Consider the following 57671-nt stretch of genomic DNA (forward strand, 5'->3'; position numbering starts at 1 on the left):
TCCATGGAAACAGGCTTCATTTGAACGTTACTGTAATAAGCAAGTTCATAGACAAAAAGAAAAGATAGCATAAAAAACTTACGAAATTATTTTTTAAAAATTAATTGTTTCTAAGGTTTGTTTGCCATACCTTAAATTAATAGCATCAAAACAATAAAGCACCAGCAAAAAACTGGTGCTAATAATTAAAACTTTTTGGGACATTTTCAAAAATGCTTGACATAGTGAATTTTATTTTTTTAAACATTTTCTAAAATACTTCCTATTTGTTCATGTGTAAACTTATAATCTTTACCACAGAAGTTGCACTTTAACTCCTCTGTCTTCCCCTCCTCATATATCTCTCTAAGGTCCTTTTCTCCTATACTTATTAAAGCCCTTTCAACCCTTTCTCTTGAGCAATTGCAATAGAACTCAGGCGTAATTTCATTTAAAATTTTCACATCTTCACCTTTAAATATATCTTTTATAATATCCACAGCACTCATTCCACTTGATATCATGCTTGTAACTTGTGTTATGTTCTTCATTCTGTCTTCAAGCATATCTATTTTTTCTTTATCACAATCCGGCATAAGCTGTATTATAAAACCGCCTGCAGCCTTTATACTAAGGTCTTTGTCTACAAGGACACCAAGTGCCACAACAGATGGAGTTTGTTCTGAGGCTGCAAAATAATAGGCAAGGTCATCTCCTATCTCCCCGGTAGTTATAGGCACCTGACCGACATAGGGCTCTTTAAGTCCCATATCTCTTATTACTGTCAAGCTGCCATCTCTGCCTACAGCACCTCCGACATCAAGTTTTCCTTTTGAATTGGTTGGAATATCCACCTTTGGATTGCCTATATACCCCTTAACCTTTCCTTCCGGATAGGCAACTGCAATTACACTCTTTGCAGGACCCTTTCCGGCTATTTCTATAGTAATGCTGTCATCTTCCGATTTCAGCATGGATCCCATTATACTTCCTGCTGTAAGCATTCTTCCAAGTGCCGCTGCTGCTGTAGGAAGGCATCCATGTATCTTAACAGCTTTACTGACAAGTTCTGTTGTTACAGCTGAAATCACCCTTATACCTCCATCACAGGCTACAGCTCGTACCAATTCATCTTTCATCATCGTTCTCTCCTTTTTTTACTACGTATACCAATCTTTCGGATTTCCTACAAGGACATTTTTTCTCATAAGAATCCATTTTTTCAACTATATCAAATCCGCATCTTGTAAGCTTATTATCTATTTCAAGCTCTTCATAAGCTCTCTCTCTGTGATGTTCATCAAACCTCTTATAAACATCACCATCTTTTATAAAAAATATAAGATACATATCCACAATATTGTCCTTAAAGCTATTATCCCATATGTATGTTACATTTTCATCATCATAGTCATACAAATTATTTCCAAGTACATTTTGAAGCTTGTAAAATGAATTCATATCAAATATAAATATTCCACCGGGTTTAAGATGCTTAAAAACCGACTTGAAATATCTCTCAATATCATTATCGTAAAGTATATAATTTATACAATCAAGACAACACGTTACAAGATCAAATTTATGATTTAAATCAAGTTCAATCATATTTTGATTTATTAATTTTGCCCTGATATTTTTACTTCTGAATTTGGCATCAGCTTCACAAAGCATATCAGAAGATGCATCAACACACCATGTTTCATCAAAATAGGGTGCTATTTTTTCTGTAAGATTTCCAGTACCGCATCCTATATCAAGGTAACTTGAATGCAAACCTCCATGCATTTTGCATGAATCTAAAATCCTTCTGCTCCATAAACTGTAATCCACATCCTTGTTTATTAAATAGTCATATATATATGCAAAATTATTATAACATTTCATAGTCTGTATATTTGCCTTTCTTAAAATAAGTTCATTGTCCGTTTCTTTCCTGATTTCTAATTATAATTTCATTTTTGGGTATATTCAACTCTTTCTTTCTCTTGGTCATCATTCCACCCACTCTTCCAGTCTCTTCTGCCGTAAGTGCGCTCCATCCGTATTCTCTAACCTTGCCTCCAAGACCGAGTTCCTCTGCTATTTCATATTTCAGCCTCTCTCTCAACTTTTCAGCTTCTGTCAACTCCTTGTTTGATCTCAATTTGGCCTTTATTATTTTCTTTAAAGGTGTTTTTGACATATTAACTCCTCCCCAATCTATAAGATTATTTTCTCCTGAAAACTGAGATTTATACCTATAATTACATTTTGGGGATCAAATCTGAAACATTGATTTAGTATTTTAATATAAGCCAATTCACATTAATTAGTATATTCTATCATAACAATAATAAATATAACATAAATTTATGTATTTTATATAATATGTTTTATTCTATAATTTCTTTATTTTGCTACCTATTTTTCATAATTTAGGTGTAAAATATTTAATATATGTAGATTTATATATTGAATAACTATTATATTTAAAATATAATGGTGTAAATAAAAATATTATTTATACAGTTAAATCATAAAATATTACAGCCAAACAATATGAGGAGTGATTATTAAATGAAGTGCAATGTTGCAGTAGTAGGCTGCACTGGGATGGTGGGAAGAACTTTTTTGAAAGTATTAAAGGAACGGACTTTTCCAATAGAAAATTTATATCTTTTTGCATCTTCCAAATCAGCCGGAAAAATAATAAATTTTAAGGGACAAGATTTCACGGTAGAAGAATTAAAAGAAGATAATATAAAAAATAAAAAAATACAGATAGCTCTTTTTTCTGCAGGTGCCTCTGTAAGCAAGGAATATGCACCAATATTTGCAAAATACGGTGCAACTGTAATCGACAATAGTAGCTGCTGGAGAATGGTTGATGAAATTCCTCTAGTTGTCCCAGAAGTAAACCCGGAAGATATAAAATGGAACAAGGGAATAATCGCAAATCCAAACTGTTCAACTATACAAGCAATGCTGCCTTTAAAAGCCCTTCAAAACAAATATGGCATAAAAAGAATAGTATATTCAACCTATCAAGCTGTATCAGGTGCCGGTATGGGCGGATACAATGATCTTATAAATGGATATAAAAATGAACCTCCTAAAAAGTTTCCTTATCCTATAGCAGGAAATATACTTCCACATATAGACGACTTTCTTGAAAACGGATATACAAAAGAAGAAATGAAAATGATAAATGAAACAAGAAAGATACTTCATGACAAAGACATGAAAATAACAGCTACAACGGCAAGGGTTCCTGTAATGTATGGTCACAGTGAAAGTATAAATGTAGAACTTAAAAGCAAATTTGAAATCGATGATGTATTCAATCTTTTCAAAAATACAGATGGCTTGATTTTAAAAGACGACACTAAAAATCTTGTATACCCTATGCCTGTAGATGCAGCTGGACACGATGAAGTATTTATAGGAAGGATAAGGCGTGATTTCAGTGTTGAAAACGGACTAAACATATGGGTCGTTGCAGATAATATAAGAAAAGGTGCTGCTTCAAATGCTGTAGAAATAGCTGAATGTATTGTAAATGGGAAATAAATATCAATATCAAAATTTACATCATATAATATAATATAAATTTAAGACGAGGTGTTTTTATGAGTTTATTTAAGGGTTCAGGAGTAGCTATCATTACACCCTTTAGAGAAGACAATTCTGTAAACTTTGAGAAAATGGAAGAGCTTATAGAATGGCATATAAAATCAGGAACAAAGGCTATAATCGTCTGTGGTACTTCCGGCGAATCTTCAACTATGACAGTAAAAGAAGATCAAGAAACAATAAAATTTACTGTAGACAAGGTAAATAAAAGAATACCTGTAATTGCAGGTACAGGCAGCAACTGTACATCAGATGCTGTATACATGAGCCAATGGGCTGAAAGCATAGGAGTAGACGGACTTCTTGTAATAACCCCCTACTACAACAAAACTACTCAAAAGGGGCTTATAGAACATTTTACAAAAATAAATGACAGCGTAAAAACTCCCATAATTCTATACAATGTTCCAAGTAGGACAGGACTCAATATACAGCCAAATACTCTTGAAAAATTATGCGAACTGGAAAATATAACTGCTATAAAAGAAGCCAGTGGAGATATAAGTCAGATAGCCTCCATGAAGGCTATTTGTCGTAATAAAATTGATATATATTCTGGAAATGATGATCAGACAATTCCAATATTGTCTCTTGGAGGTGCAGGAGTTATTTCCGTAGCGGCAAATATAGTTCCTTCTGAGGTGGAAAAGATGTGTGAGCTGTTCTTTAACGGCAACACCAATGAGGCATTGAAAATTCAACTTGATATGTTTTCCCTTATAAAATCATTGTTTATAGAAACAAACCCTATTCCAATAAAAACAGCCATGAACCTTATCGGCAAAAACGTTGGAAAACTGAGACTTCCACTTTGTGAAATGTCTCCTGAAAATCTTGAAATATTAAAAAGCGAACTCAAAAATTATGGCTTATTAGGTTAAAATAAAATAATCATTTCAAAATAACGTGAAAGTATTACATCTTTCACGTTATTTAAAATCATTAAAAATCAAAACTATAAGAGGTGCTAAAATGGTTAAAATTATATTAAGCGGATGCAATGGAAAAATGGGTAAAGTAATATCCTCTCTTTCAGAAGGTAATAAAAACATATCCATAGCAGCCGGCATAGATAAAAAAAACATATCATCTAATTATCCCGTGTTCACTTCAATAGACAATTGCACTGAAAAAGCAGATGTAATACTGGATTTTTCAAGACCCGATTCTCTTGATTCACTTATTAAATATGCATCCTGTAAAAAGATGGGATTGGTTCTATGTACTACAGGATATACTGATGAACAAATAAAACAGATCAAAACTGCCTCTGCCACAACTTCCATATTCAGGTCTGCAAATATGTCCATAGGAATAAATGTAATAAACAACATACTCAAAAATGTGTCTTCCCTGCTTTTTAAAAGCTTTGACATAGAAATACTAGAATCACATCATAATCAGAAAGTTGATTCTCCAAGTGGAACTGCTTTAATGCTTGCAGAATCAATAAAAAGTTCAATAGATACAAACCTTGAATTTGTAAATGGAAGACATGGAATCAAAAAAAGAGATCACAACGAAGTCGGCATACATTCAATAAGAGGCGGCAGCATAGTCGGTGAACACAGTATTATATTCGCAGGTCAGGGAGAAACCATTGAAATAAAACACACTGCAATATCAAGAGAAGTATTTGCAGTAGGTGCTTTAAAGGCATGTGAATTTATGAAAGGGAAAGGAAACGGTCTGTATTCCATGGACGACGTCATTTCCTCAAATAAATAAAATATTTAGAAGGCAATTTTCAAAGAAAAATTGCCTTCTAAATATTCGATATCCATTTTTCCATCCTGTCAGAAGCCAACTTAAGTTTATCTACACTGGAAGCATATGATATTCTTATGTAACCTTCTCCACCACTACCAAATGCAGCTCCCGGAACAATGGCGACTCCGGCTTCTTTTAAAAGTCTCTCACAGAAGTCCTCGCTCTTCATTTTAAATTTCTTTATTGACGGAAATATATAAAAAGCTCCCTTAGGCATGTTCACATCGAATTCCATACCTACAAGCCTTTCATATATATAATCTCTTCTCTCAATAAACTTGTCTCTCATATAACTTACATCCTTCATACAATTTCTAAGCCCGTATGCAGCTCCCCATTGTACCACAGAAGGTGCACAGGATACATTGTACTGATGAACTTTCATTATTTGATCCATGAACCTTTTACATGCACATACATATCCAATTCTAAGACCTGTCATTGAAAACATCTTGGAAAATCCACCTACAACTATTACCTTGTCCTTTATATCAATGTATTGAGAAATAGAGTAATAATTTTCATCAAAGCAGAGAGATGCATACATTTCATCACTTACTACAACCATTTGATTCTTCTTTATAAGATTATACAATTTTACACAGTCTTTTTTTGAAAGAACTGCTCCAGTTGGATTGCACGGGTATGAAAGAACCATAATCTTTGGTTTTTCATTTTGAATTACAGCTTCAAGCTTCTCAAAATCCAGAGAAAAGTCATCCTTCAGATTATAATTTACTATATTTCCTCCAAGTATCCCAACGCAGCTTTCATATGCTGGATATGCAGGTGTGGGTACAAGAACCTTGTCCCCTTTATTTATAAGTGAACAAAACACATCCATAAGACCTTCGCTTCCACCTATTGTTATGCATATCTCTTCTGCTTTGTAATCTATTGAAATACCTTGAAGATATTTTGATATTTCCTGTCTCAACTCAACTATACCTGCATTTGATGTATAACCAGTTTTATTCTCATTTATTGCCTGTATAACTGCAGATTTTATGCCAATCGGTACATTAAAATCAGGTTGTCCAATTGTAAGCGAAACTGCATCGGGATAATTTTGAACCTTATTGAAAAATTTTCTTATACCTGATATTTGGATTTTTTCAACATTTTCAGAAATTAAATTTCTCACAGTACACCCTCCTCAAAAGCCACAAATTATTTTTGAGCTCTGCACATCTTGTTTTTTGAAACAATACTGTATATAGCTTTAGCAAACTGATCAGGACACGACGTACCTTTGCCGTTGCAGGAAATTCCACTCAGTTTCTCCATTGCCTCGTCTACATCCATTCCTTGAACAAGCTTTGAAATTCCCTGAAGATTCCCATTGCATCCTCCAATAAAACTCACGTTATCAATTTTATTATCCACAATGTCAAAATTTATCTTCTGTGAACATACTCCATTTGGAGTATAACTATACATTGCACACTACCACCTTTCCTTTATTCTGTTATAAAATATATAAACTCATTATATATAATCATAAACAATTAAACAACATATCGATAAAATAATTTTTAATTCATCATTAAACTTTTTAATAAATGTTCATATTATATTTGTAGGGGGTGAGGATATTGAACTATATATATATTTGCAACACTTCTTCTGACTCTATATCAAAAGTTGATTTGAACAGCTTCAAGATTGAAAACAAAATATACTTGAAATCAAAAGAATTCGTCGATAAAGTTGGTCCTCATGGAATATGTATAGATAAGAAAAAACTTATAACTGCAAACAATTATAACAACAGCATATCAATAGTAGACATCAATAAAAATCTACAGGAGGAAAGCTATTATATAGGAGCTCGATGCGCTGACATAGTTACTTTTGAAAATAAGGCCTATATAATTTGCAGCGACTCAAACGTTCTTATAGTATTTGACTTGAAACTAAAAAAAATTCTTGAACAAATACCCTGCGGGAATCTCCCCCACAGCATATGTCTCAATTCAAATAAAAAGCTGCTTCTCGTTTCAAACATGCAAAATGACACTATAACCTTGATAGACTGCATTGATACTTCAAATGTCAAAAACATAAGAGTTGGATCCTATCCAACAAAAGCAGTCTTTACATTAGACGGTGAACATATAATAGTCTGTGAAAGCAATCTTGGCTCCGAATTTAAAGGCAGCATATCCATACTTTCACTTAAAAATTTTAAAATAATAAACAGAATAGTTGCAGGAAACTCTCCACTTGACATATACTGCAGCAGCAGATATTGTTTTGTATCCAACTTTGGAGACGGGACAATAAGCGTAATAGATATAAACAACTACAAGGAAATCGATAAGATTATTGTAGGTGGGATGCCTGCAAATTTGCTCAAGTATGATAAGAATCTATATATAGGAGATAATTACAACGACATTTTGATAAGATTAAATATTGAAAATAAATATAAAGAATTCATACCTATAGGCAGCGAACCCACAGGTATGGTAATGAACTAGATTCAATTTTTTAAAAGCATCTTCATTATATTGCGATATATTACTGAATAGTTGCTTTTCCAGTTTTCACATATTTCCGCCGCTTTCTCATCCGAGTCAACAAGCAATTTTATACTTACGAGGTCAATGCTGTCACCTGACGCATCCAATTCCACAATAAATTTGTTCTTTTCCTGGGAGGTATAATCCGCATTTATAGAAATGTGTTTTAATATTTTGCCCATATGTTTTTTGAAATATTCATCTACTGTTTCTATTTTCTCCTTCGATATCATATTTTGAAAAAGATTAAGTACTTTTCTTCCTTTTTTTGTAATTGCCATTCTGTGATCATTCTTTGGATCAACATGCAAGATGAATTTTGAATTTAAAAGTTCATCTATATACTGTTGAAGTATAAAATAATTTATAAAATTATTTTCAAGAATTATCTGTGTCAGCTTATTGTTTGAAACAGGAATACCTATCTTTTTCAAAATATAAAGCAGGAGAAGTTTATTTTCAGCTAGTTCCAGAGTATCTTCAGGCATCAATATCCACCCCATTGAATTAAATTATAATCACTTTACTAATTATTATAACATAAAATATGCAAAATAAATAAAACCAAAATCTTATTTTTCCTCTCTCTATTGTAATATTTACAGCTTAAAAATACTATATAAAATTATAGGAACAATTCGAGAGGAGCAAATTTTTGAAAAGAAAAGTACTGGCTAAACTAACTCTTACCAGCGTATTTTTAATTATCGGAATAACATTTTGCATGTATACAAACTACAGCTCAACCGGCGTATTTTTAACCTCAGACAGAAAACTTCCAATATATCATGTAGATACATCTCAGAAAAAAGTTGCAATAACTTTTGACGTAAGTCTTGGAAATGAAGAACACACAGAAGACATATTAAAAATTCTGGATAAATACAATATCAAGGCTACATTTTTTGTTGTAGGTGACTGGGTAAAAAAATATCCTGGAATGTTAAAGGAGCTATCTGAGAAAGGACATGAAATAGGAAATCATTCAAACAGCCATCCCAATATGACAAATCTTTCAAAAAATCAAATTATTGAAGACATAAATATAAATGATGCAAAAATACGCCATATAACTGGAAAAGGCACCAGGTTATTCAGGTGTCCGGAAGGCTCTTACAATAATCTAGTTATAGAAACTATACAAAATGCCGGTTATTACTGCATACAATGGGATTCAGACAGCATAGACTGGATGGAAAAAGGAGCTGATATAGAGTACAAAAGAACACTAAAAAACATAAAGCCTGGATCTATACTATTGTTTCACAACAGTGCAAAATATACTCCGCAAAATCTTCCAAAAATAATTGACAAACTAAAGAATGAAGGATATGACTTTGTAACTGTAGGAAATTTAATATACAAAAACAATTACAAAATAGACAGTAATGGAAATCAAATATCCAATGCAAATTAAAATTCGGAGTTTATATTTATTTTAGTATATTTTAGGATTTAACTGAATAATTATATGTAAGATAAATTATTTTGAAACTAATGGAAAGAGGGGTTTAAATGGAGAATCTTATGTTAAACAACAAGATTTATCTAGAGGGGGAAGTGATCTCTGAACTTACTTTTAGTCATGAAATGTATGGTGAGGGTTTTTATACCTTTAATATCAAAGTTCCAAGATTGAGTGAAACTAACGATATACTGTTTATAACAATTTCGGAGCGCCTGATAAACGATATTGAAATAAAAGCAGGAACTCAGGTAATAATTGAAGGGCAATTAAGATCTTATAATAAATTTGTGGATGGAGCAAACAGACTTATTTTAACTGTTTTTGCAAGAAACATAAGCCTGTGTACTGAAAAAAGCAAAAATCCAAATCAAATTTTTCTTGACGGATTCATATGCAAAGAACCAGTTTATAGAACTACACCCTTCGGCAGAGAGATATCAGACATGCTTCTGGCCGTAAACAGAGCCTATAATAAATCAGACTACATACCAACCATAGCCTGGGGAAGGAATTCTAGGTTCTGCAAGACTTTAACGGTTGGTGACAATATAAGAATATGGGGCAGACTCCAAAGCAGAGAATATCAGAAGAAAATATCCGAATCGGAAACAATAAAGAAAGTGGCCTACGAAGTATCCATATCCAAAATGGAAAAAGTGAACAAAGATTCACAGGAAAATGTTGAAGACACTCCATCATTAAAACCAGACAAAAATCAAGTTAACAATGACAGCTTGAAAAACAAACAAATATCATGAGAAGCTGATAATATTAGCGCGTTATCCTTGTAACACTTACTATACTGTTACATAGAATGTTATTGTAAAGACACAATACAAAACATTTTATTAAGGAGAGATGCTAGTTGAAAAAAGTAGATGAAATATCAACGGATTCAGCTTACAAAGATTCCTGTGATAATTCATATGAAGATACGGATGAATTTACCGATTCATGTGAAAGCAGCAAACCAAATATTCCAGATGATAAATGCCCTAAAGCAGAAAAAGCTAAATTTTGCTGTGTTGTAACTGTACCAAAAGGAGTAAAAGTTGCCTATAAAGCAATAAAAGTAGTAGTTGCAAGCGACAAAAATTTAATTGTAAAACCTGGCGGCTCTATTAAAAAACAGATTTGCGGATGTAAAATAAAACTTAATACAATTAAAATATGTGGCTGTGTTAAAGTTTTTGTAAGCCTTGGAATAAAAGATAATAGTGGAAATATAGGATACGTCTGTTCTTCAACATGTGCATTTTTAAATGATTTAAAATTTACGTGCTGCGGAGATTACGATGAAGATTATACAAACATCAAATTCAAACCTGAATGCATCTCTATAAAAAAATTATGTTCCTGTGAAGATGGCGGCCCTGTGAATAGCTGCGAATCGGTATATCAAATTTCAGGTAAATTGGACATTACATGCAAAACTGACAGCTGTTCAGACTAATATAAGTTGGAATACCATCTAAAACAATAAATATTTTAGATGGTATTCTTTTAATTTATTTTGAGTTTATAATCTTTCTCATATCACCTATCATATACAAAGATCCTGATACAAGTACAATATCTTCATACTCTGCATAGTAAAGTGCTCGCGCATAAGCTTCCCTATAATCTTGAAAGGCCTCACAATTTTTATTGTATAATTCTGCAATCTTCTTGAGCTTAAAGGCATCTTCTGACCTGACACTGTTTGGAGTAACGCAAATAACCCGGTCTGCAGCAGGTGCTATTACCGATGTCATCTTAGAAACTTGTTTATCTGCAAGTATTCCAAGTATCAAAATAAGATGTTTGTATTTAAAATATTTCTTCACATTGTACTTTAGCATTTCAATACCATCTATATTATGTGCACCATCTATTATTACAAGCGGACTTTTGCGGAGAACTTCAAGTCTTCCCTTCCACTTTACATGTGACAGTGCTTCAAAGGACTTTGATATATTTACATTAAAGCCAATATCATTAATTTTAATCAGCGAAAAAACCGCTGCGGCACAATTAAGCATCTGATGTTTTCCTATAAGCGACAAATTTATATCGTAGCTTTTGCAGGAAACATTCATTCTGACTTTTTGGCAGTAACTGCTGCTTGATGAATCGAATTTTCTTTGGCTCAACAGCTCTGCAGATTCACAGGGAACCTTGAATAGAAGCGCATTCTTTTTTTTACACACATCCTCAATTACATTCTCAGCCTCATGTGTCTGTGGATAGAGAACTACAGGAACCTTTTCCTTTATAATCCCGGCCTTTTCAAAGGCAATCTTACCTAGAGTATCTCCAAGTATATGCATATGGTCATAGCTTATAGACATTATGACACTTAAAATCACCCCTCCACCCCGTTCTTCATCAAATGGAGTCATGACATTTGTAGCATCAAGTCTTCCACCAAGTCCTACCTCTATAACTGCAAAATCAACTTTCATACTGCAAAAATAATAAAACATAGCACAGGTTTCTATTTCAAATTCAGTTGGATCATCATATCCAAGTTTTATCACCTTTGAAACTGCCTCAGAGACTTTTTCAACACAAAGTGCAAGGTTTTGCCTTGATATGTTTTCACCATTTATCTGCATTCTCTCTTCGAATACCTCCAAATGAGGCGAAGTATACATTCCAACCTTATATCCGTTCTCTTGAAGCATAGCGGCAATCATTGCAGCTGCTGAACCCTTTCCATTCGTTCCTGCTATATGTATGGATTTTATTTTTTGCTCGGGATTTCCTAAAAACTCGAGCAGTTTTTCCATTCTCTCCAGTCCAAGGTTTATGCCGAATTTTGCCGTGTTTTCTATATACTCAAGCGCCTGCCTGTAATCCAAAAGCTCCACCTTCCCGTCTATAAAATATAAGCCCCACATACAAGAAAAGTATGTGGGTAACTTTTTTAGCTCAAACTTTCTATTCTTTCAACAACATTTTTGAACATTTCCCTGTACTTATCGCCCTTTGCCTTCTCAGCATCCACAACTGCCTTTGGTGCCTTTGATACAAATTTTTCATTCTTTAATTTCTTGTCGACTCTGTCTATTTCCGACTGAAGTTTTTTCTTTTCTTTTCCAAGCCTTTCAAGCTCCTTGTCTTTATCCACAAGTTCAAAAAGCGGTATAAATATTTCAGCACTTTTTGTAACTGCAGAAACTGCATTTTCAGGTACCTGATTCTTATCCTTCAAAAACTCTATATCACTTGCAGAAGCCAGTTTTTTAAAATAGTCTACTCCATTTTCAAAAGCAGAATACATGCTCTTTTCACTTACAAAAAGCATTATTTTTGCCTTCCTCGAAAATGGTACATTCATATCCGTTCTTATGTTTCTTATAGCCTTTATTGCTTCTATAATACAGCCAATGTTTGTTTCAGCCTCTTTGTTTTCAAGAGAAGCATCGTATTCAGGCCATTTTGATATGGTTATCGACTCATATTCCCTGTTGTACAAATGAGTATATATCTCCTCCGTTATAAAAGGCATTATAGGATGAAGCAGCTCCAAACTTACTGTAAGTACCCTGTTTAGAACATTGTATGCCACACCTTTGGCTTCCTCATCATCTCCATACATAACAGGTTTTACAAGTTCTATGTACCAGTCACAGAACTCTCCCCATATAAAATCATATATCTTCTGCGAAGCTATTCCAAGTTCAAACTTTTCTATATTCTCGGTTACTTCACGTACAAGAGTGTTAAGACTTGAAAGTATCCATTTGTCTGCTTCAGTATAGTTATTGCTTTCAGCATATTTGTTCAATAAATCTTCGTCTATGTTCATTAAAACAAATCGTGAAGCATTCCATATCTTGTTTGCGAAATTTCTTGAAGCCTCAACTCTTTCAGGATAATATCTTATGTCATTTCCAGGAGCATTACCTGTAATTAAAGTAAATCTCAAGGCATCTGCCCCGTATTTTTGTATTACATCTATAGGATCAACACCGTTTCCAAGAGACTTTGACATTTTTCTTCCCTCGGAATCTCTCACAATTCCATGTATGAGAACATTTTTAAAAGGTATCTCTCCCATACAATAAATACCTGAAAATACCATTCTTGCAACCCAGAAGAATATTATGTCATACCCTGTAACAAGTGTGGATGTTGGATAGTAATATTTGAGATCTTCCGTGTTATCCGGCCATCCAAGTGTTGAAAAAGGCCACAATGCAGAACTGAACCAGGTGTCAAGTACATCTTTATCCTGCTCAAGATGAGAGGACCCGCACTTTGTGCATTTCGTAGGTTCTTCCATTGACACAATTATCTCTCCGCAGTCCTTGCAGTACCACACTGGAATTCTATGTCCCCACCAAAGCTGTCTTGATATACACCAATCCTGAATGTTTTCCATCCAGTTGAAGTAGGTTTTTTCAAATCTTTTTGGAACAAATTGTATTTTCCCGTCCTTTACTGCATCAAGAGCTGGCTTTGCAAGGGATTTCATCTTTACAAACCACTGTTTTGAAAGCATAGGTTCAACCGTAGTCCCGCACCTGTCATGGCAGCCCACATTGTGCACGTGCTCTTTTATCTTTACAAGGAAGCCCTGATCCTTCAAATCCTGAACCACGAGTTTTCTGGCTTTATATCTGTCAAGTCCATCATATTTCGTTCCAGGAAGTTTTATACTTCCATCCTCATTCATTACTATTATCTGTGGAAGGTCATGCCTTTTTCCAACCTGATAATCATTTGGATCATGGGCTGGAGTTATTTTAACCGCACCTGTTCCAAATTCCATATCCACATAGTCGTCTGCAACTATTGGAATTTCCCTGTTTATTATTGGGAGAACAGCCTTCTTTCCAATAAGCTCCTTATACCTTTCATCTTTTGGATTTACTGCAATTGCAGTATCACCAAACATTGTCTCAGGTCTTGTAGTTGCAATTTCAAGATACTCATTACTTCCAACTATAGGATATTTTATGTGCCAGAAGTTTCCGTTCTGTTCCTGATATTCTATCTCTGCATCTGATATGGCAGTCTGACATTTAGGACACCAGTTTATTATCCTGTTTCCCTGATATATGAGTCCATCCTCATACAATTTTACAAAGAACTTCCTTACTGCCTTGTTGAGACCTGCATCCATCGTAAATCTCTCTCTTGTGAAATCTACCGAGCTTCCGAGTTTTTTTACCTGATTTGCAATCCTCTGCCTGTATTCATTTGCCCAATCCCAGGTTTTTTCAAGAAAAGCAGCTCTTCCAATCTCGTCTTTTTTAATCCCGTCTTTTAAAAGTTCCTTTTCAACCTTCACCTCGGTTGCTATACTTGCATGATCTTCTCCAGGAAGCCACAGTGCACTACAGCCCTGCATTCTCTTCACCCTTATTATTATGTCCTGAATCGTATCGTCAAGTGCATGGCCAAGATGTAGTTTTCCCGTTATATTAGGCGGCGGTATTACTATTGTATATGGCTTTTTATTTTTATCAGGACTTGGTGTAAAATAGCCCTTCTTTTGCCAGGTTTCATATATTCTCTCTTCAAATTCTTTTGGATTGTATGTAGTCGATATTTCCTTTTTATCCGACATGAAGATTCCTCCCAATTTTAGTTTTTAACTTTGCAAGTCCGCGGCATATAAAAGAGCCTTCACCCAAAATAAAGGACGAAGACCCGCGTTACCACCTTTTTTTCCACATAAAATGCAGACTCTTTAATATTAACGACTGCAACTACAGCCGTCCCTGCTTATTTTTAAGCCGGGAAACTCAAAAGCTACCTTCAGAATAATTCATATAGAAAGTTTCTCAACTAACAAACCTTCCTCTCTTTATACTCTATTATTCCTACTCCTCTTTTTCAACATTAATTATAGTAATTTCATTTTATACAATAATATTATAACTATAAATATACTGCTGTCAATAATTTTCCCAAGTTTTTTATTTTTATCTAAGGTATATCTATTTAACAGCTTCTTTTGCAAAAGAATTGTCGACTATTTTGCTAAACGCAGGTTTTTGAGGTATCAAGCTTGCTTTATATGACTGTATTATATCCATAAGTCTATCCAAATTCTCCTTTCCAATAACAGGAGTATCTGAATAAGCACCTATACTTCTATAATTTTTTACAACGGATTGCAGAACAGAATCACTTGTACCAGGGAAAAATGACTTTATGGATTCTGCAACTTCCTTGTCACTATGGTTTTTAACCCAAATCTGTCCTTTATAGATTGCCTTTGTAAATGCTTTTATTACATCAGGATTACTCTTTATATATGACTTAGTAGCAAAATAGCATGTGTACGGAAGCTTTCCTGCCGACTTTCCAACCGATGCAGCTATATATCCATTCTTATCCTGTTCAAGCATGCTTGCTGTTGGTTCAAAAAGAGCAACGTAATCCCCCGTTCCAGCTTTAAATGCTCCTGACGTTGCTGTATATGCAAGATTTGTTATAACTTTTACATCCTGACCAGGTTTCAAGTTATTCTTTTTAAGTACATACTCAAGTGCCATTTCAGGAACTCCACCAGGTCTTCCACCTATTATTGTTTTCCCTTTTACATCCTCCCAGTTGAAGTTTGCATTTTTTTGCCTACTAACAAGAAAAGAACCATCAGTTGTAGTCATCTGTGCAAATAACACAGGATAATCTTCTCTCTTCTGATTATATATATAGATTACCTGCTCAGGTCCGCAGAATCCAATATCCGCATTTTTGCTCAAAACCGTCTGCATGGTCTTATCTGCACCCTGACCTGTTGCAAGCTCTATATCAAGCCCCTGTTCCCTAAACATTCCACGATTTATAGCCGCATACATAGGAGCATAGAAAACTGACCTTGCAACCTCATTCAATTTTACTTTTTTAAGTGATTTTTCACTTTTACTGCTGCTACACCCTGAAAATATAGTAATCAGGAATACAAAACTACAAACAAGAGCAATCAAACCAAATTTATGTTTTTTCATGTCTTCCTCCAACATAATTTTTATATCAATTCATACTATGAAATATAAATCATGTTGTGTTACCTTTTTAATCATCCTAAATGTGCTGCCGGATAAAAACTATCCGGCAGCACATTAAATCATATTCATTTGTTCAGCTGATCTGCAAAAGCTGGTTGTCCAAGAAACTCTTTCTTTTCTGTCTCAACAGACCTTTCCTTTTCCATTGACTTAAATGCAGTAGACAGCATAAGCTTGATTCTATTCAGCTGATTTACCTCACTTGCACCAGGATCATAATCAATCGCAGCTATATTCGCCCCCGGATACTTTCTCTTGAGTTCCTTTATCATTCCTTTACCAGTTACATGGTTCGGAAGACATGCAAAAGGCTGCATACACACTACATTTTTCGCACCAGTTTTTATAAGTTCTATCATCTCAGCTGTAAGGAACCATCCTTCACCAGTTACATTTCCAAGGGAAAGAATTCCTCTGGCAGCATCTGCAAGTTCATTTATTTTAGATGGTGGTGAAAATCTAGTACTTCTCCTCAAGGCTTCCTTCATGTGCTTTCTGAAATGCTCAATAAACTTTATACCCGCACCATTTAATATTTCGCTAACAAGGCTTCCTCCAAGATATTCATGCTTGAACTTCGCATTGTATGAGCAGTAAAGAAGGAAATCAGTAAGATCAGGTACAACTGCTTCAGCACCTTCACTTTCAAGAATTTCAACTATATTATTGTTAGCTGTAGGATGAAATTTTACAAGTATTTCTCCAACTACCCCAACCCTTGGCTTTACATCATTCGTTATTTCAAGCCCGTCAAATTCCTCTACGATATTATACATGTTTTTCTTGAACTCCGACCTGCTTCCATTTTTAACATTTTCAATACACTTTTTAACCCATTTTTTATAAAGTTCATTTGCAGAACCTTTAACTTTTTCATAAGGTCTCACACGGTACAGCACCCTCATAAGAAGATCTCCGTATATAAGCCCCATGAGTCCTTTATTCAAAAGCCCCGATGTTATTTTAAATCCAGGATTTTTTTCCATTCCAACCATATTTATTGATATTACAGGTACATTCTCCATATTTGCTTCTCTAAGTGCTTTTCTCAAAAATGCTATATAGTTTGTAGCCCTGCAGCCTCCTCCTGTCTGAGATATCAAAACAGAAGTATTCTTAAGATCGTATTTACCTGACTTAAGTGCTTCTATAATTTGTCCAATAACTATTATAGAAGGATAACATGCATCATTGTTCACATATTTCAGTCCCTCATCTACAGCTCCTTTGTCCACCGATGGAAGAACCTCAAGCTTATACCCCGATGCATTAAATGCTTCCTGAATAAACTGAAAATGTATCGGTGACATCTGAGGACACAATATAGTATGTTTTTCCCTCATTTTCTTTGTAAATATTATCCTCTTGTTGTCTTTTTCTTCTCTATGAGGTACAAATCCAGCTTTATTTCTTTCTTCAAGTGCAGCCTTAAGTGAACGTATCCTTATTTTTACCGCTCCAAGATTGCTTATTTCATCTATTTTAAGCAAAGTATAAATCTTTCCGTATTTATTCAATATTTCCTGAGTCTGGTCTGTTGTAACTGCATCAAGTCCACATCCAAAAGAGTTAAGCTGCACAAGTTCAAGATTTTTCTTCTTTGCAACAAAACTTGCTGCTGCATAAAGTCTGGAATGATAAACCCACTGGTCAACCACTCTCAAAGGCCTCTCTATAATACCAAGATGTGCTACGGAATCTTCAGTCAAAACAGCCATTCCATAAGATGTCATTATGTTTGGAATACCATGATTTATTTCAGGATCAATATGATACGGTCTGCCTGAAAGAACTATACCCGTTTTGCCGGTTTTTTCAAGATATTCAACTACCTCTTCACCTTTTTTTCTTATATCATTTTTAACATTCTTGTCTTCAATATATGCAGCTTCCACTGCTTTCTTAATTTCACTCTTCGATATATCAAATTCTTCAAATTCTTCCATCAGCCTGTTTATAAGCACATTTTTATTATCAAGAGGCAAAAATGGATTCTTAAAATTTATATTCATTTCTTCAAGAATATCCATATTGTTCTTTATAACTTCCGGATAGGATGTTACCATAGGACAATTATAGTGATTATCTGCTTCTTGACGCTCAACCTGTTCATAAGGAATACAAGGATAAAATATAAATTTTACACCACGTTTTACGAGGCTCATTATATGCCCATGAACTATTTTTGCAGGATAACATGCAGATTCCGACGGTATCGTTTCTATTCCAAGAGAATATATCTTTTTTGTAGAACGTGGTGACAGTTCAACTCTGAAACCTAGTTTTGTAAAGAATGTAAACCAAAATGGATAATTCTCGTATAAATTCAAAACTCGTGGAATTCCAACAGTTCCCCTGAAAGCTTCTTCATTTCTAAGAGGTATATAATTAAACACTCTCTTGTATTTATAATCAAATAAATTTGGCAGTGAATCCCTACTCTTTTTTACTCCTATTCCTCTTTCACATCTATTTCCAGATATAAATTCATTTCCGTCTGAAAACTTATTTACAGTTAAAAGACAATTATTAGCGCATTTTCCACATCTCTTCATATCTACTTCAACTTTGAACATGTCAAGCTTGTCTTTTTTTAGAAGTGTGGATTCAGATGCTCCATCCCATCTTTCTTTTGCAATGATTGCTGCACCAAAAGCTCCCATAAGCCCGGCTATATCAGGTCTTATTACTTCTCTTTCAGATATAAGTTCAAATGCCCTAAGTACTGCATCATTGTAAAAAGTTCCTCCCTGAACTATTATCTTTTTTCCAAGAGCCTTTGGATCTCTTATCTTTATTACCTTGAAAAGTGCATTCTTTATAACTGAATACGACAGTCCTGCAGATATATCTCCTATGGACATTCCTTCTTTTTGCGACTGCTTTACCTTTGAATTCATAAATACAGTGCACCTTGAACCAAGATCAACAGGTCTCCTTGATGTTTCAGCTTCTTTAGCAAAATCTTCCACTTTCATGTTAAGAGAATTTGCAAAAGTTTCTATAAAAGATCCACAACCCGACGAACATGCCTCATTCAACATTATGCTGTCTATTACACCATTTTTTATTCTGAGGCACTTCATATCCTGTCCACCAATATCAAGTATAAAATCAACTCCCGGCTGGAAAAATTCTGCCGCCTTGTAATGGGAAACTGTTTCCACCTCACCTTCATCCATGGAAAGTGCTGATTTTATGAGACCTTCCCCATATCCCGTAACTGCCGAACTTGCAATTTTAACTTTGTTCGGGAGTTTTTCATATATGTCCTTCAAAATCTCTATTGAAGACTTAAGCGGATTTCCATGGTTTCCACCATAAAAAGAATAGAGAAGTTTTCCATCCTCACTTATAACGACCGCCTTTGTAGTAGTAGAACCTGCATCAATTCCAAGATAACAATTTCCCTCGTAATCCTTGAGATTTCCTCTTGCCGCCCTGCTTTTATCATGTCTTTCTTTAAATTTTCTAAGTTCATCCTCACTCTTAAATAAAGGCCTTAAAGTCTGTACTTCATCACTCAAACTGTCACTTAAATGTGAAATTCTATCTACAATCTCTTTAAAACTCACAATTTCCTCCCCACTGGAAGAAAGGGCGGCCCCTCGTGCCACAAACAGCTGCGAGTCACTTGGAAATATAACCTGATCTTCAGTAAGTCCAAGAGTATCTATAAATCTTTTTCTGAGTTCTGACAGAAAATACAACGGTCCTCCTAGAAAAGCCACATTTCCACGTATAGTCTTACCACATGCAAGTCCACTAATTGTCTGATTAACTACAGACTGAAATATTGATACAGCTATATCCTCTTTTTTTGCACCTTCATTTAAAAGAGGCTGAATATCTGTTTTGGCAAAAACCCCACACCTTGCAGCTATAGGGTATATAACATCATAATTCTTCGCAAGCTCATTAAGTCCACTTGCATCAGTTTGAAGAAGTGCAGCCATCTGATCTATAAACGCGCCGGTTCCACCTGCACATGAACCATTCATTCTCTGATCTATACCATCTTCAAAGAAGGTTATTTTTGCATCCTCTCCGCCAAGTTCTATTGCCACATCAGTTTGCGGTATAAATCTTTCTATTGTATTGGTACAAGCTACTACCTCCTGAATAAAAGATATGTTAAGCCACTTTGATACGGACAATCCACCTGAACCTGTAACCATTATCGTTATATCTGAATCCTTCAATTTATTATAGGCATCCCTAATAACTTTAGATATAGTGCTCTTAATATCAGAAAAGTGTCTTTGGTATTTACTATAAATAATTTTGTCCTTAATATCAGATACAGCTATCTTTACAGTAGTTGAACCTACATCAAGACCTACACGAAACAAATTTTTCATAACAATCACCTTTTTAATAAATAATTTGTATTATTGAATTATCTAAAATAGCTTAAATTAAGTATACCCATGAACCTATAACATTCACCTAAATGGTATTACATATATTATAACATATGTAAGTTGTCAAGCAATTTTAGCATGAAACTGCATATAATTCAACCCTCCAACTTATGTCATATTTCAACTGCTCCTCATGCTATCAAAGGAACAATACATTTAAAATTTTCATATACTAAATCATAAGTGCAAAATGATTGTCACGTACTCTTTAAAAGGAGATGATACTTTGAGCAAATTGCAAGTTAAAAATATATATATGAATTATCATTCTCTAAAAGGTTATACAGAAGCATTGAAAGATATTTCTTTTTCTGTAAAAGATGGAGAATTTTTAAGTATAGTAGGACCATCGGGATGCGGCAAAACCACCCTTTTGAATATAATAGCCGGGCTTGCAAAACCTTCCTATGGAGAAATATATATAGATGGTAAAGCATCCAATTCGATTTCAAAGAAAATGGGATATATGTTCCAGCGCGATCAACTTTTTGAATGGTCAACCGTATGGGAAAACATAACACTCGGCTTGAAAATACAGCATAAACCAATAGACCTATACAAGGATAATATAAAATCAATGCTTGAAAATTATGGTCTTATAGATTTCATTAATTACTATCCTGAAGAATTGTCTGGCGGCATGAGACAGAAAGTTGCCCTTATAAGAACACTTGCCCTAAACCCTGAAGTATTGCTTCTAGATGAACCATTTTCAGCACTTGATTATCAAACACGACTTAATATAAGTGATGAAATTTTTAGGATCTTAAAAAAAGAGGGCAAAACCGTCATAATGGTAACCCATGATATTTCCGAGGCAATTTCAATGTCAAACAGGGTTCTTGTACTTTCAAATCGCCCTGCAAAAATAAAAAGAATTTTTGACATAAGCTTTTCTGAAAATTACAATTCTCCTTTAAAATCGAGAGAAGATTCAGGATTCAGAATATATTTTAATGAAATCTGGAAGGAGTTGAACCATAAATGATAGATAACTTAAAAGAACAAAATCTTTATATAAAAAATATAAATACAAGAAAAAAAAAGATATTTCTATTTAGAATGCTCATCCTAATATGCTTTTTTGCACTTTGGGAAATAGCCGGTGATTTAAAATGGATAGATCCATTCCTAACAAGCACTCCATCTAGAATGTGGAAAAACTTAATAGAACTGTATATGGAAGGTACCCTTTTCAGACATATAGGAATCACCTGCTTTGAAACCATACTGGGATTTTTATTGAGTACAGTACTCGGAGCTGTAATCGGGATACTGCTTTGGCTTTCAGATTTTGTATCCGATGTACTTGATCCATATCTCGTAGTTTTAAATGCACTTCCTAAAATAGCGCTTGCTCCAATTATAATTTTTTGGGTTGGAAACGGAATTCCTGCAATCATAATGGTTGCAGTCCTTATATGCATAGTTGTAACTATATTAAATGTACTAAATGGTTTCAGAGAAGTCGATAAAGACAAAATAAGGCTTTTAAAAACCTTTGGTGCTTCAAAACTCCAAATTTTAGTTCATCTTGTAATACCTGCCTCAATCCCTACAATAATATCCACCCTTAAAATAAATGTTGGACTTTCCTGGGTCGGAGTAATAATGGGTGAATTTCTTGTTGCAAAGGAAGGCCTCGGTTTTCTTATAATATTCGGAGGGCAAATATCACAGCTGGACACTGTCATGGTAAGTATAATCATACTTTCCATACTTGCCTATATTATGTACAAAATTGTTGAAATTGCAGAAAAAAAAATCAACAGGAAATTTTTTCGTTAAATCTGATTGAAATTAATCTCCTAAAAATTTAAAATGATATTGTAAACTTTTAACTTGAATCTATGCATGAGAATACTATTTACCATATTTGGCAATACTCTAGCAATGACAATTACAGTAAAATAAGGGGGTTTATTTATGAAAATTCCAAGACATATAGGAATAATACCGGATGGCAACAGACGCTGGGCCGTAGAAAATGGAATGAGCAAAGAAAAAGGCTATGACTGGGGACTTAAACCTGGCATAGAAGTTCTAAAAATCTGCCAGGAGCTCGGCGTCGAGGAACTTACCTTCTATGGTTTTACAACAGACAATGTAAAAAGACCATCTATTGAGCGAAAAGCTTTTACTGCCGCCTGCATAAAAGCTGTTGAAATGCTGTCCGGCGAAAACGTTTCTCTCCTTGTAATCGGTAAAGAGGATTCTCCTGTATTTCCAAAGGAGCTTCTGAAGTACACTACAAGAAAAGACATTGGAAAAGGTGGAATTAAAATTAATTTCCTTGTAAACTACGGATGGGACTGGGATCTGAAAAAAATACAAGATTCAAAAGGCGGAACAAGAAATCTAATTTCATCCAGCATAGAATCCCGGGAAATAAGCAGAATCAATCTTATAATAAGATGGGGAGGTAGAAGACGCTTAAGCGGCTTTCTTCCCGTCCAGTCAGTATATTCCGACTTTTACATAATAAATGATTACTGGCCGGATTTTAAAAAGTCACATATACAAGATGCCGTAAACTGGTACAACGAACAGGACATAACCCTTGGAGGATGATTTGAATTTAAATTGCAGAATTTGTCACTTATATATTAGATATTTTTGAAAATACTACTTATAGAGGTGATACAAATGCTCAGAAATAAAAAATTCAAAAGGGAAATACCAATTGAAAGCCACGAAACGGCTCCACTTTCCAACATTGAAAAAACAAAAATCTCATCAAACGTATCCATTCCAGCTGAAGCTGATATATCCGATGCCAAAGGCTGGGTGGATGAAAACGAAAAATAATATTAAAAATAACCTGCAGGTTCAAAACTCACCCTGCAGGTTATTTTATTATCTTTTACTGTAGTCTATTTCAGACAGCATCTTGTAAATTCTGTATCTGTCTTCTGCATCTTTTTCTGCCATGTTATAAAGTTCTTCTGCTCTTTTCGGTAATACTTTTTCAAGTGAAGCATATCTTATTTCACCTTTTATATAATCCTTAAATGAAGTTTTAGGCTGTCTTGAATCTAGAATAAATGGATTTTTTCCTTCACCCTTAAGAATAGGATCAAATCTGTAGAGATGCCAGTATCCTGATTCCACTGCCTTTTTTTCCTGTGCCACACTTGTTCCCATTCCTGTCTTTATACCATGACTTATACATGGTGCATACGCAATTATAAGAGATGGCCCTCTGTAGTTTTCGGCCTCTGTTATAGCTTTTATAGCATGATTCATATTGGCACCAAGTGCAATCTGTGCAACATAAACATATCCATAGCTCATTGCCATAAGTCCGAGATCCTTTTTCTTTACTCTTTTTCCCAAAGCCGCAAATTTGGCAACTGCCGAAGCTTGAGTTGACTTGGATGACTGCCCTCCTGTATTGGAATACACCTCTGTATCCATAACAAACAAATTTACATCGCTTCCAGATGCAAGTACGTGGTCAACTCCTCCAAATCCAATATCATATGCCCAGCCATCTCCTCCAAGTATCCACTGAGATTTTTTTACAAGGAAATCTTTCTTTGAAATTATTTCTTCAAGTATAGGATTTTCCATATAATTTTTTGACTCCATAATTGAATCTACAACTTTCTTTGAAGATATTTGCGACAAGCTTCCATCTTCCATTGTATTCAACCACTCGTTAAAGGATTTTATAATATTGCTTTCACTACTGTTCTCCTTGGAATTTTCAATATAGCCGAGCATAAGTTTTCTTATTCTCTCTCTCATAGCTCTTACTGCAAGAAACATTCCATATCCATATTCCGCATTATCCTCGAACAATGAATTTCCCCAGGAAGGACCTTTTCCCTCGCTGTTCTTTGCATAGGCAATTGACGGCGCACTTCCTCCCCATATAGACGAGCATCCTGTTGCATTTGCAATCATCATTCTCTCACCAAACAGCTGTGTAAGAAGTTTTATATAAGGAGTCTCACCGCATCCTGGACATGCACCATTGAATTCCAGAAGAGGTGTCTCAAACTGACTTCCTTTCAAAGTATTTCTGTTCATTGCATTTTTCTTATTAGACAAACTCATTGCATAATTCCAATTCTTAGACTGGCAGTCTACTTCTTCTTCAAAAGGTTTCATTACAAGAGCCTTTTGCGGCGCCGGACATATATCTGCACAATTTCCACATCCAGTACAATCCATTGGTGATATTTGAATCCTGAAATTTAAATTTTCCATTCCTTTTCCAATAGCTTTTTTACTTCTAAAGCCCTCTGGTGCCTTTTCCATCTCATCCTTATTTACCAAAAACGGTCTTATCGTAGCATGTGGACAAACATATGAGCATTGGTTACACTGTATACATTTGTCTATTTGCCACTGTGGGAGCATTACAGCTATTCCTCTTTTCTCATAAGCTGTAACTCCAAGCGGAAAAGTTCCATCCTCCATATTTATAAATGCACTTACTGGAAGACTATCACCTTCATTTTTAGCCATAGGTCTTACAATTTTTCGTATAAACTCCGGCTCATCTTTTGTATCCTGTTCTGTTTCTCCCGATACCATGCTTATATTTTTCCAGTCCTGTGGTACATTTATCTTTTTTACTTCACTTATCCCCATATCCACAGCACTTTTATTCATATTGACTATCTTCTCTCCTTTTCTTCCATAGTTGGTTTCTATGGAATCCTTAAGATATTCAATTGCCTGCTCTACAGGTATTATATTTGCAAGCTTGAAAAATGCAGCCTGCATTATCATGTTTATCCTTCCTCCAAGACCTATCTTTGATGCTATATTCACTGCATCTATTGTATAGAAGTTTATATCATTTTCTGCAATATACTTTTTCATTCCGTCTGGAAGATTCTCATCCAGTTCGTCTTCCTGCCATCTGCAGTTTAAAACGAAGGTTCCTCCTTTTTTAAGACCCTTTAATATATCGTAATTATAAATAAAAGATCTGTTATGGCATGCAACATAATCGGCATTATGTACCAGATAAGGAGATTTTATTGGACTTTTCCCAAATCTCAAATGCGATACCGTAGTCCCTCCAGATTTTTTACTGTCATATGAAAAATAAGCCTGTGCATATAACTCAGTATTGTCACCTATTATTTTTACTGCAGATTTGTTTGCACCTACTGTTCCGTCAGAACCAAGTCCCCAGAATTTACAGCTTATTGTTCCTGGAGGTGTAGTTTCAATCTGCTCTCCCTCTTTAAGAGACATATTTGTGACATCGTCATTTATACCTATTGTAAAACGTCTCTTTGGATTGTTCGAACTCATGTTTTCAAATACTGAAATTATATTTGCCGGTGTAGTTTCCTTTGAACCCAAACCATATCTTCCTCCAAATATTTCAGGTCTGCTTTTGGCTTCATAAAATACTTTGCATACATCCAAATAAAGCGGCTCACCAATTGAACCAGGTTCTTTTGTCCTGTCCAAAACGGATATCTTTCTTACAGTATGCGGAATTACATCCAAAAGATATTTGCTTGAAAATGGTCTGTACAGATGTACTTTAACGCAGCCTACCTTTTCTCCCTTCTTCATCAAGTAATCCACTGTTTCATCTATCGTATCGCAGACGGAACCCATTGCAATTACTATATTCTCGGCATCCCGAGCCCCACGATACTCAAATGGTTTATAATTTCTACCTGTTATATCGTTTATTCCCTTCATATAGTATTCAACTATCTCCGGCACCCTGTCATAAAATACATTGGAAACTTCCCTTCCCTGAAAATATATATCCGGGTTTTGTGCCGTTCCACGAAGAGTAGGATGTTCCGGACTAAGAGCTCTCTTTCTAAATTCCAAGAGTGACTTACAGTCAAGAAGTTTTTCCACATCCTTGTAGTCTATTACACTTATCTTCTGATACTCGTGAGAGGTTCTGAATCCATCAAAGAAATGCAAAAACGGTACTCTGGATTTTATTGCACTGAGATGCGAGACAAATCCCATATCCATAGCCTCCTGGACATTTGACGATGCAAGAAGCGCAAAACCGGTCTGTCTGCATGCCATTACATCCTGATGGTCTCCAAATATGGAAAGTGCATGAGTTGCAAGGGCACGGGCACTTACATGAAATACTGCCGGCAAATTTTCTCCAGCTATCTTATACATATTTGGAATCATAAGAAGAAGTCCCTGTGAAGCTGTGTATGTAGTTGTAAGCGCTCCTGCCGCAAGAGACCCGTGAACTGCCCCTGCCGCACCTGCTTCTGACTGCATTTCCGTTATTTTCACAGTATCCCCGAATATATTTTTCTTTCCCTTCGATGCCCATTCGTCAACTGACTCTGCCATTGGAGTAGAGGGAGTAATGGGATATATAGCTGCAACTTCAGTAAATGCATAGGATGCATAAGCTGCAGCTTTATTGCCATCCATTGTTTTCATTTTGCCTGTCATTTAAATCACTCCTTTATTGTACAAGTATTAAAATACTTATTTACATTTATTATTTGAAATATAAATATTCTCATACATGGTATATTGGAATACTTATATAAATATTAAATTTCATTATCAATTGATATAATATATCACATTTAAAGACTATTGACATATACTAATTATTGCACTATCATATTAGTTATTATATTTTATCAAATGATAAAATATAATAACTTTTTATAGGGGATGTTATCATGAATTCAAAAACAAAAGCTGCAGGTTTGTCCATAGTATCAAACAGCAGCTTGATAATTATGAAAATAATTGTAGGAATTGCTACCGGTTCGGTAAGCATCATATCAGAAGCAATTCATTCCACAATAGATTTGACTGCTTCTTTAATATCATTTTTTTCTATAAAAATATCATCAAAACCAGCAGATATGGAGCATCCTTACGGTCATGGCAAATTCGAGGATGTATCCGGGGTAATAGAAGGTGTATTAATTCTTATAGCTTCCATATTTATAATATTCAAATCCATAGAAAAATTGCTGTCGCCGGGAAATGGAATTCCATCCGCAGCTGGATTCATAGTAATGCTCGTATCATCTGTAGTGAATTTTTCAATATCAAAGATACTATACAATATTGCCCGCAGAGAAGACTCAATGGCACTAAAAGCCGATGCACTGCATCTAAGAACTGACGTCTATACTTCACTTGGGGTTGGAGTTGGTCTTTTCTTAATATGGATTACAGGTCTTGAAAGCCTTGACCCTCTTATTGCAATCCTTGTGTCTATATTCATATTGAAAGAAGCCTTCTCTCTAATAAAATCAGCTTTTAATCCTCTCGTAGATGTGAGGTTGTCTGATTCCGACATACAAAAAATCAAAAACGTACTGTCTGAATACAGCAAGGCTTTCTGTGAATTTCACAGGCTGAGAACAAGAAAATCCGGTAATGTTAGATATATAGATCTCCACCTCGTATTTCCAAATGATATGCACGTAAAAAAAGCACATGACATATGTACAAAAATAGAAGACACATTATCTGCGTCTCTTGCAAATACCGAAACTATGATCCATATTGAATCCTGCGACAATGATTGTAAAAATTGTAACTTCAAGTCAAATTCAAACTGCATCGAAGATTATAATAAAAAAAATGGATAGACAATTCTCTTGTCTATCCATTTCAATTTCCTATTCTTGTGCAGTTTCCTTGTTTAATGCTTCAATCAATCCATTTACATCTATACCATGAACCATAGCAGCTTCTTCTATTGTTTCAGCAAGAGATGCCGGGCATCCGATGCATCCCATTCCAAAACTCATAAGAGTTTCTCCATAGTCTGGATTAATCTGAAGTACTTCTCTAATAGTCATATCCTTAGTGACCTTGTTAGCCATAATATATAACCTCATTTCTATTTAATATGTATCAATAATATATCATAATTTTTAACTTTTTAAAAACTACACCTTATTGATACATATTATCATAATACTAAATCCAATTCATATCAAGTAAAAATAAATTATTTTTACATCTTAATAAATATACACATTAAAATCATCATTAATATTTCTATAATTTCATTGTTTGCACCCAGTAGATCTCCTGTAAGTCCTCCTATCTTTTTAACAGCATAAAGATTAAGAAGTTCCGACATTAAAATTGCCGCTAAAATCAAAATAATTGCATATAAGGGATTCATACCAACAATTAGCAAAACAACCGCCAGAACAATCAAAATTCCTATAAAAAACTGTCTTGGACAAACACTATCTATGAAAAAATTGCCTGTACCTGTACTTTTTGCTGTTTTGCCAAAGGCAACCAGAAATAACGTAGATAATCTGGATATTACCGGTGAAACTACAAGTGCAGGTGAAAATCCCTGAAGAACATAACAAAGCAGTGTATACCTTAAAAGCAAATCTATAACTATTGCTATGCAGGAATATGTACCTATCCTGCTGTCTTTCATTATTTCTATTATTTTATCGCTTCCCTTAAATGAAAAAAAGCCATCGCAGGTATCTCCAAGCCCATCCATGTGCATTGCACCAGTCAGCATTATTCCTGCCAAAATTACAAATACAACAGATACATTTACAGGGAGTATACTTATCATAGCCTTGTATAAAATCCACTGTATTCCACCTATTACAAGTCCTATTACAGGCATAAATATAGAACCCCATCTAAAGTTTTCTTCTTTGCACTCTAAATTTCTATTTACTCTAATTCTAGTAAGAAATTGAATCATAAGCAGAAAGTTGTTTAACATTTTTCTCACTCTTACGGCCTCCAAATGTATTATATAATATTATTCAATTTATCTAAACATATTATACTATCAATATACAAATTGTTATATTCATATTTTATAATTGAAAAATCACCATTATGGGACGCAAATTTCCAAAACATATCAGGATTATCGTCCATGACCAGACAATAAATACACCTTATAACTCCCGAATGAGTCACTACAAGTACATTCTCAGCCTTATCATTGCGAAGCAAATCCTCCATAAAACTTTTTACTCGTGAATAAAAATGAATATACGACTCCCCGCCTGGAGGAACCGTATTTTTCCAATCTCTACACCACTTTTTCCACAACTTTGGGTAAAGCTTTTTTATATCATTGTAATCTTTATTTTCAAAATCTCCAAAATTCATTTCATTTATCCTTGCATCCACCGAAAAATCCTTTAAAGACCCTTCCTTAATTATGCCTGCAGTTTCAACAGCCCTCGATTTTTCACTGGAATACATGACATCAAATTTTATATTTTTTAGCACATGCTTCAGTTTTTCAGCCTGATAAATTCCTTTCTTATTGAGTTTTACATCAGTACTTCCATAATAAAGTCCCTTTTTATTTGACTCTGTTTCCCCGTGGCGAACTGTATATATGTTCACAAAAACATCCTCCGTATATAGATTAAAAAAATAAGAGCAGCTTTCTGCCCTTAAAATGAATGAGAAACGAATATATTTGTTAATTTATTAACATAATTATTTTAACATACTGCAAATAAAAATCAAGTCATACTAATAAAAAAAGCAAAATAACTGCAAATAAAATTTATTTTGACAACAGATAATTTTTATTATATAATATAATTAATTACAGAATAATTTAGTATCTGTAAATTAAATTATCATTTATAACAAGGATGGTGTATATGGAGAATTTAACCAGTATTTTCAAAGAAAAAAGACTGAAATTAACTCCCCAGCGAATAGCCGTATACAAATACCTAAAATCTACTACAGATCATCCTTCCGCCGAGACAATATACAAGTCTCTCCTTCATGATTACCCTACAATGAGTCTGGCTACTGTCTACAAGGCTCTTAAAACATTAGTGGATGTAAATTTGATTCAAGAAATAAACGTAGGTGAAGGCAACTTTAGGTATGATGGTAAAATCTCGCCTCATCCCCACGTTCAATGCATTTACTGCAGACGTGTGGATGATGTAAATGGAATCTGTTTTTCTGATTTAAACGACAAAATCAAGGATAAAGTAGATTACAAAATTATAAGCAACCAGGTTTATTTCTATGGAATATGCCCCGACTGTCAAAAAAGACATTAAAAATAAAATTGGTTAAACATTGCCGAGCAGCCTACCGCTGCTCGGTTTCCAATATTTCCTTCCATTCATTTCCCGTATACTTTCCCGAAAATATCTCATCAATTTTAACCGATATATTGCTTTTAACAGATTGTGAAAAGTTGTTTTCAACTGATATGTTGTTTTCTGTTTTTTCATCCATATAAGATGCAATTTGTTTCTTTATGCCCTTGCTTCCGGAATTTACACGTCTGTTTGCTGTAACATATCCTTTTTTTAAGAGTTCTGCCTGAATTTCATCTCCCAATATAAACTTCATAAACTCCTCTACTTCCTGACTGTTATTCGAAGTTACAGGTGTACACAAAACTACATCGGATACAATTGGAATACCAAGTATTTTTTGGTCTATGGACCCTACATCATAATCATTTAAATCTCCAATACGGCAGGATGGTATAACCGCCATTGGAACTCCTCCTCTGTTCAATTTATCTATTATTGTATCATTTCCAATTGAAAATGTATTCTTCGTTATAATTCCTGATTTGACCATGTCATTTATATTTTTAAACACACTCTGCATGTCATTTGAAGCTCTATTTTCATTAATTAAAAATATCATATTGTTTATATCCATATCTTCATTTAAAACCACAGGTATCTTCTGTGACATTGAATTGAACTTTCTCATCATTTCATTGAATTCTTTAGTATCAGAAGGCAGTTTTATTTTCAGTTTGTAAAAAACACCCTTATTGTATAAAAACTCAAAACTATACGGTAAAACCGGTATCCCGTAATATTTATCGTTAAATCTACCATAAGACTTGAATACAGAATAATATCTCGATGCGACATTGTTTTGTTTATAAAAATTATCCATATCAGCTAAAACTCCCTTATGGACAAGACTCATCATATCTGTTTTTGGTATTAACAGTATATCATTCTCACCTGAAGCGTCACTTTGAACACTGTTCACAGTAACTTTTACATCAGGATTACTTTTTTTATAAGAATCAATAATAACTTTTATCAGATTCAGGGACCATTGATCCTTAACTCCTATATATATGCTTATATGCTCTTCTCCTTTATTTTGAACATATTTTGTACACCCGGCAAGATTCAAAGAAACAAATAAAATCATAAGAACTGCTATTATACCTTTGTTAATTTTCATATCCAGCTCCTCCCTTGCAGCAAAAATCATATTAATTTATTTTGTGCATATTAATTAAATATATAATGAATTGATATAAATAATTGGAGGTGGAAATGTGAAATTCAGAGTAATTTTTATAAAGAAAAAAAATTTATTTTATATAATTCCTGTAATACTCATAATACTCATATTATCTTTTTTAATATATAGAAATTTTTTCTACATAAGTTCCCCTACTTTTGCAAACGTACTTGAAGACAAGACTCTAAAATCAGACCTCAATGGAGACGGACTTGATGATAAACTATATATAAAACATTCCGGAAATATATATTTTATAAAAGCAAAAATAAAAGAAAAAACATATACCCTGTCAACTGACGAAAAGCAAAACACGTTGAGTAATTACTATCCCTACTGGCCCCTCAGGATAACCATACTGGATGTATCTCGAAATAAAGTCCCCGAGATATTCCTTCAAGGATCTTGGGGAAAAAATTCTCTTCAAAGATTTTTTGTTTTCGACGGTCATAAATTTAAAAATATATTTTCCAGTTCAAACAACATACTCGGATTTGTAGACTGCACAAACAACAGGACTCCAAAAATTATTACAGGAAGACTTCATGACGGTTCCATGCTCCTTACAAACTACATATTTACAAATTACAGGTTCGAAAATTACAATCTTGACAATACAGAAACTTTTGCAGGAAACGACACCATATGCTCATTTGTAAATTTTATTGAAAGTCTTCCCGGAAGTCATTCCTACATTCCACCGAATGTGTTTTCACCGAATATATCAAACGATGACATGTATCTGATAGACAAACTTGCGAACTTAAACAATACTTATGTATTCCAGGATGCATTCTTCATGGAAAAAAAGTGTGACAACCATGGAAATATATCAGAATTATCCTGGACATTGAATTTTAAAGGAATTCCAAACTCAGACAATACCTCTGCAAAAAACTATACTTTAAACCTGATTCTTGCACCTGACAATTCCAAAAACAATTCAAGCAAGTTTAAAATAATATCAATGTATTAAATTAACCATAAAAGGGACCGCTTTTACGGTCCCAAGGGGGATGGGGGGTTAATTACATCAGACAGCAAAACCATCTGATGTATAGGAGAATATATCTCCATTTACAATTATTATACTCTCCATTTATAGAAAATTTATTCAAATATAATTAAAAAGTTTTATATTTTTCCGCCATCCTGTCTATCTCACACTTAAATTTGTTTCTAAGCTCCAAAGGTTCTATCACTTCCGCATCACTTCCAAAACCAAGCAGCCAGCATTTTATATCATCAGTATCATTTAAATATACAGTAAACATTAAATTTCCCTGAGAATCCTTTTCAGTCTCTTGAGTAAAATGCCATTTTCCATTTTCAATAAATTCTACAGATTTTCCAGTAAATCTAACAACGATTTTTATCCTGTCACCATAAAAAATTTTATGATTCTGATCAAGATATTTTTCAAGTGAAAAAGTATGCGGTATCATGTAAGTATCTTCTGTAATATCAATTTTTCTTATTCTTGACATCTCAAAACTTCTGATTTCATCATTTGCATGACAATAAGCAATCAAATACCATGAGCCTTCTTTATATATAATATCATAAGGATCAACATTTTTAGATACCATTCTATCCTTGTTAATCGAGAAACATTGTATTTTTATGCTTCTGCCACGGCTCATTGATTCATTTACTCTATGTACTTTATATTCCATTTTCTGTGTATTTCCTATATCGTCCATATAAAAATTGCCTGTACAATCTATATCTTTGAAATCATCACAATTCTCTACACTTATTTTCTTTATCTTACATACTGCATCTTTGAGCTGCATTTCATAATTGAATCCATTTTTCCTTGTGAGAATAGTCGAAGCCATCAGAAGTGACTCCAATTCCTGTCTATTCAGTTTAAATGGTTTCATATAAAAATTCTCGTCTATATAGAAACCACCATATCTTCCTTTCTTTGTATGAACAGGTATATTAGCTTTATTCAAGCTGTCTATGTATCTATATATTGTCTTTTTATCGACATCTAAGACTTTCGAAAGCTTGGAAGCTGTTACCAGTTGATTATATTGAAGTGCTATTATTACCTGTAACATATGAGAAATTTTTGACATACTATTTTACCTCCATATAAATTATACTAATCTTTACTTTTATCGTTGTTTTAAATTGTTTTTTTAGTGTATATTTGTATAAAATTAAATTTTTTATACAAATAACAATATAATCCATATATGTACCAAATGCAACTTTTATGAATACTATATAGTATCTAAAACCACACATATATTGATAAGAAATAAACATCTTAAGGAGGGATGATTTATGTCAAAGCACCACCGTAGAAACAACAATGGATTTAATATAGGTGATCTCCTGGGAAATATAGACCTGCCTCAATTGTTATCTATAATGACATCACTAGGTGGATCCGGGGGTATGATGTCAAATGACAATATAGGTTCTCTGCTAAACAACATGAATATGGGTGACACAGGCGGAAATAATTTCAATAAATCGAATATAAATTCTCAACTTTCAAACTTGGAAAACAGACTCGCAAACCTCGAAAATAGAAGTCAACTTCAAAATGATGTGCTTCAAAAAATCAGAGAACTTCAAAATTCTCCAGATGCTGCAAAATTATTGAATGAATTTATGAAATCAAACTTAAATAAATAATAAATTAGGGCACCAGCCTAAAAAGGAAGTGCCCTAATTATTTGTTAGATAAATCTTTGATACAACATTCCCATCACTGCAATGAAGTTAAACACTGCATGATTGAATACAGCATACCAGTAACCTTTTTTATATACAAGATAGCAATTATACATTCCAATCCAGAATATTATAAAGAAGGCAGTAAAGCTAAAATGTAAAAGCGAAAACATAAAACTGCTTATAATAGCGGCTGCATATACTCCAAATTTCTTTGAAAATATCTTTTTAAAGAAAAACCACCTAAAAACAAACTCTTCAAGTACAGGTGCAAATACAACTGCCACAGGTATCATCAAAATGAATCCCCTATAGGACATACTTACCATATCTTTTACTACATCCTGCTGCTTCATGGTTAAGTTAAAAATGTTAAAAGCAAAGGTTTGAGCAATTACGATAAGTATGATAACAAGATATGAAAATACAACTGCTTTCAGTGCCTTAAGAATTTTAAACTTGTGCACTTCAAAAACTTCAAATTCATCCGTAAATCTCATCAAAATTATATCAATAATTACAAATATAAATGGTACAAAATTTTGGATATACACGGTAAAAATCAAATAAGCAACCGTTATAGCCACTATTATTATTTTATTCTTGCCTTTAGATATCCAATATTTCTGAAACACAAGCATAGGTGGAAAATATACTAGACAAAAAACTAGTATATTTTTAAAAAGCTCCAACTTAGGCATTTACATCACCAGCTATATTTCCAATTTGATTCAGGAGTTCCTCTCGTCCGTTCTTATTAAGAGATGAAAAAGTCAAAAATTCGTCTTCTTTATCCACATCAAGCGTTTCCTTTATAATCTTTATGTTTCTGTTCAACTGACTTTTTGAAATTTTATCTACTTTCGTTGCTACTAAAATTACCTTGTATTTGTAGTATTTTATCCAGTCATACATCATTACATCATCCGCAGTTGGCTTATGACGTGAATCAACAAGCATCAATATAGCACCTAAATTTTTTCTGCCAACGAGATATGATTCTATAATTTTCTTCCAGCTGTCTTTTTCGCTCTTGGAAACTTTAGCATATCCGTATCCCGGCAAATCAACAAAGTAAAATGAATTATTTATCATGAAAAAATTTATAAGTCTAGTCTTGCCAGGTGAAGAACTTGTTTTTGCAAGTTTTCTCTGATTTACAAGTGTGTTTATCAGAGATGACTTTCCTACATTTGAACGTCCTACAAAAGCAATTTCCAGAAGCCCATCATTAGGATACTGCTTTCTTGATACTGCAGATATAATAAATCTTGCCTGTTTTACTTCCAAAATAATTTCACCTCCTGAATTTATACTAAATTGCACAATTTAATCACTGCACAAAGCATTATGAAGTACCGTATCGAGATCTTCTGCCGTTATATAATTCAATTTGTTTTTCACACTCTTTGGTATTTTTACAAGATCTTTTTTATTATCTTTCGGAATTATTATTGTATCTATACCAGCTCTATATGCTGCAAGACTCTTTTCTTTCAATCCGCCAATCGGCAGTACCCTTCCCGTTAAGGTTATTTCACCTGTCATTGCAACATTGTGCTTTACTTTTTTACAAGTAAGCGCTGAAATTACAGCAGTAGCCATTGTAACACCCGCCGAAGGTCCATCTTTTGGTATTGCTCCTTCAGGCACATGAATATGAACATCACAATTTTTATAAAAATCATCTTTTATGCCACTATACTTTTTATAATTTGCTCTTATATAACTATACCCAGCTTTTGCAGATTCCTTCATAACATCGCCAAGCTGACCTGTAAGCTCAAGTCTTCCTTTTCCAGGCATTACCACCGCCTCTACAGGAAGTGTATCCCCTCCATAAGCAGTCCATGCCATTCCCATTACAACTCCAACCCTATCCTGTTTATCTGCCTTATCATATGTAAATACATCTGTTCCAAGATAACTTTTGAGTTTTGTTGTATTTATAGAAATTTCCTTTTTATTTTTTTCCATAATTTCAGTGATTGCTTTTCTTATGGACGAAGCTACTTTCCTTTCCATACTTCTTACTCCAGATTCCCTTGTGTAATTATCTATTATCATCTGTATAGATGAATCGGAAAACTTTATCATTCCATCCTTGACTCCATTTTTCTCAAGCTGTTTTGGAATTATATGCTTTTTACATATATTAAACTTTTCTTCACTTGTATATCCTGAGACCTGTATTACTTCCATCCTGTCCATAAGTGCACGCGGTATTGTATCTACAGTATTTGCCGTGGTTATAAAGAGTACTTTTGAAAGATCAAAGTCAACTTCAAGATAATGATCCCTGAATGTATTGTTTTGTTCACTGTCAAGTACCTCTAAAAGTGCATCTGCCGGATTTCCTTTAAAATCAATACCCATTTTGTCAATTTCATCAAGTAAAAATACAGGATTATTTGATTTTGCATCTTTCATTCCATATATTATTCTTCCAGGAATGGCTCCTATATATGTTCTTCTATGTCCTCTTATATCAGCCTCATCCTTGACCCCTCCAAGTGACATTCTGACAAAATTTCTGTTTAATGCATTTGCAATGGATCTTGCAATGGATGTTTTACCAACTCCAGGTGGCCCTACAAGACATAAAATAGGTCCCTTAAGCGACTTATTCATTTTTTTAACAGCAAGGTATTCTATTATCCTTTCCTTGACATCCTTAATTCCATAATGCCCCTCTTCAAGAGTGTTCCGTACATTCTTTATATTCATATTGTCCCTTGTGCCAGCATTCCACGGCATAACAAGAAGCCAGTCAAGATAGCTTTTTATCATTCCATTTTCAGTAGAATAGCTGCCTGAAGACTCAAGTCTCTTAATCTCAGAAATAGCCTTTTCTTTAACATCTTTCGGCAACTTTTTCCTTGATATTTTTGACTTGTAAAATTTTATATCTTTTAAAGTCTCATCATCTTCTCCAAGTTCTTCTTTTATTGCTTTAAGCTGCTCTCTTAAGTAATATTCTTTTTGAGATTTGTCTACATTCTTCTTAATTCTCAAATCTATTTTTTTCTCGGTTTCAAGTATATCAATTTCACCTTCAAGTAAATCAAGTATGTTTTTAAGACGGTCTTCTACATCAAAGTCCTCCAGAAGATGCTGTTTCTTTTGTTGATCGATAACCAAATATTCACTTATAACATCAGCTACCCTTCCTGGATTGTCCATGTCGTCCTTTTCAATAATTGACTCAGCCATACCCATTTCCGAAAGCTTTACATATTTATTAAAATTTTTGGTTACAAGCCTTAAAAGCGCATTAAAATCAGGGCTATTTTTTTCCTTCTCCTGAACTTCTTCAACACATACTTTAAAAAATGGCTCTTCACCTATGTACTCCTTTATTTTTCCTCTTGTCTTTCCTTCTACAAGTACTCTTACTATACCGTTAGGTAACTTGAGTATCTGTTTTATATTGCAAACAGTACCTACTTTATATATATCTTTTTGTTTTGGATTTTCAATACCATACTCTTTCTGGGATGATAAAAACACTTTTTGTCCAGATGCCATAGCATCTTCTAGTGCAAGTTTCGATTTTTCCCTGCCTACATCAAAATGTAAAACCATATATGGAAATATGGTTATACCTCTCAGTGGAATTAGAGGAATATATTTTAACTTTTTATCCATATTTCTCTCCTCACTTCTGCCTATTTACTCTGTTTAAAATTTTAATACATCAGACTAATACATTATAACTATAAAATATCGTTTTTTCAATTATTCACTTTCTTAAATAATTGAAAAAGAGTACTGAAATTCAGTACTCTCCAAACTACAAATAAGATTTACAAACCCTGCTATGCGGTTTCAGGTCCTTTTCTAGACCTAGATTTCTTGACTTTTATAGGAGTTCTCTTGCCATTCTCCACAGTTATAAGTTCAGGCTTTTTATTTTTTATAGTTTCCTTGTCTATTATAACTTTGCCAATTTGTTCGTTTGAAGGAATATCAAACATTATATCCCTCATAGTTTCTTCTATAATAGCCCTGAGACCTCTGGCACCAGTATTTCTCTTAAGTGCCTCATCCGCAATAGCCTCGATTGCACTATCTTTAAATTCAAGTTCAACATTATCAAGCTCAAAAAGCTTTTTGTATTGTTTTACAAGTGCATTTTTAGGTTCAGCAAGTATTCTTTTCAGTGCATTTTTATCCAATGCCTCCAAAGTTACAACAATAGGAATTCTTCCTATAAATTCAGGTATAAGCCCAAATTTCAAAAGATCTCCCGGCATTATCTCCTCGAGAAGTTTACCGATGTCCTTTTCCTTTTTAGATTGTATTTCAGCACCAAATCCAAGTGTACTAATTCTTGTTCTATGCTCTATTATATTGTCTATTCCATCAAAGGCACCACCACAAATAAATAATATATTAGTAGTATTTATCTGTATAAATTCCTGATGTGGGTGCTTTCTTCCTCCCTGAGGTGGAACTGAAGCTACAGTTCCTTCCAGTATTTTAAGAAGTGCCTGCTGTACACCCTCTCCTGATACATCCCTTGTAATTGAAGGATTTTCAGATTTTCTGGCTATTTTATCTATTTCATCTATATATACTATACCATGTTCCGCTCTTTCTATGTCATAATCTGCATTTTGTATAAGCTTAAGAAGTATGTTTTCAACATCCTCTCCAACATAACCAGCTTCGGTAAGTGTTGTTGCATCCGCAATTGCAAATGGTACATTCAAGAACTTGGCAAGTGTTTGCGCCAGAAGAGTCTTACCTGAACCTGTGGGACCTAGAAGAAGTATATTACTTTTCTGAAGTTCAACATCATCACTGCTGCTGTTGGCATTTATTCTCTTATAATGGTTGTAAACAGCTACGGACAATGACCTCTTTGCCCCATCCTGCCCAATTACGTATTGGTCGAGATAATTCTTAATTTCTACAGGTTTTGGAAGTGACGTTATATCAACTTGAACATCATCTTCAAATTCATCGCTTATTATCTCGGAACAAAGTTCTATACATTCATCACAAATATAAACACCAGGACCTGCTATAAGCCTTCTTACCTGATCCTGAGTCTTTCCGCAAAATGAGCACTTGAGTTGCTTTCTATCATCATTTTTGGCCATATCTACACCTCACTAAAGGTTATTTTCTTTCCGTAATAACCTCATCTATTAATCCATAATTTTTAGCCTCTTCCGCTGTCATAAAATTATCTCTATCTGTATCCTGTTCAATCTTCTCAAGCGGCTGACCTGTTCTTTCACTATATATACTATTTAATTTCTTTTTTATTTGAAGTATCCAATTAGCACGAATTCCTATATCAGTTGCCTGACCCTGGAATCCACCAAGAGGCTGATGTATCATTACTTCAGAATTTGGAAGAGCATATCTCTTTCCCTTTGCACCTGCTGCAAGCAAAAACGATCCCATTGAGGCTGCCATACCAATGCATATAGTGGATACATCAGGTTTTATATACTGCATTGTATCATAAATAGCCATACCAGAGGTTATTGAACCTCCTGGACTATTTATGTACAAAGATATATCCTTATCAGGATCTTCTGCTTCCAGGAACAATAACTGTGCTACTATAAGGCTAGCTGAAGTATCATTTACTTCCTCTCCCAACATTACAATTCTGTCTTTTAAAAGTCTCGAATAAATGTCATAAGATCTTTCTCCTCTATTGGTTTGTTCAACAACTACTGGTACTAAACTCATAAAATCTCTCCTCCTTTATATAACCAAATTCAGCGGTTATTATACATAAAAATTATAATTTAAAATATACTTTATTTAAAATTAATTGCCAGAAAATATCCAGCAATTAATTAGTGTTACACAACATATTATGCTATTGCTTTACTATTGTCAACAAGCATTTTTACAACTTTTTCATTTACCACATCTGTTTCAATATAACTTTTCTGACTGTCAAGAATAAGTTTTGCCATCTTGTCTGTTTCCTTGTTTCCATATTGTTTAGCTATCTCCGATGCTCTCTTTAAGAGTTCATCATCTGTGGCCTTTATTTCTTCATCTTCTGCTATCTTTTTAATTACAAGATCATTTCTAACTCTCTTTTCTGCTGTTTCTCTCATATATTCCCTGACTTTTTGCTCAGTATTATTTGTATATTTATAATACGAGTCCAAATCAAGTCCCTGATACTTGAGTCTCATTTCAAGATCTTTAAGCATGCTGTCAATTTCTTTTTCTATCATTACATCAGGTATATCAACTTCAGCATTCGAGCTAACTGCATCCATTACAGCATCTTCATATTCTCTCTCGGCTCTAAGCTTATTTTCCTCTTCTTTTTTCTTCTTTATATCTGCCTTAACTTCGTCAAGTGTATCAAATTCTGATATTTCCTTTGCAAATTCATCATCAAGTGCAGGAAGTTCCTTTATCTTTATTCCCTTTACATCAACCTTGAACAATGCTTCTTTTCCGTTCAATTCCTCAGAACCATACTCTTTAGGGAAAGTTACAGTAACATCCTTCGAATCTCCTACCTTAAGTCCTACAAGCTGATCCTCAAAATTGTCTATAAATGTGCCTGAACCAATCTCAAGCTCGTAATCTTTTCCTTCACCGCCAGAGAAAGCTTCTCCATCTACAAATCCTTTGAAATCAATAACTGCTATATTTCCTTTTTCAACAGTTCCATCTTCCTTGGTCTCTATTCTTGCATTTTTCTCCTGTCTTGATTTCAATTCATCTTCTATCTCTTTATCCTCAACTTCATATGTATTTTTCTTAACTTCAATTCCCTTGTAGTCTCCAAGTTTTACCTCCGGCATTACTGTAACTGTAGCTGTATATACAAAATCTTTATTGCCTCCAACCTGAACTACATCAATTTTAGGATAATCAACTGGTTTTACATCCTTTTCTTCCAATGCTTCAGGATATGTTTCGTCGCAACAGAAATTTACAGCATCTTCATAAAATACTCCCTCACCGTAATATTTCTTTATTATACTCATAGGGGCCTTCCCTTTTCTAAATCCCGGTATATTAAATTTTTTCGCATTCTTTGCAAATGCCTTTTTAATTGCTTCATTAAATTTTTTCGATTCCACCGTTATTTCCAATTTTACTACGTTATTTTCAACTTTCTCCATTTTAACGCTCATTATTATTTCCTCCTAATTACACTATGCACTTATATTAACCATGACATTATAACATATATTTATAAATAAAATTATAGCCAGGCATTCAATTTACCTAAATTACATAAAAATTTATTTATTTCATTATAATTATATACCAAAAGTCACAAATTTTATAGACACTTTTAAATATTTTATTCATTCTATCCATTTTACGCACAAATTCACTCAAAATACAAATACATGCATGAAGCTGGATCCAAACAATCAAAATTGTGATTCAAGATATTCTTTTGAATCCGAGAGCTCACTATATTTGGTGTAATTCTCTCTATAAACTTCAATTATACCTACTCCATTATACCCTATTTCCTTAAATTTACAAGATATTTTTTTGTAATCTACATCGCCACGTCCAGGCAAAAGACAAATATTTTTTGCATCTCTGTCATTTATATGAAAATTTTTTATATCTTTTCCCATCGCTTTTATATATTCTTCCGGCTTTTTCCCTGCCTTAAATGCCTGTTTTATATCAAAAGTAAAGTACAGTGGTCCCCGGCACTTTTCTTTTATCTCATTCAAAAATTCAATGCTTCTTGACATGCACCATGATACATTTTCCTGGCACAATTTTATTCCATATTCTGCTGCCGTGTATGTAAGTTCATTATATATATCAACTACAAAATTCATATTAACATCTTCAATATTTCTATATCTCATTCCATGAAATACATAACAGCGCGCACCTATAAGCTTGGCAGTTCTGCATACTTCCCTGAATATATGAAGTGAATCTTCCCTTCTCCTTTTATATGCATCAAAAATATATGGCTCAAAAGATGCAGAAAATGCATGGACCGAACTTATGTCAAATTCATATTTTAACTTTCTCTCAAGAAGAACTTTTCCAAATTCAACGCCATACTCACCAAGCGTATTCAAAAATACCTCCCCTGAATTAAAACCAAGAGACTTCATAAGCTTTATACTATCCTCTGTTTTTACATCGGGATAAAAACTTGCAGATGATAATCCTATATTCATAATTTATAAAAACACCTCCTGGTATCTTGTAACGTTCAAATTTTTTGTAAACAAAAAGCCAATAAATTAACTTTATTGGCTAATATCACCTGTGTTTGAAATATATACTGTACTTGAATCCACAGTAACTGCAAGTTTGCTATTTGAGACATCTCCAAATTTTATATCGTCACCTTCTATTGATTGAACCATTACATGGCTCTTATTTGGTATATTCTCAATCCAAACATATTTGGAAGTTCTACCAAGCCACGGAAGCTGACTTATATAGGCAATATTATTGTCATCTATAAATTTAGGTGAAGAACACCATACATACCCTGGAGTTGATGCCAACTGACTGCTCTTGGATATAACCGTTCCAGAACTGGATACATACTGCTGGTTTGTTATATCCTGCTTATTGCCATTTATATCAAACAAAAGAATACTCTGAGACTTACTGTCAAAGACAACGGCATTTTTTCCCGAAGGACTTATGCTGTAGGCTAAATCAGCATCTTTTGGCGTAACATCCTTAAATACCTTACTATTATTCTTTTTTTCGTATATCAAATTAACACTTTTACCATTGCTTAGTTTTACTGTATACTGTGTTTTTTTATGTTCACTTTTATCCGGAATATTTTTAGCCGGAGCAACACTTGCTTTATTTTTGGTACTTTGATTTTGCACAGTATTATTCTGATTTTTCTTGCCCATATCTCTTAAAACAGTTTTAAAGGTACCTGTCAAATAAATACAAAGTAAAACTATCAGTATCAGACAAACTGCAAAAATTGAGAATATCTTTATCTTTCTGCGTTTCATCTGTTTTTCATAATCTTTGCTGAAAATACTTGGTTTTTTTCTCAATAGATTTCCGCTGTTTAAATATAACAGCAGTACCTCCCCTCACTAACTTCTTATAGGCAGAACTTAATGAACTAATCAATTAAAATTAGCCTCTACAATAAAACTCATTTTTTATTATAACTCAAAAGTCTGAGAAATAATACTAACATTTTATGAATTTATACAAAAGTGTAAAAAAATATTTCCAGACACAACATAAACTGTCTGAAAATATTGAAAAGCGTATTTTACTTTTTAAAAACCCTGCTTCCAGGCTTTTGATAAGGTATTTTCTCCCTGCACATCGGACAATTATCCGCATCATATGTTTTTACATCAAGTTTCACCGCACTATACACACCATATGGTATATCTGCACTTTCAATTCTTCTGTCCACTATACAGCAAAGTCCAACTACTTGTCCGCCAAGACCTTCTATTACTTTTGCAACTTCAAGAGATGATTTTCCCGTAGTTATTACATCTTCCGATATTATAACCTTCTGACCTTTTCTTATTTCAAAGCCTCTCCTTATTGTCATATTTCCATTTTGTCTTTCTGCAAATATTCCCGGCTTCCCAGTTTGTCTTGCAAGTTCGTAGGAAACCACTACACCTCCCATTGCAGGTCCAACAATCAAGTCAAAATCAAGTTCCTTTATCTTATCTGCAACAACTTTCAATACTTTACTCGACCTGTCTGGATACTGAAGGAGTTTTGCACATTGGCAGTATGCATCACTGTGTTTTCCCGAAGACAGTAAAAAATGTCCTTCAAGCAGCGCTCCAACCTCTTTTAAATTGTCTATCACCATTTCATCTGTATTCATATATTAATCCTCCCTACTTATAAAAACGCAATTTTAAATTATTCCACGTATTTCTTCAATGTCTTTTATATTCTCACTTCTCATATAGTCATTCAATCCATCAATTATATCAACACATGCAAGCGGATTCATAAAATTTGCACTTCCAACCTGGACAAGGCTTGCACCTGCCATTATGAATTCCACGGCATCTTTCCAAGACACTATTCCTCCTATTCCTATAACAGGAATGTCAACTGAATTTGAAACTTCATACACCATCCTCACTGCTATGGGTTTTATTGCTGGCCCCGAAAGTCCTGCGGTGACATTGTTAAAAACAGCTTTCCTGTTTTTTATATCAATTGCCATGGCCTTGAAGGTATTTACAAGTGAAAGTGCATCCGCTCCAGCCTTTTCACATTTCAAAGCCATATCTACAATATCTTCCGCATTAGGAGAAAGCTTTACTATAAGAGGCTTTCTGCAGTAACTTCTTACTTCTGATACAATTTCATAGGCCGTATCTGATTTTATTCCAAAAGCCATTCCCCCGCATTTGACATTTGGGCATGATATGTTGAGTTCTATCATATCTATATCAGAATTTGAAAGAAGTTCCGCTCCATCTACGTAATCACTAAGTGTACTCCCTCCCAAATTAGCTATTACTGCAGTATCGAATTTTTTCATTTTTGGGAGTTCAAACTCAAGGAAATGCATTATTCCCGGATTTTGGAGTCCCACACTGTTCAATATTCCAGAGGAAGTCTCAAAAATTCTAATTCCGTCGTTTCCAGGCTTTCCATTCAGTGTAAGTCCTTTGGAACAAATTCCACCCAGCCTTGACACATCAAAAAGTTTATTGTACTCCATTCCAAACCCAAAAGTTCCAGAAGCAGCTATTACAGGATTTTTAAACTCGACTCCACAAATCTCCACACATATTCCCTCTTTTCTAATTTAAATCTTTCCCGCTGAAAACAGGCCCATCACAGCATGTTCTTTTATTTCCGCTTTTTGTCTTGCAGGTACATACAAGACAGGCTCCTATACCGCATGCCATTCTTTTTTCCATTGATACATAAACAGGCACTGATTTTTTTCTGCACATGTCCAAAACTTTCATCATCATCTTTTCAGGTCCACAGCACAAAACACAGTCATAATTCTCGGGAACAAATATATCGGTAACATATCCCCTCTTTCCCTCATTGCCCTGTTCAACGGAACAGTACACATTATCTGCAAATTGCCCAATTTCATCAATCATATATGTATGTTCTCTGAATCCTGCATATACATCAAGTACCAGTGACTTGTCATGTTTCTCCTTCAACTTTTCTGCAAAATATAAAAATGGTGCAATTCCAATACCTCCTGAAACAACAGCAACTTTCCCACAGGCGGAAGACATATCAAATCCATTTCCAAGAGGCCCCATGACTTTTAACTTGTCACCTTTATTTAAGTTGCACAGCATCTCAGTTCCCTTTCCTACAACCTGATACAGGAACACAATTTTTTCACCATCAAGGTAATTTATACTTACAGGCCGTGAAAGCATTGGCTCAGAATCCCATGACCTTAGCATATAAAACTGTCCTGGAACTCCTCTGAAGCTTCCCGCAAGTTCAAGTTTATATACGTTATCTCTCACATTGACATTTTTTATTACTTCACAGGAAGCATATTCAAGTTTATCTTCCAATTTTGCCCCTCCATTTTCGAAAATCATATTTTATTCTCCAGAAATACTCGTTACCTCTTTCAAAATATCATCTCTCATTTTAATTACTTCACGCCTTGAACATTCCTCATATTTTTTATATCCATCTTCATATTTTTTATATGCCATAAGTATTGCTCTTGATGAATTCACAACTCCACCATTTCCATCTTTTAAATACACTGCAACATCTGATGCCGCGCCTCCCTGAGCTCCGTATCCGGGTATAAGGAAAAATGTAGTGTCCATCTCTGACCTCAGCTTTTTTCCTTCGTCCTGATAAGTACACCCCATTACTCCTCCAATTGAACTGTACCCGCATTTTCCAAGGAAATCTCTACCTTTGTAATTTAAACTTTTTCCAAGAACATCATAAACTTTTAAATTATTATCGGTTTCTAGATATTGTATATCCTTTGCTCCCTGATTTGAAGTTCTTACAAGAACAAAAACACCCTTTTCATTATTTTTCATATATGGGAAATATGCTTCCAGAGAATCAAGTCCCATGTATGGACTCAATGTAACAAAATCACTTTCAAAGTCTCCAGTAAAATGAGCTTTTGCATACATATCAGCAGTTTTCTTGATATCTCCCCGCTTTATATCCGCAATGGAAATACAACCTTTTTCCCTTATATAATCTAGTGTTTTTGAATATACGATCATTCCCTCAATTCCAAGTGCTTCATAATATGCAATTTGTACTTTGTAGCAGGCACAAACATCAAATGTACTATCTATTATGTTCTTATTATACTCAAGTATGGCATCTGCCACACTCTCATATTTTCTTGTAAATTCTTCAGGCATATATTCAATTGATGTATCAAGTCCGACACATACATGTCCTTTTTGTTTTACGCTATCATATAATTTATCTATTATCATTATAAAATTATTCCTTTCACTGTATAATCATATTATAAAATCATCATAAGTTTGATATGACTCGTCACAATAATTGCATCTGTACTCACCTGTTTGCTCATCTGCAAGATAAAATTCCTGAGACAGGTTTTTTTCTATAGAAGTTATGCATCTCGGATTTTTGCACTTTATTATACCGCGAATTGTCTTTGGAAGTTTAAGTTTAAGCTTTTTTTCTATGTTTTCATCCTTTATTATATTTATTGTTATGTTTGGATCTATAAAACCAAGAACTGCAAAATCAAGTTCAAGCTTGTTTTCTATTTTTATTATGTCTTTTTTTCCGATTTTTTGACTCTGTGCATTCATTATAAGCGCCACAGAATAATCAGCCTTGTTAAGCTTCAAATAATTAAATATCTTTATGCCGTAACCAGCTTTTATATGATCTATCACAATTCCATTCTTTATACTCGTAATCTTAAGCAAAAATACTCACCATCCTTTTTTATATTCCAAGAAGTTTCAGTATAAGAGACTGCCTCGCATATACACCGTACTTTGCCTGTTTAAAGTAGTACGCTCTCGGATCATCATCAATCTCATAAGATATTTCATTGACTCTAGGAAGAGGATGAAGTACCATCATGCTTTCAGGAGCATTCATCATTTTCGACTTGTCTAGAACATAACTGTCCTTGAGCCTTATATATTCTTCTTCATTGAAAAATCTTTCTTTTTGAACTCTTGTCATATAAAGTATGTCAAGTGACCCTATAGCATCTTCCAGCTTCTGTGTTTCACTATACTTCAAATGATTTTTTTCCATTTCTTTTTTTACATAATCAGGTACTTTCAATTCCCTTGGAGATATCAAAGTAAATGTATTGTTTTCATACATAGACATGGCTTTTATAAATGAATGAACTGTTCTTCCAAATTTCAGATCACCGCAACAACCTATTTTTAAATTTGAAAGTGTCTTTTTTACTGATCTAATTGTAAGAAGATCTGTCAATGTTTGAGTTGGATGCTGATGCCCGCCGTCACCTGCATTTATAACTGGAACTTCCGAATACATGGATGCGAGTTTTGGAGCTCCTTCCTTTGGATGCCTCATTGCTATTACATCAGCATAACAGCCAACTATCCTTATGGTATCCTCCACACTCTCCCCTTTTGTTACGGAAGTTGAATTTGGTTCCGAAAATCCTATTACCTTTCCTCCAAGCCTCAGCATTGCAGTTTCAAAGCTAAGCCTTGTTCTTGTACTAGGTTCATAAAATAAAGTAGCAAGTATTTTTTGATCACATGAATGTGAAAATTTGTTTGGATCTTTTATTATCTCATCCGCAAGATTAAAAATTTCTTCAAGTTCGTCTTTACTAAAATTCTTTATATCTATAAGATGTCTTCCTTTTAACATTCGACACTCCTCCTTCTTAGCCTCTCGGTGCTAAATTTAAAGGTATAAAAAATGCCTTCTCAAACGAAGGCATAATTACACTATCTAAATAATTTTTAAACAATTTAAAAATTACACCTTCCAAATCTCACAGGACTTGTTTAAAGGTAATATTTAATTGTTATAAGGATAGCATATACCTTAAGTAAAGTCAATATAAAAATAGTTTATCCAAAAAAATAAAAAGCAGTCACGCCAGGCGGACCGCTCTTTATTTTCGCTATACATAATAGGGGGAACTATTATTCAGCTTTCTTTAAGGCTACACCTTAAGATATTATTTATTTTATAAGTTTTATGTTACAACTTAATGACATATTTATTAACTATGTATTAATTATTTCATTATCCACGAGGTGCATACATTATTATACAAACACCGACGATTGCAACAGCGCCGCCAATCAAATCAAATCTGTCAGGAACTACATTATCTATCTTCCAGCCCCATAAAATTGAAAGTGCTATAAATATACCTCCATAAGCTGCATACACTCTTCCAAAATTAACACCTTTAGGCTGAAGTGTAGGTATTATTCCGTATATTATAAGGCTCAAAGCACCTGCAGCAGCATAAAGTATACTTTTTCCGTCCCTGAGCCACATCCATACAAGATATCCTCCTCCAATCTCAAACAGACCTGCAACAAGAAAATAAAATACAGACTTGATAATTTCCATAAAAAACAAAACCTCCTCATATAAAGGAACTAAATAATATAATAGTATTATAAGTCTATAATATAATTTTTCACAATGCATTTATTAACTCTGGGAGGTATGTTATGTTTTTACAAAAATATTTTAGTACATTAATTGAAAATATAGATGAGGCTGTACTAGCAGTTGACAAAGATGGACGCCTTACGATTATAAACAAAACGGCACAGCAGCTATTATCAATTTCAAAGGAAAACATAGGCAGCTATGCACCGGATGTTGTTCATGGAACAAAACTGACTCAAATCTTAAAAACAGGGGAATATAATTCAAATAAAACATTGATTGTAAACGGCAGAAGGCTTTCAGAAAACATAATACCCTTGATTACAGATGGTACTATTCTAGGAGCTTTGTCTATAATCAGACAAAGCACGAATCATATAAACACTGTACCCATAGACAACGAAACTTATGTAGACATACTTGATACCATAATGAATACTTTAAATGAATGTATTGTACTTGTTAATCAAAACGGCATAATTACCATGATGAGCAAGGCATACAAAAACTTTTTAAACTGCAGTAACCCAGAAGGTAAAAAAGTTGTAGACATAATAGAAAATACAAGACTTCATGAAGTAATAAAAAATGGGAATACAGAAATAGGCACCATCCAGGAGATAAAAGGAAATAAAATGATTGCCATGCGTGTTCCCATAAAAAAGGGGAATAAAATATTAGGTGCTATAGGAAAGGTAATGTTTAAAGATATCAGTGATTTTTATACTTTGAGCAAGAAATTAAACAATTTGCAAAAAGAAATAGAATTTTATAAAAATGCACTTAAAAAAGAGAAAAAAGCTAAATATTCCATTGAAAACATAATAGGAAATTCTCCTAAAATAAAGAAAGTAAAATCCCTTGCCCTAAGGGTTGCAAAAACTAATTCAAATGTTCTAATAACAGGTGAAAGCGGCACCGGCAAGGAGCTCGTAGCACACGGTATACACAATGCAAGCAATAGATACCTTGCTTCTTTTATAGAAATAAACTGTGCTTCCATTCCCCCTGAATTATTTGAATCAGAGCTATTTGGATACGAAGAAGGTGCCTTTACCGGTGCCAAAAAAGGTGGTAAAAAGGGTAAATTTGAACTTGCAGATGGTGGAACTATATTTCTTGATGAGATTGGAGACATGCCACTTTATATGCAGGTTAAACTTTTAAAAGTCATTCAAGACAGGGAAATTCAAAAAATAGGAAGCGTCGAGTCAAAAAAAATAGATGTAAGAATTATATCCGCTACAAATAAAAATCTTGAAAAAAGCATCAAAAGCGGTGAATTCAGGGAGGATTTGTACTACAGACTCAATGTTATGAGAATAATGCTCCCCCCTTTGAGAGATAGAAAAGAAGACATACCAATTCTTGCAAACAGCTTAAAGATCAAAGTTGCAAATAGACTCGGTATATACGTTGAAGGCATGTCAAAAGAAGTAGTTCGCTGTTTAATGAAATATGACTGGCCTGGAAATGTACGTGAACTGGAAAATATTATAGAACGTGCTGTTAATATGCTTGATTCGGACCTTGTAATAAATCTCGAACATCTGCCTTCAAGGCTGACTGCAAACAACTTCAAAAAACCTATAAGCTCTGCAAAAGAAGGTTATTTAAAAGAAATTATTCAAAATATGGAAAAGGAAATTATCGCAGACTGCCTTGAAAAAAACAACTGGAACAAAAATAAAACAGCCCGCATACTTGGAATAAGCAGAGTCAACCTGTACAATAAAATAAAAACTTATAAAATTATGTAAAAAAAATTTACATGTTAAATATTTTTATAGTTCGCAAAAGCACTTTATTTATAACTTCAAAGCAATCATTCCCTAAAAGTGTATATTTTAAATACATGACATTTTTAAATATACCGTAAAATCACTGTTATATAACAATTATCACCTTTGGCATAATAATTGCCTTGTATATTATGGAATACAACAGCAATTGTGCTGGATTGTATTCAAACTATTATCGGGAGATGAATGTCATGAAATCAAAACTGATTTCTAAAAATCAGGCGGTAGGTCTAATAAAAAATGGCGATACTGTTGCAGTTGGTGGATTTGTCGGATGCGCACATCCAGAGGATATAACTGCTGAGATAGAAAAGGTATATTTGAAAAACAAAACTCCAAAAAATCTGACTCTTGTATTTGCTGCCGGTCAAGGTGACAATAGCACCAAAGGTTTAAATCACTTTGGTCATGAAGGATTAATAAAAAAAGTAATAGGAGGTCACTGGTCCCTTACCCCAAAACTCCAAAAACTGGCCGTAGAAAATAAAATAGAAGCCTATAATCTTCCTCAGGGAGTAATATCCCAGCTTTACAGAGACATTGCAGCAAAGCGTCCCGGTACCATAACCCATGTAGGCTTAAAAACTTTCATAGATCCTGAAATTGAAGGCGGCAAGCTAAATGATATTACAAAAAATGATATTGTGGAATCAATAAATATGAATCATAAGAAATATTTATTTTATAGATCCTTTCCAATAGATGTAGTCATTTTAAGAGCGACCTATGCGGATGAATATGGAAATACGACAATGGAAAAAGAAGCTGCCACACTTGATGCAACCGCAATGGCACAGGCAGCCAAAAATTCTGGTGGAATTGTAATTGTTCAAGTAGAGGATATTGTATCAAAAGGCTCGCTGGATCCAAAAAAGGTAAAAATTCCAGGAATATACGTTGATGCCGTAGTAATTGGAAATCGTGATAATCATATGCAGACTTTTGGTGAATATTACAACCCATCCTATTCTGGAGAAACTAGATCACCTATTGGCTCTGAAAAGTCAATGCCTTTAAATGAAAGAAAAGTAATTGCAAGAAGATCTGCAATGGAGCTTATTCCAAATTCCATAATAAATCTTGGAATTGGAATGCCTGAAGGCGTTGCCAAGGTTGCGGAGGAAGAAGGTGTATCCGACGAAATAACACTCACAATAGAATCCGGCGGAATTGGAGGCATACCCTCAAGCGGACTCAGTTTCGGAGCTTCAATGAATCCAGAAAGCATACTTGACCAGTCAAGTCAATTTGACTTTTACGACGGTGGCGGACTGGACATGGCATTTCTTGGGCTAGCTCAATGCGATAAATTCGGTAATATAAATGTAAGCAAATTTGGCACTAAAATTGCAGGCTGTGGTGGATTTATAGACATAAGCCAAAATGCCAAGAAAGTTGTCTACTGTGGTACCTTCACAGGCGGAGGATTGAAAACTTCAATAGAAGATAACAAATTGAAAATACTGCAGGAAGGCAAATTCAATAAATTTGTAGATTCAGTACAGCAAATTACCTTCAGCTCCGAATATTCTAAAAGTATAAATCAGCAAGTAATTTATATTACAGAAAGAGCGGTATTCGAACTTAAAAACTCAATGCTAATATTAAAAGAATTTGCCCCTGGAATTGATATCGAAAAGGACATATTACAACACATGGATTTCAAACCTATTATATCAAATGATTTAAAAGTCATGGATTGCAGAATATTTATGGAAAAACCCATGGGAATTAAAAATAAAGCTATTGCTTAATACAATTATATAAACCCCGTATAGTCATCGGGGTTTATATAATCTAAAGTTCTATTTAATTTGCAATCTTATAACTGGTATTTGTCAATTTGAAAATCTTTTTCATTCCAGGTGTAAGGTATACTTTCTTGTCAGAAGTTACAAATAATGCATCTATATTTTTATGTGACTTTATGAGCTTAAGTCCCTTGTCGACTCCAAGAACATAAAGACTGTTTGAAAATGCATCTCCATCTATGGAATAATCCGATACTATAGTTGTTGCAATCACTCCATTTTTAGATGGATATCCTGTCAGAGGATTGAATATCTGACCATAAGTTTTCCCATCCTTTACAAAAAATCTCTCATAGTCACCTGCCGATACAACAGACTTATCTGTGTTTTTTATGATTCCTATATATGATCCATTTTCTCCAAGAGGATCCTGAACACCGGTTCTCCATGGACTTCCACTAGGTTGACTCCCTACATCATATACATTTCCTCCTAGATTTATAATTCCGGATTCAATACCATATTTATCACATATTTTTTTCAGCTCATCTGCACAATATCCTTTGGCTATACCGCCAAAATCAACTCCCTGGCCATTCTGTCTGAGCTTGATAGTTGAATTTTTTTCATCAATAATCATATCCTTGTAATTAACAAGTTTTTTCGTTTCCTCAATCTCATTCTTGGTTGGAACTTTCTGATGGCTCGTGCCTATTCCCCACAAATACGTAATTGGTTCTACTGTTGCATCAAATGCACCATTGGAAATTTCAGCATGCTTATACGCTTTTTGAGCCACATACAACACATCACTGCTTACCTTTACAGCATTTTTACCTGAATTTTCATTTATCCTTGAAACCTCACTATTCGGCAAAAATATAGACATTTCATTCTCAATCTTTGAAATGCGCTTAATCGATTCATCAACAGCCTTCTCTGCATTCTTTCCATAATATTTAAGACTTATTACAGTATCAAGTGCAACAGTTTGCTTGGTTACTGGCTTTTTACTTGTTTTGTTGAAAAATACTATACCAAACACTATACAAATCACAATTACTAAAACACATACTATAGTTTTTCTAGAATTCATATCTCTTACCTTTCTAGGAAATTTTTTTATAACAACTCAAACCCTTTTTATATATTCTCCATAATTCGAAAAATTCCTCCCAAAATAAAAATATACAGCTGAAATTTCGTCATAAACTGCAAAATTCCAACTGTATTTTAATTTCAATTACTATATTATTTTAAGAACATTTCAATGTCATCTTCTGCATTTCCTATTCCTGCTATTCCAAAATTATCTACAAGAACTTTAGCTATATTTGGTGAAAGAAATCCCGGAAGTGTTGGTCCAAGATGAATATTTTTCACTCCAAGGTATAAAAGTGCAAGTAGTACTATTACAGCCTTTTGCTCATACCAGGCTATATTGTAAACTATAGGAAGCTTATTTACATCATCAAGTCCAAATACTTCCTTTAATTTAAGTGCAATAAGTGCAAGAGAATATGAATCATTACATTGTCCTGCATCCAGCACCCTTGGTATTCCACAAATATCGCCAAGCTTCAACTTGTTGTATCTGTATTTTGCACATCCTGCAGTAAGTATTACAGTATCCTTTGGAAGCTTTTCTGCAAATTCAGTATAATAGCTTCTTGATTTCATTCTTCCATCACAGCCCGCCATAACAAAGAATTTTTTTATGGCACCTGACTTAACCGCCTCAACTACCTTGTCTGCAAGAGCAAATACCTGATTGTGTGCAAATCCTCCAACTATCTTTCCACTTTCTATTTCTGTTGGTGCAGGAAGTCTTTTTGCATGTTCTATAATTTTGCTGAAATCTTTCTGACTTCCATCTTTTCTGTCTCCTATATGCTTGAATCCCGGATATCCTGCTGCACCTGTAGTATATACTCTGTCTTTATAACTTTGCCTTGGTGGTATTATACAGTTTGTCGTAAACAATATAGGTCCATTGAATGTTTCAAATTCTTCATTTTGTTTCCACCATGCATTTCCATAGTTTCCTATGAAATTGGAATATTTCTTGAAGAATGGATAGTAATGTGCTGGAAGCATTTCTCCATGAGTATAAACATCTACTCCCGTGCCCTGTGTCTGTTCCAGAAGTTCTTCCAAATCTTTAAGATCATGCCCTGATATAAGTATTGCAGGATTGCTGCCAACTCCTATGTTTACCTCTGTTATTTCCGGATTTCCATAAGACGCAGTGTTGGCAGAATCCAGCATTGCCATTGTATCAACACCGAACTTACCAGTTTCAAGCGTCAATGCTACAAGCTCATCTACAGTCAATGTATCATCCAGTGTAGATGCCAAAGCCTTTATTATAAATTCATTAACTTCTTCATTTTCTTTTCCAAGGTTAAGTGCATGTTCTGCATATGCCGCCATTCCCTTGATCCCATATGTTATCATTTGCTTAAGTGAACGTATATCTTCATTTCCTACAGCAAGTACGCCCACTTCCATTGCCTCTGATTTTTCTATTATTTCTTTATCGGTTTTCACTGAAAACTCGCATGCATCATGAAGTTCTCCAATGTCCACTCCTCTGTCTAGAAGTTCATTTTTTATTTTATCTCTAAGCTCAAGAGCTTCCTTTATTTTCTCGAGGAAATCAGCATCATCAAAATTTGCATTTGTAATTGTCATAAAAAGACCGTTCAGCATAAAATGATTTGCCTCTGAAAATTTGATTCCCTTTTTTAATGCTTTATCTTCAAGAAGTGCAATTCCTTTTAATGTATACAACATCAAGTCCTGTAAATTCGAAACCTTGTCTACCTTTCCACATACGCCTCTTTTTGTACAGCCTTTTCCTCCGGCTGTTTCCTGACATTGATAACAAAACATGCTCATATAAAATCCTCCTATTTTATCTTTAAAGTAACTTTTACACATATAAATTTTTCTTCGACAATTACATAATATAATATTATTTTAATAAATTCCGTAACATAGGGTACCATTACTAAATATTTTATTTTTTAAGCAACAAAAAGACATCCATTAAGGATGCCTCGAAGTCCAGATAAATTATTTTTATCTTATTAAAATTCAATATTTTTTAATAACTTTTCCATAAGTTCTAAAAACTTTTGTCTCTCAACTTCAGTATCAAAAGCCATTATTATTTTTTTGTAAAAGTCCCTTTCGAACTCTTCATGTTCTTTTTGTGCAAGCCTTCCCTCTTCGGTAAGTATTAATTTGTAAGAACGCTTATCGCTGCTGCTTATACCCCGTTTTATCAAATTTTTCTTTTCCATTCTGTTTATGGCACTTGTAATAGTACTTTTAGAAACATGAAGTCCATTTACTATGTCTTTTATAATTGCATTCTGTTTTTTAGAAACAATTCTAAGTATTCCTAGCTCTGTTGCATTCAAATTTTTTATTCTGCAAAACTTTGCCTGCATATCTTTATTGTTAATTTTCAGCATCATATAATGCCAAAGTTCACTTAACTTTTGAATTTGCTTTTCACTTTCAATATCCAAACAATCACTCCATCAACCTATTTTATGGAGCATGCACTAAGTGCAAAACTTTTATAATTTATTTTGGAAGCCTCAAAAACATGCAATCCACATTTTTCAAGCATTCCTTCAAGCTCTCTCATAGAATATATTCTATAGTCTCCAGTGCTGCCCCTTTTACAACAAAAATTAAGAAGCTGCCTAAATATAAATGGTGCCGTAGGATCTCCAATTATAAGAGTTCCCTTTGGTACAAGAACTCTCTTCATTTCAGATAAAACTTTTTCTGGATTCGGATAATGATGAAATGAAGCATTACAAACCACCATTTCAAAACTATTATCTTTCCATGGCATAAACTCAGAATCTCCTACTTTAAATTCAGCATACTTTCCAAGCTTCATTTTTGCTTTTTTTATCATATTTTCTGAAATATCCATTCCATAAAGTTTAGAATCACACTTTTGTCTTAAAATGGATAAAATATTTCCCGTACCGCATCCTACATCCAAAATAGATTCAGGATTTATCTTCTCTACTCTTCTTACAATTTCATTATACATTATTTTCACAAATCTGCCATCATGTCCATTCTCATAATCACACGCTTGTTTGTCAAAATTATCTTTAGAATTTCTTTTAAAGTTATCTTCTATATTCATTTTATCTCGTCTCCTTAAATTAGTTCGATTATAAAATAGTTTATTTATCGTACTAATTTAGTATAACATCCATATGATTTTAAATCAATTCCAATCATAAGACAAGTGAAATTATTCATCTTTTAAAATACAACTGTAACTTCAACACGCCATATTTATAAGAAGCTTCTATCTTTCCCATTTGGAGCTTCATAAACTCCCTTACAATTGAAAGACCAAGTCCTGAAGAGTTCATCGATCTTGTGGCATCTTTCTTGTACATCCTCTCAAAAAGTTTTTGTACATCTTCTTCATTCATATACTCACAATCATTTAAAATTCCTACATAAACATATTCATCTTCAGTTTTCATTTCAATTTTACAGTATGTATCTCCATAACGCAGAACATTTTTTAAAAGATTCATGAATATTCTAGTTGTAATCTTCTCATCAATCATGATAAGCGGTGTATTTTCATCAATATCAAGTTTTAAATCAATATGTTTTCTCTCAAAATCTTTGTGGAACATCAAAATGCTGTCACATAAAATCTGATAAATTGAGCATGAGGCAAATTCAACAGGATATTCTCCCGAATCAATTAATGAAAAATCGTATAAT

53 protein-coding genes and 1 other annotated feature (1 of these 54 running past the window's edge) are annotated in these 57671 nt (G+C 33.9%); of the genes, 17 read left to right on the forward strand and 36 right to left on the reverse strand.

Features of this window, described 5'->3' with window-relative positions; all coding sequences use genetic code 11:
• Positions 1 to 239: 239 nt before the first annotated feature.
• Genes hslO through AC4CVH_RS13640 form a run of 3 tightly spaced genes read right to left on the reverse strand, consistent with a single transcriptional unit; the run spans position 240 to position 2164 of the window.
• A complete protein-coding gene (hslO, locus tag AC4CVH_RS13630; RefSeq protein ID WP_490788293.1) occupies positions 240 to 1118 on the reverse strand; it encodes an Hsp33 family molecular chaperone HslO in 879 nt (292 codons plus the stop codon).
• Complete coding sequence (locus AC4CVH_RS13635; protein ID WP_490788294.1) at positions 1108 to 1866, reverse strand: class I SAM-dependent DNA methyltransferase; 759 nt, start codon at positions 1864 to 1866, stop codon at positions 1108 to 1110. The genes hslO and AC4CVH_RS13635 overlap by 11 nt, the downstream gene beginning before the upstream one ends.
• A 31-nt stretch (positions 1867 to 1897) precedes the next feature.
• Positions 1898 to 2164: an alpha/beta-type small acid-soluble spore protein gene (locus tag AC4CVH_RS13640; RefSeq protein WP_490788295.1), complete on the reverse strand. Its 267-nt coding sequence runs from the start codon at positions 2162 to 2164 to the stop codon at positions 1898 to 1900.
• Positions 2165 to 2538: 374 nt separating this feature from the next.
• On the opposite strand from AC4CVH_RS13640, the gene AC4CVH_RS13645 reads away from it, so the two are divergent.
• The 3 genes from AC4CVH_RS13645 (at position 2539) to dapB (ending at position 5322) form a co-directional block, all read left to right on the forward strand.
• Positions 2539 to 3531: an aspartate-semialdehyde dehydrogenase gene (locus tag AC4CVH_RS13645; RefSeq protein ID WP_490788296.1), complete on the forward strand. Its 993-nt coding sequence runs from the start codon at positions 2539 to 2541 to the stop codon at positions 3529 to 3531.
• A gap of 59 nt (positions 3532 to 3590) precedes the next feature.
• Positions 3591 to 4475, forward strand: coding sequence for a 4-hydroxy-tetrahydrodipicolinate synthase (gene dapA, locus AC4CVH_RS13650; protein ID WP_490788297.1), 885 nt, complete (start codon positions 3591 to 3593; stop codon positions 4473 to 4475).
• Positions 4476 to 4566: 91 nt separating this feature from the next.
• Positions 4567 to 5322: a 4-hydroxy-tetrahydrodipicolinate reductase gene (gene dapB / locus AC4CVH_RS13655; protein ID WP_490788298.1), complete on the forward strand. Its 756-nt coding sequence runs from the start codon at positions 4567 to 4569 to the stop codon at positions 5320 to 5322.
• A 37-nt stretch (positions 5323 to 5359) separates the two neighbouring features.
• Here dapB and AC4CVH_RS13660 read toward each other — a convergent pair whose 3' ends face one another.
• Positions 5360 to 6508 (reverse strand): pyridoxal phosphate-dependent aminotransferase, encoded by a 1149-nt coding sequence (locus AC4CVH_RS13660; RefSeq protein WP_490788299.1) that lies wholly within the window; start codon positions 6506 to 6508, stop codon positions 5360 to 5362.
• A 26-nt stretch (positions 6509 to 6534) separates the two neighbouring features.
• Positions 6535 to 6804 (reverse strand): TIGR03905 family TSCPD domain-containing protein, encoded by a 270-nt coding sequence (locus tag AC4CVH_RS13665; RefSeq protein ID WP_490788300.1) that lies wholly within the window; start codon positions 6802 to 6804, stop codon positions 6535 to 6537.
• Between the two features lie 155 nt (positions 6805 to 6959).
• Here AC4CVH_RS13665 and AC4CVH_RS13670 point away from each other — a divergent pair, with 155 nt between their 5' ends.
• The gene (locus AC4CVH_RS13670) at positions 6960 to 7847 is read left to right on the forward strand and encodes a YncE family protein (protein WP_490788301.1); all 888 of its coding nucleotides are present in this window, start codon (positions 6960 to 6962) and stop codon (positions 7845 to 7847) included.
• Between the two features lie 2 nt (positions 7848 to 7849).
• Here the strand turns inward: AC4CVH_RS13670 and AC4CVH_RS13675 are convergent, their stop codons facing one another.
• A complete protein-coding gene (locus AC4CVH_RS13675) occupies positions 7850 to 8377 on the reverse strand; it encodes a DUF4364 family protein (protein WP_490788302.1) in 528 nt (175 codons plus the stop codon).
• 167 nt (positions 8378 to 8544) lie between these two features.
• On the opposite strand from AC4CVH_RS13675, the gene pdaB reads away from it, so the two are divergent.
• From pdaB to AC4CVH_RS13690, 3 genes are all read left to right on the forward strand, one after another.
• Positions 8545 to 9306, forward strand: a complete 762-nt coding sequence (gene pdaB / locus AC4CVH_RS13680) for a polysaccharide deacetylase family sporulation protein PdaB (protein WP_490788303.1) — start codon at positions 8545 to 8547, stop codon at positions 9304 to 9306.
• 98 nt (positions 9307 to 9404) lie between these two features.
• Positions 9405 to 10115, forward strand: a complete 711-nt coding sequence (locus AC4CVH_RS13685) for a single-stranded DNA-binding protein (RefSeq protein WP_490788304.1) — start codon at positions 9405 to 9407, stop codon at positions 10113 to 10115.
• A 107-nt stretch (positions 10116 to 10222) separates the two neighbouring features.
• The gene (locus tag AC4CVH_RS13690; RefSeq protein WP_490788305.1) at positions 10223 to 10810 is read left to right on the forward strand and encodes a hypothetical protein; all 588 of its coding nucleotides are present in this window, start codon (positions 10223 to 10225) and stop codon (positions 10808 to 10810) included.
• Positions 10811 to 10865: 55 nt separating this feature from the next.
• Here AC4CVH_RS13690 and AC4CVH_RS13695 read toward each other — a convergent pair whose 3' ends face one another.
• The 4 genes from AC4CVH_RS13695 to AC4CVH_RS13710 form a co-directional block, all read right to left on the reverse strand.
• Positions 10866 to 12200 (reverse strand): bifunctional folylpolyglutamate synthase/dihydrofolate synthase, encoded by a 1335-nt coding sequence (locus tag AC4CVH_RS13695; RefSeq protein ID WP_490788306.1) that lies wholly within the window; start codon positions 12198 to 12200, stop codon positions 10866 to 10868.
• A gap of 65 nt (positions 12201 to 12265) precedes the next feature.
• Positions 12266 to 14917 (reverse strand): valine--tRNA ligase, encoded by a 2652-nt coding sequence (locus AC4CVH_RS13700; RefSeq protein WP_490788307.1) that lies wholly within the window; start codon positions 14915 to 14917, stop codon positions 12266 to 12268.
• Between the two features lie 68 nt (positions 14918 to 14985).
• Positions 14986 to 15199 (reverse strand) — a binding site (T-box leader).
• A 91-nt stretch (positions 15200 to 15290) separates the two neighbouring features.
• Positions 15291 to 16307, reverse strand: a complete 1017-nt coding sequence (locus tag AC4CVH_RS13705) for an ABC transporter substrate-binding protein (protein WP_490788308.1) — start codon at positions 16305 to 16307, stop codon at positions 15291 to 15293.
• Between the two features lie 125 nt (positions 16308 to 16432).
• Positions 16433 to 20728 (reverse strand): acyl-CoA dehydratase activase-related protein, encoded by a 4296-nt coding sequence (locus AC4CVH_RS13710; RefSeq protein ID WP_490788309.1) that lies wholly within the window; start codon positions 20726 to 20728, stop codon positions 16433 to 16435.
• A 253-nt stretch (positions 20729 to 20981) separates the two neighbouring features.
• Between AC4CVH_RS13710 and AC4CVH_RS13715 the strand changes: the two genes are divergently transcribed.
• The 4 genes from AC4CVH_RS13715 (at position 20982) to AC4CVH_RS13730 (ending at position 23599) form a co-directional block, all read left to right on the forward strand.
• Positions 20982 to 21779 (forward strand): ABC transporter ATP-binding protein, encoded by a 798-nt coding sequence (locus AC4CVH_RS13715; RefSeq protein WP_490788310.1) that lies wholly within the window; start codon positions 20982 to 20984, stop codon positions 21777 to 21779.
• Positions 21776 to 22579 (forward strand): ABC transporter permease, encoded by an 804-nt coding sequence (locus tag AC4CVH_RS13720; RefSeq protein WP_490788311.1) that lies wholly within the window; start codon positions 21776 to 21778, stop codon positions 22577 to 22579. Before AC4CVH_RS13715 ends, AC4CVH_RS13720 begins: the two co-directional genes overlap by 4 nt.
• A gap of 138 nt (positions 22580 to 22717) precedes the next feature.
• Entirely contained in the window at positions 22718 to 23362 is a 645-nt protein-coding gene (locus tag AC4CVH_RS13725) for an undecaprenyl diphosphate synthase family protein (RefSeq protein WP_490788312.1), read from the forward strand.
• 75 nt (positions 23363 to 23437) lie between these two features.
• A complete protein-coding gene (locus AC4CVH_RS13730) occupies positions 23438 to 23599 on the forward strand; it encodes a CDIF630_02480 family spore surface protein (RefSeq protein ID WP_490788313.1) in 162 nt (53 codons plus the stop codon).
• A 48-nt stretch (positions 23600 to 23647) separates the two neighbouring features.
• Here the strand turns inward: AC4CVH_RS13730 and nifJ are convergent, their stop codons facing one another.
• The gene (nifJ, locus tag AC4CVH_RS13735; protein WP_490788314.1) at positions 23648 to 27208 is read right to left on the reverse strand and encodes a pyruvate:ferredoxin (flavodoxin) oxidoreductase; all 3561 of its coding nucleotides are present in this window, start codon (positions 27206 to 27208) and stop codon (positions 23648 to 23650) included.
• Between the two features lie 239 nt (positions 27209 to 27447).
• Between nifJ and AC4CVH_RS13740 the strand changes: the two genes are divergently transcribed.
• Entirely contained in the window at positions 27448 to 28374 is a 927-nt protein-coding gene (locus tag AC4CVH_RS13740) for a cation diffusion facilitator family transporter (RefSeq protein WP_490788315.1), read from the forward strand.
• A 30-nt stretch (positions 28375 to 28404) separates the two neighbouring features.
• Here the strand turns inward: AC4CVH_RS13740 and AC4CVH_RS13745 are convergent, their stop codons facing one another.
• The 3 genes from AC4CVH_RS13745 to cobC form a co-directional block, all read right to left on the reverse strand.
• Positions 28405 to 28611 carry a DUF1858 domain-containing protein gene (locus AC4CVH_RS13745; RefSeq protein WP_490788316.1) on the reverse strand — a complete coding sequence of 69 codons (207 nt, stop codon included), beginning with the start codon at positions 28609 to 28611 and terminating at the stop codon, positions 28405 to 28407.
• 134 nt (positions 28612 to 28745) lie between these two features.
• Complete coding sequence (cobS, locus tag AC4CVH_RS13750) at positions 28746 to 29504, reverse strand: adenosylcobinamide-GDP ribazoletransferase (protein ID WP_490788317.1); 759 nt, start codon at positions 29502 to 29504, stop codon at positions 28746 to 28748.
• Between the two features lie 20 nt (positions 29505 to 29524).
• Positions 29525 to 30136, reverse strand: a complete 612-nt coding sequence (cobC, locus tag AC4CVH_RS13755; RefSeq protein WP_490788318.1) for an alpha-ribazole phosphatase — start codon at positions 30134 to 30136, stop codon at positions 29525 to 29527.
• Positions 30137 to 30402: 266 nt separating this feature from the next.
• On the opposite strand from cobC, the gene perR reads away from it, so the two are divergent.
• Entirely contained in the window at positions 30403 to 30819 is a 417-nt protein-coding gene (gene perR, locus AC4CVH_RS13760) for a transcriptional regulator PerR (RefSeq protein ID WP_490788319.1), read from the forward strand.
• A 31-nt stretch (positions 30820 to 30850) separates the two neighbouring features.
• Here the strand turns inward: perR and AC4CVH_RS13765 are convergent, their stop codons facing one another.
• A complete protein-coding gene (locus AC4CVH_RS13765; protein ID WP_490788320.1) occupies positions 30851 to 31984 on the reverse strand; it encodes an ABC transporter substrate-binding protein in 1134 nt (377 codons plus the stop codon).
• A 97-nt stretch (positions 31985 to 32081) separates the two neighbouring features.
• Here AC4CVH_RS13765 and AC4CVH_RS13770 point away from each other — a divergent pair, with 97 nt between their 5' ends.
• The gene (locus AC4CVH_RS13770) at positions 32082 to 33023 is read left to right on the forward strand and encodes a VCBS repeat-containing protein (RefSeq protein ID WP_490788321.1); all 942 of its coding nucleotides are present in this window, start codon (positions 32082 to 32084) and stop codon (positions 33021 to 33023) included.
• 148 nt (positions 33024 to 33171) lie between these two features.
• Here the strand turns inward: AC4CVH_RS13770 and AC4CVH_RS13775 are convergent, their stop codons facing one another.
• Positions 33172 to 34134: a helix-turn-helix transcriptional regulator gene (locus AC4CVH_RS13775; protein ID WP_490788322.1), complete on the reverse strand. Its 963-nt coding sequence runs from the start codon at positions 34132 to 34134 to the stop codon at positions 33172 to 33174.
• A 211-nt stretch (positions 34135 to 34345) separates the two neighbouring features.
• On the opposite strand from AC4CVH_RS13775, the gene AC4CVH_RS13780 reads away from it, so the two are divergent.
• A complete protein-coding gene (locus AC4CVH_RS13780) occupies positions 34346 to 34702 on the forward strand; it encodes a hypothetical protein (RefSeq protein WP_490788323.1) in 357 nt (118 codons plus the stop codon).
• Between the two features lie 44 nt (positions 34703 to 34746).
• Here AC4CVH_RS13780 and AC4CVH_RS13785 read toward each other — a convergent pair whose 3' ends face one another.
• From AC4CVH_RS13785 to AC4CVH_RS13855, 15 genes are all read right to left on the reverse strand, one after another.
• Positions 34747 to 35442 (reverse strand): CPBP family intramembrane glutamic endopeptidase, encoded by a 696-nt coding sequence (locus AC4CVH_RS13785; RefSeq protein ID WP_490788324.1) that lies wholly within the window; start codon positions 35440 to 35442, stop codon positions 34747 to 34749.
• Entirely contained in the window at positions 35435 to 36031 is a 597-nt protein-coding gene (yihA, locus tag AC4CVH_RS13790) for a ribosome biogenesis GTP-binding protein YihA/YsxC (RefSeq protein WP_490788325.1), read from the reverse strand. Before yihA ends, AC4CVH_RS13785 begins: the two co-directional genes overlap by 8 nt.
• Positions 36032 to 36070: 39 nt before the next feature.
• Positions 36071 to 38389 (reverse strand): endopeptidase La, encoded by a 2319-nt coding sequence (gene lon / locus AC4CVH_RS13795; protein WP_490788326.1) that lies wholly within the window; start codon positions 38387 to 38389, stop codon positions 36071 to 36073.
• A gap of 170 nt (positions 38390 to 38559) precedes the next feature.
• Positions 38560 to 39849, reverse strand: a complete 1290-nt coding sequence (gene clpX / locus AC4CVH_RS13800; RefSeq protein ID WP_490788327.1) for an ATP-dependent Clp protease ATP-binding subunit ClpX — start codon at positions 39847 to 39849, stop codon at positions 38560 to 38562.
• Positions 39850 to 39868: 19 nt separating this feature from the next.
• Positions 39869 to 40453: an ATP-dependent Clp endopeptidase proteolytic subunit ClpP gene (gene clpP / locus AC4CVH_RS13805; protein ID WP_490788328.1), complete on the reverse strand. Its 585-nt coding sequence runs from the start codon at positions 40451 to 40453 to the stop codon at positions 39869 to 39871.
• 128 nt (positions 40454 to 40581) lie between these two features.
• A complete protein-coding gene (tig, locus tag AC4CVH_RS13810) occupies positions 40582 to 41874 on the reverse strand; it encodes a trigger factor (RefSeq protein WP_490788329.1) in 1293 nt (430 codons plus the stop codon).
• 246 nt (positions 41875 to 42120) lie between these two features.
• Positions 42121 to 42903 carry a sugar phosphate isomerase/epimerase family protein gene (locus AC4CVH_RS13815; protein WP_490788330.1) on the reverse strand — a complete coding sequence of 261 codons (783 nt, stop codon included), beginning with the start codon at positions 42901 to 42903 and terminating at the stop codon, positions 42121 to 42123.
• 72 nt (positions 42904 to 42975) lie between these two features.
• Positions 42976 to 43758 (reverse strand): hypothetical protein, encoded by a 783-nt coding sequence (locus AC4CVH_RS13820; protein WP_490788331.1) that lies wholly within the window; start codon positions 43756 to 43758, stop codon positions 42976 to 42978.
• Between the two features lie 227 nt (positions 43759 to 43985).
• Positions 43986 to 44567, reverse strand: coding sequence for an orotate phosphoribosyltransferase (pyrE, locus tag AC4CVH_RS13825; RefSeq protein ID WP_490788332.1), 582 nt, complete (start codon positions 44565 to 44567; stop codon positions 43986 to 43988).
• 33 nt (positions 44568 to 44600) lie between these two features.
• Positions 44601 to 45488 carry a dihydroorotate dehydrogenase gene (locus tag AC4CVH_RS13830; RefSeq protein WP_490788333.1) on the reverse strand — a complete coding sequence of 296 codons (888 nt, stop codon included), beginning with the start codon at positions 45486 to 45488 and terminating at the stop codon, positions 44601 to 44603.
• A gap of 16 nt (positions 45489 to 45504) precedes the next feature.
• Positions 45505 to 46284, reverse strand: a complete 780-nt coding sequence (locus tag AC4CVH_RS13835; protein WP_490788334.1) for a dihydroorotate dehydrogenase electron transfer subunit — start codon at positions 46282 to 46284, stop codon at positions 45505 to 45507.
• Positions 46285 to 46287: 3 nt separating this feature from the next.
• Positions 46288 to 47166, reverse strand: a complete 879-nt coding sequence (gene pyrF / locus AC4CVH_RS13840) for an orotidine-5'-phosphate decarboxylase (protein WP_490788335.1) — start codon at positions 47164 to 47166, stop codon at positions 46288 to 46290.
• Between the two features lie 27 nt (positions 47167 to 47193).
• The gene (locus AC4CVH_RS13845) at positions 47194 to 47634 is read right to left on the reverse strand and encodes an aspartate carbamoyltransferase regulatory subunit (RefSeq protein WP_490788336.1); all 441 of its coding nucleotides are present in this window, start codon (positions 47632 to 47634) and stop codon (positions 47194 to 47196) included.
• Positions 47635 to 47653: 19 nt separating this feature from the next.
• Complete coding sequence (pyrB, locus tag AC4CVH_RS13850) at positions 47654 to 48571, reverse strand: aspartate carbamoyltransferase (protein WP_490788337.1); 918 nt, start codon at positions 48569 to 48571, stop codon at positions 47654 to 47656.
• 384 nt (positions 48572 to 48955) lie between these two features.
• On the reverse strand, positions 48956 to 49291 hold the full coding sequence (locus tag AC4CVH_RS13855) for a YnfA family protein (protein WP_490788338.1): 336 nt from the start codon (positions 49289 to 49291) through the stop codon (positions 48956 to 48958).
• A 104-nt stretch (positions 49292 to 49395) separates the two neighbouring features.
• Between AC4CVH_RS13855 and AC4CVH_RS13860 the strand changes: the two genes are divergently transcribed.
• Together AC4CVH_RS13860 and AC4CVH_RS13865 are read left to right on the forward strand one after the other, a co-directional pair.
• Positions 49396 to 51096 carry a sigma-54 interaction domain-containing protein gene (locus tag AC4CVH_RS13860; protein WP_490788339.1) on the forward strand — a complete coding sequence of 567 codons (1701 nt, stop codon included), beginning with the start codon at positions 49396 to 49398 and terminating at the stop codon, positions 51094 to 51096.
• A gap of 233 nt (positions 51097 to 51329) precedes the next feature.
• Positions 51330 to 52892 carry an acyl CoA:acetate/3-ketoacid CoA transferase gene (locus tag AC4CVH_RS13865; protein WP_490788340.1) on the forward strand — a complete coding sequence of 521 codons (1563 nt, stop codon included), beginning with the start codon at positions 51330 to 51332 and terminating at the stop codon, positions 52890 to 52892.
• 55 nt (positions 52893 to 52947) lie between these two features.
• Here the strand turns inward: AC4CVH_RS13865 and AC4CVH_RS13870 are convergent, their stop codons facing one another.
• From AC4CVH_RS13870 to AC4CVH_RS13890, 5 genes are all read right to left on the reverse strand, one after another.
• Complete coding sequence (locus AC4CVH_RS13870) at positions 52948 to 53985, reverse strand: FAD:protein FMN transferase (protein WP_490788341.1); 1038 nt, start codon at positions 53983 to 53985, stop codon at positions 52948 to 52950.
• Between the two features lie 155 nt (positions 53986 to 54140).
• Complete coding sequence (gene hcp, locus AC4CVH_RS13875) at positions 54141 to 55790, reverse strand: hydroxylamine reductase (RefSeq protein ID WP_490788342.1); 1650 nt, start codon at positions 55788 to 55790, stop codon at positions 54141 to 54143.
• A gap of 191 nt (positions 55791 to 55981) precedes the next feature.
• Complete coding sequence (locus AC4CVH_RS13880; protein ID WP_490788343.1) at positions 55982 to 56428, reverse strand: MarR family winged helix-turn-helix transcriptional regulator; 447 nt, start codon at positions 56426 to 56428, stop codon at positions 55982 to 55984.
• A 17-nt stretch (positions 56429 to 56445) separates the two neighbouring features.
• Positions 56446 to 57069 (reverse strand): class I SAM-dependent methyltransferase, encoded by a 624-nt coding sequence (locus tag AC4CVH_RS13885; protein WP_490788344.1) that lies wholly within the window; start codon positions 57067 to 57069, stop codon positions 56446 to 56448.
• 115 nt (positions 57070 to 57184) lie between these two features.
• Positions 57185 to 57671: the 3' portion of a sensor histidine kinase gene (locus tag AC4CVH_RS13890; protein WP_490788345.1), read on the reverse strand. It continues 416 nt past the right edge of the window; 487 of the gene's 903 nt are visible here — the last part of the coding sequence; its start codon lies beyond the right edge, outside the window; its stop codon occupies positions 57185 to 57187.

This window comes from Clostridium pabulibutyricum, from assembly GCF_058242705.1.

Excerpts from the sequence above, each read along its gene's own strand:
- dapA (WP_490788297.1), top strand. The coding sequence starts at position 3,591 with ATGAGTTTATTTAAGGGTTCAGGAGTAGCTATCATTACACCCTTTAGA.
- AC4CVH_RS13725 (WP_490788312.1), top strand. The coding sequence starts at position 22,718 with ATGAAAATTCCAAGACATATAGGAATAATACCGGATGGCAACAGACGC.
- AC4CVH_RS13860 (WP_490788339.1), top strand. The coding sequence starts at position 49,396 with ATGTTTTTACAAAAATATTTTAGTACATTAATTGAAAATATAGATGAG.
- AC4CVH_RS13740 (WP_490788315.1), top strand. The coding sequence starts at position 27,448 with ATGAATTCAAAAACAAAAGCTGCAGGTTTGTCCATAGTATCAAACAGC.
- AC4CVH_RS13885 (WP_490788344.1), bottom strand. The coding sequence starts at position 57,069 with ATGAATATAGAAGATAACTTTAAAAGAAATTCTAAAGATAATTTTGAC.
- AC4CVH_RS13710 (WP_490788309.1), bottom strand. The coding sequence starts at position 20,728 with ATGAAAAATTTGTTTCGTGTAGGTCTTGATGTAGGTTCAACTACTGTA.
- AC4CVH_RS13675 (WP_490788302.1), bottom strand. The coding sequence starts at position 8,377 with ATGCCTGAAGATACTCTGGAACTAGCTGAAAATAAACTTCTCCTGCTT.
- dapB (WP_490788298.1), top strand. The coding sequence starts at position 4,567 with ATGGTTAAAATTATATTAAGCGGATGCAATGGAAAAATGGGTAAAGTA.
- tig (WP_490788329.1), bottom strand. The coding sequence starts at position 41,874 with ATGAGCGTTAAAATGGAGAAAGTTGAAAATAACGTAGTAAAATTGGAA.
- AC4CVH_RS13865 (WP_490788340.1), top strand. The coding sequence starts at position 51,330 with ATGAAATCAAAACTGATTTCTAAAAATCAGGCGGTAGGTCTAATAAAA.
- AC4CVH_RS13780 (WP_490788323.1), top strand. The coding sequence starts at position 34,346 with ATGTCAAAGCACCACCGTAGAAACAACAATGGATTTAATATAGGTGAT.
- AC4CVH_RS13815 (WP_490788330.1), bottom strand. The coding sequence starts at position 42,903 with ATGAATATAGGATTATCATCTGCAAGTTTTTATCCCGATGTAAAAACA.
- hslO (WP_490788293.1), bottom strand. The coding sequence starts at position 1,118 with ATGAAAGATGAATTGGTACGAGCTGTAGCCTGTGATGGAGGTATAAGG.
- perR (WP_490788319.1), top strand. The coding sequence starts at position 30,403 with ATGGAGAATTTAACCAGTATTTTCAAAGAAAAAAGACTGAAATTAACT.
- AC4CVH_RS13835 (WP_490788334.1), bottom strand. The coding sequence starts at position 46,284 with ATGATTTTCGAAAATGGAGGGGCAAAATTGGAAGATAAACTTGAATAT.
- AC4CVH_RS13640 (WP_490788295.1), bottom strand. The coding sequence starts at position 2,164 with ATGTCAAAAACACCTTTAAAGAAAATAATAAAGGCCAAATTGAGATCA.
- AC4CVH_RS13685 (WP_490788304.1), top strand. The coding sequence starts at position 9,405 with ATGGAGAATCTTATGTTAAACAACAAGATTTATCTAGAGGGGGAAGTG.
- AC4CVH_RS13745 (WP_490788316.1), bottom strand. The coding sequence starts at position 28,611 with ATGGCTAACAAGGTCACTAAGGATATGACTATTAGAGAAGTACTTCAG.
- AC4CVH_RS13705 (WP_490788308.1), bottom strand. The coding sequence starts at position 16,307 with ATGAAAAAACATAAATTTGGTTTGATTGCTCTTGTTTGTAGTTTTGTA.
- clpX (WP_490788327.1), bottom strand. The coding sequence starts at position 39,849 with ATGGCCAAAAATGATGATAGAAAGCAACTCAAGTGCTCATTTTGCGGA.
- AC4CVH_RS13645 (WP_490788296.1), top strand. The coding sequence starts at position 2,539 with ATGAAGTGCAATGTTGCAGTAGTAGGCTGCACTGGGATGGTGGGAAGA.
- AC4CVH_RS13855 (WP_490788338.1), bottom strand. The coding sequence starts at position 49,291 with ATGGAAATTATCAAGTCTGTATTTTATTTTCTTGTTGCAGGTCTGTTT.
- AC4CVH_RS13730 (WP_490788313.1), top strand. The coding sequence starts at position 23,438 with ATGCTCAGAAATAAAAAATTCAAAAGGGAAATACCAATTGAAAGCCAC.
- AC4CVH_RS13870 (WP_490788341.1), bottom strand. The coding sequence starts at position 53,985 with ATGAATTCTAGAAAAACTATAGTATGTGTTTTAGTAATTGTGATTTGT.
- AC4CVH_RS13715 (WP_490788310.1), top strand. The coding sequence starts at position 20,982 with ATGATTGTCACGTACTCTTTAAAAGGAGATGATACTTTGAGCAAATTG.
- clpP (WP_490788328.1), bottom strand. The coding sequence starts at position 40,453 with ATGAGTTTAGTACCAGTAGTTGTTGAACAAACCAATAGAGGAGAAAGA.
- pyrF (WP_490788335.1), bottom strand. The coding sequence starts at position 47,166 with ATGATAATAGATAAATTATATGATAGCGTAAAACAAAAAGGACATGTA.
- pyrB (WP_490788337.1), bottom strand. The coding sequence starts at position 48,571 with ATGTTAAAAGGAAGACATCTTATAGATATAAAGAATTTTAGTAAAGAC.
- AC4CVH_RS13765 (WP_490788320.1), bottom strand. The coding sequence starts at position 31,984 with ATGAAAATTAACAAAGGTATAATAGCAGTTCTTATGATTTTATTTGTT.
- hcp (WP_490788342.1), bottom strand. The coding sequence starts at position 55,790 with ATGAGCATGTTTTGTTATCAATGTCAGGAAACAGCCGGAGGAAAAGGC.
- AC4CVH_RS13665 (WP_490788300.1), bottom strand. The coding sequence starts at position 6,804 with ATGTATAGTTATACTCCAAATGGAGTATGTTCACAGAAGATAAATTTT.
- nifJ (WP_490788314.1), bottom strand. The coding sequence starts at position 27,208 with ATGACAGGCAAAATGAAAACAATGGATGGCAATAAAGCTGCAGCTTAT.
- AC4CVH_RS13785 (WP_490788324.1), bottom strand. The coding sequence starts at position 35,442 with ATGCCTAAGTTGGAGCTTTTTAAAAATATACTAGTTTTTTGTCTAGTA.
- lon (WP_490788326.1), bottom strand. The coding sequence starts at position 38,389 with ATGGATAAAAAGTTAAAATATATTCCTCTAATTCCACTGAGAGGTATA.
- AC4CVH_RS13720 (WP_490788311.1), top strand. The coding sequence starts at position 21,776 with ATGATAGATAACTTAAAAGAACAAAATCTTTATATAAAAAATATAAAT.
- AC4CVH_RS13775 (WP_490788322.1), bottom strand. The coding sequence starts at position 34,134 with ATGTCAAAAATTTCTCATATGTTACAGGTAATAATAGCACTTCAATAT.
- pyrE (WP_490788332.1), bottom strand. The coding sequence starts at position 44,567 with ATGAATACAGATGAAATGGTGATAGACAATTTAAAAGAGGTTGGAGCG.
- AC4CVH_RS13700 (WP_490788307.1), bottom strand. The coding sequence starts at position 14,917 with ATGTCGGATAAAAAGGAAATATCGACTACATACAATCCAAAAGAATTT.
- AC4CVH_RS13635 (WP_490788294.1), bottom strand. The coding sequence starts at position 1,866 with ATGAAATGTTATAATAATTTTGCATATATATATGACTATTTAATAAAC.